Genomic DNA, 57,671 nt, shown 5'->3' on the forward strand with positions numbered 1-57,671 from the left:
ATTGGTTATACCTGGTTAGACAGTGATAAGTTTAATTTAGGTCGTGCAGGTAAAGTTGACAACATTAATGCAGATGGTGCGCAATTACGCCTAGGTGCACGTTACTATGGTCAAAGCACAAAATCGGGTTACGGCGTGTTACCATTTATTGAAGCAAACTGGCTATATGATTCATCTTCACCAGAAGCGAAAGTAAAAGGAAAACATGTTGACTCAAATCAAGGTAAAAACTACGCAGAGTTTAAAGTCGGTGTGAGTGGAAGCATGACAAAATCACTAAGTGCTTATGCTCAACTTGATACTCGATTTGGCTCAGATAAATATTCACGAATTGGTGGACAACTAGGTTTAAATTATTCATTCTAACAATAGTAATATCTTACTAAATACAAAGCAGTACAATTAAGTACTGCTTTTTTTATAGATAATTATTAATAACATCAAAAACGATACAACTGTATGGCTTAATCTAACCTAATAACCGATTCTAAACAGCTGAAAAATTATTCATTTAGTTTTGATGAACAATCTCGATTTTTAATGGATTTAAAATAACAATAGAGCACAATATAGGCCGTTCCTGTCGATAGCAGATCTGCTGTTGGCGATGCTGCCCAAACACCATCAAAACCAAAGAATAGCGGTAAAATATATAACGCAGGTAATAAAATTAAAATCTGCCTTGAAAGACTTAATAGGATCGAAATTTTTGCCATGCCAATACATTGGAAAAAGCTTGTTGTCACCATTTGGAATCCAACAAAAGCAAATGAAAGTGTCGTATAGCGAAGCGCTATAGCTGATAAAGAAACCAAATCCTGTTCAGAACTAAAAGCACGAACAAGTGTATCGGGAATAAAAAATCCCAGTATAAATCCAATAGATGTGACCACCGTTGCAACCTTAACCGCATAAAAAAACGTTGCTTTAACTCGTGCGTAATTTTTAGAACCATAATTGTAACCAATTATAGGTTGCATGCCTTGATTAATACCGATGACTATCATAATAATTAAGGTAATAAGTCGATTTGCATTTGAGTAAGCTGCGATAGCATCATCGCTCGATTCATGGGCTAATGGTGCATAGTGATTAAGTTGCCAGTTGATAAACACAACCACAACGGAAGCGGCAATTTGCATAGCAAAAGGTGACATCCCGATGGATAGGATCGCTTTGACAATTTTTAAATTAAGTCTGAAATTGCGTAGATACAATTTAATATTGCTGTTTTTACTAATAAAATGCTGCATGACAAACAGAAAACTTATCAACATAGATAGTGTGGTTGCCAGAGCAGCCCCTCGCATACCCCAACCCAAACCAATAATAAAGATTGGCGCTAAAATTATATTAGCAATAACACTGACAAACATCGTTACCATCGCTTTAAACGGATAACCACTTGCACGCATCATATTATTATAGTTAAACGTCAATGTCAGGAAGATACTGCCAGGTAAAAAGACTTCTAAAAATTCTCTGGCATAAGTGTGATTAACGGGACTTGACCCCACAAACCGTAATACGGGATCAACAAAAAAAAGCAATAATGACAATGTTAAACCACTTAATAGCGCAGTTAACATAAACGAGGTACCGGCAACTTTTTCTGCCTGATCATTTTCGCCTCGCCCTAAAAAAATTGATATTCGGCTAGCAGAACCTATTCCAACTAACATACCTATTCCTGCCGCAAAATTCATGACTGGCAAAATAAGCCCAGCGGCGCTGAGTGCTTCACGTCCAATCCAATGACCGATAAAAATACCATCAATAATGTTATATAACGTATTAACAATTGTTCCTATTACCGCAGGCAATGCATATTGCCAAAATAATGAACTGATTTTTTTATTTCTGAAATCATTATAAATATCTTTGGAGTGAGCCATAGTTATTCTTACCACAATAAGGTTTTTTAAAAGTTATTTGTTTACAATATAGTTTAATATATTATTTAAAGTCAGTAATGTTTGCTAGTTGAATTAGCAAAATTCGTTACTTTGACGATTTATCAAACCAACATTTAAAATTAATATTCAATTAATACCAGTAAATTTTTTTAAGAAAGCGAGTCATCGTCATCTATTGTAGCTTTAAATGGTAAGAAAGCTTAAGTAGATAAGATGTTATTGCCGATTTTGGAATGTTTATCTCATATAAGTCAAACAGGTTTTCATTTGTTGATAGCACTTTTTCAGTGCTTTGGTAAAATATATCATAATTTAATACTGCGATCCAAATAGGAATCCCTAATGAGTGTACAAATAGAAAAAGTTATCTTGCATAAATTAATTAGAAAAAGCGATACTGAAATTGAACTACAATTGCGTGACTCGATGTTAAGTAATCAACAAGCTGTGGTTAATTTAATTGAAGATATAAACCGTATTTATAATAATAAAAGTAAAGCATATGGTCTGTTCAACGAAGAAAGTTTATTTGAACAATCCCTTAAAGAATTACGGCTTGGCAACCAAGATTTTTTACATTTTAGTCAAGAATCTACCAAACAGTTACGCAATGAACTGGCTAAATATCCTTTTGCTGAAGGTGGCACAGTCGTTTTTTGTCACTATCGTTATTTAGCCGTAGAGTATCTGATCATTGCGGTTTTAAATAGTTGTTCGAGTATGTTAGTCAATGAACAACTTGATATATCTGAAACACAATATTTAGATATTGATCATGCTGATATTATCGCTCGAATTGATATCACTGAATGGGAAACTGATGCAGATTCTAAACGTTACTTAACCTTTTTAAAAGGAAGAGTAGGGCGTAAAGTATCAGACTTTTTTATGGATTACTTAGGTGCAAGTGAAGGGTTAGATGCCAAAGCACAGAATAAAACTTTAGTGAAAGCGGTTGATGATTATTGTCAGGAAATGCAATTTGATAAACAAGACAAAGTTCACGCACGTGAAAATGTTTACAATTATTGCCAAGCTCAATTGCAAGCCGGTGAAGAAATTGAGCTTAAAAATCTGGCTAATGAATTACCAACTCATGGTGATAACAATTTTATGGAATTTGTTAAAAACAGTGATTACGACTTGGAAGAAACGTTTCCAGTTGATCGTAGTGCTTTGCGCCAACTTAAAAAATTCTCAGGAAGTGGAGGGGGATTAACATTAAGTTTTGATTCCGATCTCCTCGGAGAACGAATTAAATGGGATCCGCAAACCGATTCATTAGTGATAAAAGGTGTGCCACCTAACTTACGTGATCAGTTGCAACGCAATAGTGGTTCAAACTAATTATACACTCCCTTTTTTAACACAATTATCAGGATTCAAAAGTATGAAATATGTTGGCGCGCATGTGAGCGCTTCCGGTGGGGTTGATAACGCCCCAATCAATGCTTATCAAATTGGCGCAACTGCTTTTGCGCTATTCACCAAAAATCAACGTCAATGGCATGCAAAGCCACTTGAAAGCGCCATGATTGATAGCTTTAAAAAGCGCTGTGAAAAATACGGCTTTACGAGTAAACAGATATTGCCACATGATAGTTATCTTATCAATTTAGGTCATCCGGATAGTGAACAACTTGAAAAATCACGCACCGCCTTTTTAGATGAAATGCAGCGTTGTGAGCAACTCGGATTAACGTTACTTAATTTCCACCCGGGTAGTCATTTAAAACAGATATCTGTTGATGAATGCCTTAGCCGTATTGCTCAATCTATTAATATTACGTTAGATAAAACTAACAATGTGGTTGCCGTAATTGAAAATACCGCAGGTCAAGGCTCTAATTTAGGTTATAAATTTGAACATTTGGCACAAATTATTGACCAAGTGGAAGATAAAAGTCGCGTTGGTGTCTGTATTGATACTTGTCACGCCTTTGCTGCCGGTTATGATTTGCGTACTGAAAAAGCCTGTCAAGAAACGTTCGCCGAATTTGAAAAAATTGTTGGTTTTGAATATTTACGAGGCATGCATTTAAACGATGCCAAAAGTGAACTTGCCAGCCATGTTGACCGCCATAATAGTTTAGGAAAAGGAAACATTGGTGAAACGGCTTTTAAATATATTATGCAAGATCCAAGAATTGATGAAATCCCGCTGATTCTCGAAACTATCGATCCGGATATTTGGGCGCAAGAAATTGCATGGCTAAAAGCACAGAGTAAATAAAATTAAATTAAAAAATGCCAATGAGAAGAGCAACTATTCAAAGATTTACTGCCAGTGGTATTTTGCTTTGAATAGTTCGCATTTAGCTGTGAAGGTCTCGATTTTATTGTGCCTGAAAAGGATAGGATAGCATTGAAATGTGATAATCGCTATTAAATGGGACTTTCAAGACATTATCCAGTTAAAATTTGACCAAAGTACATTGGTATTTGAAAGAATTACAATAACAATAAAGGTAATAGGAAGGCACACAAAGTGTGCTAAAACAGTGAATCAGACAACCAGTAGCCTAACGTTGTCTTATAAAAAGTGCATAGGAAATAAAATGAAAAAGCAGTTATATTTATTATTGATGAGTTTTATCACATTGTTATTACTCAGCAATTGCAGCACCAACACCAATTCGGATAAATCTGAAACATCTGGATCGAACATAGAAGTAATAAAAGATGTCGAGATATATTATGTGGAGAGCGTCGAATATCTCGACCCTGATAGGATATTTTTTCATGTATCGTTATCGGAAACTTTACCGCCTGATGCTGACAAGAAAATACTACCTGCCAATCTAACCCCAAAAAAATATACATTAACCGACAAAGAACGTAAATTGTTTATGAAAATGGCAGGGATTGCAGAAGATGCGTATTTCTGGATTTATGATTACACAAACAATCAGCTCTACTCCTATCCAATTTTATCTATGGAAGCAACGGCGATATTAGATTCTTATAGATCCGATCGTTCGCCTCCTTATGATACGGAAGATTATCGAATTGGATTCGACTTACCGCAAGATTTATTGCCAAGGTTTCGTTCAAATTATGATTTATTCGTTTCTATAACAAAAGACAATCCTTTTGCACAAGAACAACTTACACCACTTGACTGGCGGTTAATTCCAAATGCAAATTATCCTGATACAGGACCAGATAAATTATCAAATAGAAATTATGGAAATCTCCCGAAGTATCTAAAAAGTTACATGGCCAATGCGAATAATATGACTTTTTATGTTCAGGATTATGTAGATGAAAAAGAGCCACAACTACGGGATATTTATAAAATTTTTGATAGAGAACTTCTAGTTGTAGATAAAGAAGGTAAAACTCTTTTTAAAAGGCGCATGTATCAATCGGAAGGAACCTCATTAGTTGGGTTAAACAATTACCATGATTATGAAAATGAAAAATTCCAATGGGCAGGACAATTATTCAAAGATTTACCCCCAGTGGTATTTGGTTTTGAATGGTTTTCATTTAGCTGTGAAGGCCTCGATTTTATTGTGCCTGATAAGGGCGGGATAAGATTTAAATGTGATAATCGCCATTAAATGGTACTTTCAAAATATTATCTAGTTAAACTTTTAACCAAAGTACATTGGTTTTTGAAAAAATTACAATAACAATAAAGGTAATAGGAAGGCACGCTCAGTGTGCTAAAACAGTGAACCAGACAACCAGTAGCCTAACGTTGTCTTATAAAAAGTGCATAGGAAATAAAATGAAAAAACAGTTATATTTATTATTGATGAGTTTTATCACATTGTTATTACTCAGCAATTGCAGCACCAACACCAAGTCGAATACATCTGAAACTTCAGGATCGAACATAAAAGTAATAAAAGATGTTGATATATATTATGTGCAGAGCGTCGAATATATCGACCCTGATAGGATATTTTTTCATATATCGTTATCGGAAACTTTACCGCCCGATGCTGACAAGAAAATACTACCTGCCAATCTAACCCCAAAAAAATATACATTAACCGACAAAGAACGTAAATTGTTTATGAAAATGGCAGGGATTGCAGAAGATGCGTATTTCTGGATTTATGATTACACAAACAATCAACTCTACTCCTATCCAATTTCATCTATGGTAGCAACGGCAATATTAGATGTTTTTAGATACGAAGGTTCCCCTCCTTATAATACGGAAGATTATCGAATTGGATTCGACTTACCGCAAGATTTATTGCCAAGGTTTCGTTCAAATTATGATTTATTCGTTTCTATAACAAAAAATAATCCTTTTGCACAAGAACAACTTACACCACTTGATTGGCGGTTAATTCCAAATGCAAATTATCCGGATACAGGACCAGATAAATTATCAAATAGAAATTATGGAAATCTCCCAAAGTATCTAAAAAGTTACATGGCCAATGCGAATAATATGACTTTTTATGTTCAGGATTATGTAGATGAAGAAAAGCCACAACGACGAGATATTTATAAAATTTTTGAAAGAGAACTTCTAGTTGTAGATAAAGAAGGTAACACTCTTTTTAAAAGGCGCATGTATCAAGGTGAAAGTAGGTCATTAGTTGGGTTAAATAATTACCATGATTATGAAAATGAAAAATTCCAATGGGCAGGACAACTATTCAAAGATTTACCCCCAGTGGTATTTGGTTTTCAATGGTTTTCATTTGGTTGTGAAGGTCTCGATTTTATCGCACCCTACAGGGACGGTATAGAATTTAAATGTGATAATCGCCATTAAATGGTACTTTCAAAATATTATCTAGTTAAACTTTAACCAAAGTTTATTGGTGTTTGAAAGAATTACAATAACAATAAAGGTAATAGGAAGGCTCACTAAATGTGCTAAAACCGTGAGCTCGACAACCAGTAACAATAATTTGTCTTAATAAACGGCATTGGCAGTGAAATAAAAATAATAATCACTAAGATTTTATTGGATATGGCATAACGCATTATTAAATTGATGTAATACACTTAAAACATTTAATGATCATATAAATTTAAAAATTATGGTCATAATATATTGAAAAAAATCATTAAATCAGTAAGATATTTTTTGAACTGAAAAGGTAAAAATATACAATAGCGAGAATATACTATTCGTTTTTTTATATTTTTTTGAGTTGTTGTTACATAAATAAGAGTATAATTGCCTAAAAATAAATACAATAGTTATTGGTATCAAAAAGTTTTTTCTATGTTCATTAGATTGTATTGTATTTAGACAGATTAATCATAATATAAAAACATTATAGTTTAACCCTATACGCTTAAATATTTTTAAAATCAAGGATGTAGTATGAGTTATATTCAAAAATTATTTAGAAACATTGGTATTTTAGTTGTTGTTACACTATTAAATTTTGTTTGTTATGCAATAGCTGCCCCTGCATCAAATCCATCTGATGATAAACAAATAGCTAAAAATGTTGAATTACGTGAGTTAAACTATATTGATTATTTAAAAGAAAAAAAACGTTTTGCCTTTATCCCTGTCACTGATGATTTACTTAAACATGGTGGTCGTTCAATGGAAGCGTTCTTCTTAAGTCGTGCAGAGCAAAATCATACCGATCCGCTAAGTGCAGAATACAAAAAAAAATATTACCGTATTGAAGGTAAAGACTATGAAATATTTATAGCTAAATCAGGCTTATCAAATTCAGATTTTGTCTTCGTGTTTGATAAAAATTCGAAACATCTTAAGTCATTTGCATTAAATGAGTTGAATGCTATAGCAATAATTAGCCCTGATCACTCTATTAAAGATAGTGGTCCTTATTTTGAATCCGATTTTATATTTGGATTTGAAATTGATGCTGATAAATTAAAGGATTTTACCAATCCATTAGTTTACATTGGTAAAGAAAATCCATTTATTCATTAAAATTACCTTGAAGCATTCCAAAAATTTTTATTAGATGTTTGAGAATATAATTAATTTTGACCAGATTCATCAATGATCCTCAAACATCTAAATTTTCTAAGCAATCAGTTTGTTGGTTCTTCTAACTCCACTACTAAATGAATGAATTCTGGCAAAATGTCTAATATTAATGCCAGTTGCTGCAAAACCAAAATATCATTGGTGTTTTGCTCGTCATTAATGGAAATGGTTTCAATATAATTTGAAATCATTTTTTTCATGACTTGTTCATTTTCATCGATTTTTTTATCGTTTAAAAGATTGATGATATAGACTGCTAGATCATCAAATAGATCCAATGTATGTTGAGAAATGATTTTATCTCGGTGCGAACCTAATGTTGAAAGATAGCTGATTAAAGTGTGATTAAGCGTTAATAAACGAAAACCCTGTTCAATCACGTTTCGATTTACATGAGGTTCTTTTGTCATCAGACTAATCAATGTCGATAGGTCAGCATTACTATCGTGGGCGGCGCGTCTTGCTAATCGATATTTTGGGTCATTGGTTTTACCAGTTAAATATTGACTTCCAATAAGCGCCAGATAGTGACTATCATCATGGCAAACGCGATCAATTAGTTTGGTTAAATTTCTAAACTTCCAGTCTGGCCAAATAAAGCTAACAGCAAACCATGCAATAAAGCAACCTATCAGTGTTGCAATAATTCGTAGGATAGCAACTTCTACACTGTTTTCGCCAATTAAACTGAAACTAAAAAAGACTAATAATGTAATAAATGCGGTAGCGTAAGCATATTGAGAATTTTTAAATAAGAAAAATAGCCAACCAGTTATGATGATTAAAATTAACTGTTCAATGATGCTTGGAAATAGATAGGTTAACGGAATGCCGACAATAATACCCAAGATAGTACCAATAATACGTAATTTTAGTCGATATTTAGTCGTTGAATAGTTTGGTTGGCAAACAAAAAGACTGGTAAGGATAATCCAATAACCATGAGAAAGATTAGAAAAATAAATGATGATATAGCCAACAAAAAGGACAATACTCATACGTATTGCATGACGAAAAAGAGAAGACTTGAGAGTTAAATTATGTTTAATTTTAGTAAAAATATCATAGAAACTTGTGAGTTCCTCATCAATTAATTCATTATTTTCTTTGTCTTTTGAAAGATGTTGTTCATTATCAATATTTGCTAATAATAAGTCGATAGATAACAAATTTTGATAAAGATTTTGTAGGGATTTAACCAGTAAGGCTTCCGTTTTATTTTTAGCTTGATAATGGGCAATAGCTTCTTCTAAATATGAAAAATGACGAGCAAATAAGGAATCATGCTGATAAGTTTGATTCATTTTAATGGCAACAGCTAATTTGGCACATGCTTTTGCTTGTAAATTCAAAATTCGTGCAAAGCGAAATAAAATATCACTATGTTTAAAATGTTGACTTAGCGCTTGATAATCACCATGTGAAGAGCTTGCTCGCTCATGAATATCTTGAGCAACAAAGTAATAACTAAGCATTTTTTTCACATATGATTGGCCTTGATAAGCTTTTAATCGGTTAAAAAGAGCGTGTTTAGCCTGATTAAACACATTAATCAATTGATTGTTACATTCGGTTAATTCTAATGTTTGACTTTTAAATTCATGAGTTTCATCTGGGTCAAACATCGCTGCTTTAGCATCAAGGTAATGACTTAATTTTACAAAACAAGTTGAAATAGTCTGTTGGGTCGTTCGAATCGGCTGAATGAGAGATTCAATCAAAGAGACAATGTTATACCATAAAGCGCCGAGTAATAAATAACAAGGTAGCGTGTAATTATCATCAAATAAATTATGCCCTAACATGGTATAAGCTGCGATCAATAACGATCCAAAAGCAATCACACCATAACGTTGACCCAAAGAACCAAGCATAATGAAGATAAATGTTGAACTCATTAACCCTATAATGAATAGAAGTGGAATATTAAATAATAGTTCGACAGAAAAGGTAGCAATTGCAAAACACACTAACGTTAATAAAATATTTATACATCGGCTTAGTAAACGTGTATCAATTTCGGATAATCCTGCTGCCACAACACCCAGTGTTAAAGGAATGACATACGACACATAGCCTAAGTACCAAGGAACCAAGGTTGAACCTGTTAAACTGATTAACATACGAATACTAAAAAGTAGATTACTACTATAAAAGACTTTACGTAAAGTTAAGATTATTGGATGCACGATGTTTTTTGAATTGAATGTTAGTTACTGTAAATGTAAGTAGCATACTATATTGTGTCAATTTGTAAAAGGGCTGAGGCAACTTGCTAAAACTAATGTTTTGATTATTTGTGTTAACTAAAGCTAAATTAAAATATATCATTGACACAAAAGTCATTGCTAAGTGAGATCTCGTTATTAATGAATGCATTTATTACACTAATAGGTTAAGCCTTTTATTTATTTGTTTGGCTTCTTTTAATGCAAAATAAAACCATGTTACTCACTGAATTTAAAGTAATTTATCTGCTCATGTCCCGATTGATTACTGACTTAATTTATCTACTAATGACGTAATTAAAGGTTATCATTACGTCAACTAAATGGGTAAGAGTATAACTCGCCTTATTTCTAAGTTAAAATACGACGTAAAGTAGATATTAAATAACAAGGAATAAATCGTTATGACAACTGAAATGACAACACTTGATAAGATAAAAAAACAAATTGCAGAAAATCCTATCATTCTGTATATGAAAGGCTCGCCTAAATTACCGAGTTGTGGTTTTTCAGCACAAGCAGTACAAGTATTATCTCAATGTGGTGAGCCTTTTGCGTACGTCGATATTTTACAAAATCCCGATATTCGTGCTGAATTACCAAACTATGCAAATTGGCCTACTTTTCCACAGTTATGGGTTGAAGGTGAACTAGTAGGGGGATGTGATATTATGATCGAAATGTTCCAAACTGGTGAACTGCAAACATTAATAAAACAGACAGCTGAAAAACATAAAGCTTAAAAATAGACACATTATTTAAATAAGAGAGTTTAATTACTCTCTTAAATCTCTTGAACTTCTTCATCTATTGAACTTGGCTCGAGTTGAGGCAATGGCCAGCCTCCTAATCGCTTAAATCGATTCACTATTTCACAAAATAAAATAGCGGTTTTTTCGGTATCATAAAGTGCAGAGTGGGCTAACTTGTGATCAAAAGGAATGCGAGCAAGTTCACATGCTTTTGCTAGAACGGTATGCCCAAACACTAAACCACTCAGTGCTGCAGTATCAAAAGTAGCAAAAGGGTGAAACGGATTACGTTTAATATTGGCTCGTTCTGCTGCTGCCATTAAAAAACTATGGTCAAAGTTTGCATTATGCGCAACCATAACAGCACGATTGCAATCGTTTGCTTTAATTCCCGATCTAACCATTTTAAATATCGCTTCAAGCGCCATTTTTTCGTCAACAGCTTGTCTTAATGGATTGTCGATATCAATACCATTAAAAGCTAAGGCACTCGGTTCTAAAATTGAGTTTTCAAATGGATTGACATGAAAATGAAGGGTTTGGTCTGGAATCAGCCATCCCTCTTCAGTCATTTGTAGTGTGATTGCCGCAATTTCTAGAATAGCGTTAAGTTTTGGGTCAAATCCTGATGTTTCTATATCTATTACAACAGGATAAAAACCACGGAAGCGTTCACATAATTTAGCATTTGGCACAATAGTTGTCTTATTTAGCATAAAATAAAATTATTATGCCAGTTTTTACCGTATTCGCCTAGTTTTACCTTCGATTCAGCACTGTTGAACTCGAAAAAAAATATACTAAATAAAAACACTAAAAACGCTATCTGTATAATTTTTGTTTAGATTGTTCAATTGATTTTATCCAAGTCTGATTAATACGTTTAGCATGTTTAGGCATGTGTTTTAAGCGTAGTTCAATTTTTTGTAAAACTTCTTTAGCGAGTGAAAATTGCTGCCACTCAATTAAGGTTTGTAAATAGTATGAAGCGGCTTCTAAACTTGGATAATAACTGATTAATGCATTAAATTCTTCTTGAGCTTCTTTTTTTAAATCAAGTCCAATTAAGATTTTGGTATAAAGTAAATGTCCTTCATCAGAACGATAAGTTGGATTTTTATCTCTTAGATAATCCAAAGTTTCTTTTGCCTTTTTGTACTGTTCAACTTGATAGAGTGCGTAAGCATATTGTAATAAAATATCTGGTGCTGATTCATAGATCCCAGTTAATGCTTCTTGATAATAAATTAACGCTTCATGAGCTCTATCATTATCAACGAGTGCTTTAGCTAAACAGACTTTTGCTTCAACAGTGGGCGAAATTTCATAATTACTTAAAGCTTCGCGAAGTTCACGTTGCGGATCTAACGCTTTTAATAATTTTGATTCAATTTGATATCCCACTGAGGTTTGTCTAAAATCGGGTAGAAATATGACTAAAAAGTAAATCAAACTACCAATAAAAGGAAAAAGGAACAATATAGACAGCCAAAATCGTTCTTGCTCTGTTTTAATTACATGAACAGCAAAAAATAGAGCGATAATTGTACTGAATCCTATACCTAAAAATGGCAAAACATATACCTCATTGAATATAAACCGACGTAATGTATCATTTAGCTAAAACTTAATAAATAATAGAAAAGAACAAATTTGTTAATTTGTTTAACTCCGTGTTTTCATGCATCCAAAAATCATTTTAAAACAGGATGTTATTTATTGACCTTCTGTAAACATGAAAGAATTTATTTAAAATTTCACCATTAATATCACTATATCGAATCGTTACGTGAGATAATTTATAATAGTTTATACTTAATCATATAGGCTGGTTTATAAAAAAATTGCCAATATTTCGATTATAATAATTTCGAGATTCATTAAAGGATTTTATTAAAAAAATTCATATTGTTCTTTAAAAAGTCATTAAAAATACGAGAGGAAAACGTGCAAAATTTTGAACTTCAACAAATTATTAATCATGAATTACAAGTTGAACGCTACCGTGACTATGCACCTAATGGTTTACAAGTACAAGGACGTAAGCAAATAAAAAAAGTGATAACTGGGGTAACCGCATGTCAACGTTTATTAGATGAAGCCGTTAAATTAGATGCTGATGCGATTTTAGTTCATCATGGCTTTTTTTGGAAAAATGAACCACTAACGATAACAGGAATTAAATATAAACGCTTGCAAACATTGCTTTCAAATAATATTAATTTATTTGCGTATCATTTGCCTTTAGATGGACATCCTGTTATCGGCAATAATGCATTACTTGCGGATTTATTCAATATTGAAGTGGATAAACGTGAGGATATAACCGATTTACTGTTTAAAGGGACACTCATTGAACCGACCACATCACTGCAATTTAAGCAAAAACTTGAACAAGTTTTGCATCATCGTTCACGAGAAATATTATTTTGTGGCGATAATGCTCCTCAAATAATTAAACGAATTGCGTGGTGTAGTGGTGGTGGTCAAGACTTTATAGAAGCAGCAGCAGAACAAGGATTTGATGCTTTTTTTACAGGTGAAGTTTCTGAACGTACCATTCATATTGCTCGAGAATATGGAATTAATTTTTATGCAGCAGGGCACCATGCCACTGAACGTTACGGAATCAAAAAACTTGGTGAATGGCTAGCCAAGCAATATGACCTTGAAACTATTTTTATTGATATTGATAATCCTGCATAACAAAAGTTGAATTTAAATAAGAAATATCGCATACTTGTCGGTAGATTTTTTATTCTTGAAGTTGGTTATCAATAAATAATATGAGAGGTCATTTTATGTTTACAGGAAGTCTGGTCGCCCTTGTTACTCCAATGGATACAAAAGGAAATGTAGACCAAGTAAGCTTAAAAAAATTGGTCGAATATCATATTGCCAATGGCACATCGGCAATTGTTTCTGTTGGTACCACTGGCGAATCAGCAACGCTTGATCATCATGAGCATATCGATGTAATTAAAAGAACGATCGAATATGCAGATGGCAAAATAAATGTCATTGCCGGAACTGGCTCAAATGCGACTAAAGAAGCAATTGAATTAACTAACCGTGTTGAAAATATTGGTGTAGTTGGCTGTTTAACCGTTGCGCCATATTATAATAAACCAACTCAAGAAGGTCTTTATCAACATTTTAAAGCAATTGCGGAAAATACAGCTTTACCCCAAATAATCTATAATGTACCGGGTCGTACTTGCAGTGATATTAAGCCAGAAACAGTTGGACGATTATCTAAAATAAAAAATATTGTTGCATTGAAAGATGCAACAGGTGATTTATCAAGAGTTTATAAAACTCGTAAACTTGTTGGTAGTGAATTTAAATTATTAAGTGGTGATGATGCGACTTTCTTAGATTTCATGATTTTAGGTGGTGACGGTGTGATTTCCGTGACAGCGAATGTAGCTGCCAAACAGGTTGCAACAATTTGTGAACTTGCAACGAAAAATCAAATTCAAGAAGCTCGAAAACTGAATGATACGTTATCAGCACTACATAGTAGCTTATTTATTGAGCCTAACCCAACTCCAGCAAAATGGGCTTGCACAAAATTGGGTCTAATGGCGAACGATACGATCCGTTTGCCGCTGGTTTCACTTACAGATGCTTCTGTGTCTGTGGTTGAAAAAGCTCTTAAAGATGCGAATTTACTCTAATTTATGTATAACCAATAATTTATAAGCAGATATCTATGTTTAATAAAACTATGTTAAAAAACAAAGCGATTAAAAACACAATGGTGATGACAGCCATTGCATCTTTATTTTTGGTTGGTTGTGGTAGCGATCAAAATTATAAACGAGAAGTTGATGGGAACGAAGATTATTTGAATTCGCCAGTTTTGAAACCGCTAACTGTCCCTCAGGGTGTAACGGTACCTGCTGAAAGTTCCGAATATTATATTCATTTTAATAAAAATGAAGGCGCTGTATATGGTAAGCAAGTGGATATTCGGGCACCTATCATTCCTATTCCAACTATTCCTGATTCTTATGCGTCTTATAACTATGGTACCGCTTCATTAAATGCGCCTGCTGATGCGAATGTATGGTCTGTTATCCCAACTGCGCTGAATAAATACAATATTCCGATTAGTAGCAGTGATAATAATGTTATTGTTACGGGCAATGCTTCAATTTTTTCAAGTGATGAAGAGCCGAACATCCAAGCGTCTTATGTTATTCATCGGCAAAATTATCCTGGTACAGAAAATATCATTGTCGAGTTGAAAACATTAACTCGTGGCACACAAGATATTTCTTCTGATTCTATTGAAGTGCAACGGTACGTTGTTCGCTTATTTAATTTAATAATGGATGAGGCTGCACCTAAGTCATCTCAAGTGGCGCAAGAACAAACAGATGAAAACGCCGTTGAAGACAAAACCATTCATGAAGATTCAAAATAAAGCAAGACGCTATGAGATATTATTTGTGACAAGTAACATTTTGATAAATAGTTAAGATAATCAGTAGTGAAGAATTTAGTTAATTCTTTTATGTAAAACTGGCTATAGATTGAACTTCACTATTCGAGACGATATAGCAAACAATAAAATGTTATTATTGATTGCATTGGTACAAATACGTGAGTATCGAAAAGTTTAAAACTAAGGAGCGAATAGCTCCTTAATCATTTGTTGGCAATTTGATATAAGGTTAGAACCATGAAAAAGTTGGCTGAGCTTTACCGTGGTAAAGCAAAAACGGTTTATACTACTGAAAATCCCGATCTATTAGTGTTAGAGTTTCGCAATGATACTTCTGCTTTTGATGGCTTACGTATTGAACAATTAGAGCGTAAAGGGCGCGTCAATAATAAATTCAATTATTTTATTATGAATAAACTACGTGAAGCAGGTATTCCTACTCAAGTTGAAACGCTTTTGTCTGATACAGAAGTTATCGTCAAAAAACTGGATATGGTACCTGTGGAGTGTGTGGTTCGAAATCGTGCCGCAGGTTCTTTGGTCAAACGCTTAGGGGTTGAAGAAGGTAAGGTGTTAAATCCGCCAACATTTGAATTATTCCTAAAAAATGATGCATTGCATGATCCCATGGTTAATGAGTCATATTGTAAAACATTTGGTTGGGCTACTGATGAACAGTTATCAACGATGAAGGCACTAAGCTTTAAAATCAATTCAATTTTGACCGATCTTTTTGATAAAGCAGGATTTATTTTAGTGGACTATAAACTTGAATTTGGATTGTTTAAGGGTGAAATTACGTTAGGTGATGAATTTTCCCCTGACGGTTGTCGATTATGGGAAAAAGAGACCTTAAAAAAAATGGATAAAGATCGTTTTCGCCAAGGGCTTGGCGGTGTCATTGAAGCTTATGAGGAAGTCGCCACCAGAATCGGCGTTGCTTTGTAATGTTTGCTCAATTTGATATCTCCTTTTTTCTTTTACTGGGTTTAGCTGCACTGTGTTATTTAACGCATAATAACACAGTCACTTTTGCCGTATTATTGCTACTATTATTTAAATTAACACCATTGTCGACCTATTTTCCGTTTTTAAATCAATATGGACTGACAATTGGTATTGTCATTTTAACGGCGGCTATGATGGTTCCGCTTGCCGACGGATCTTTGAGTATCAAAGACATATTAAAATCATTCACAACATGGCAATCAATTTTAGCTATCTTTGTCGGCGTACTTGTCTCTTGGCTAGGTACCCGTGGGGTTTCTTTAATTGGCGCACATCCCACCATTGTTAATGGTTTAATCATTGGAACCTTGATTGGTGTTGCCTTTTTCAAAGGTATTCCAGTTGGCCCCCTTATTGCCGCAGGCTTGCTTTCCATATTGATTGGAAAAAGTTAGTCGATGATTAATCTTGATAGCACCAGAACTTTATGGGTGTTGCGTGGTGATGTAACGAAATTATTCAGTCAATTAAGTGACATCATTAAGCAACATAAAGGGGATTGGATCACAATAAGTGATCAAGCCATTTTATCAAATTATGTGCCAAATATCGTATCAATATCTAATACTAAAACCCTTTTAGGACAAGAGTATTTACATGCCATTTTTGATGCAACTCAGTCATTTAATTTAGAAGCATTTGCCATGTTGTCAGGAACGCTTGTAAAAGGAAGCCGATTGATTTTGTTATTGCCTGAAAATTATAATCTTTGGGCAGACAAAGATAGTTTACGTTGGAATGAAAATGCTTATCCAATACCTGTGCCTAATTTTATAAACCATTTACAGCACACTATTTCTAAATTTAACGGTTTCCAAAAAAATAACTTTTCTGAATGTTATTTGACATCGCCTGATTATGATGAACAGCAACACACATTAAAACAAGTGTTAAACAGTGATAAGCCTATCCATGTTATCACGGCAAAACGAGGTAGGGGAAAATCCGCTTTGGCAGGTCAATTCTCTCACTATCGACATTGCATTGTTACGGCTCCTAACAAAAAATCGCTGACCACTTTCTTTCGTTTTGCTAAACCTGATGTTCGTTTTTATGCACCTGATGAATTAATCGAAAAAGGTGTCGATGATTTTGCTGACTATCTTATTATTGATGAAGCAGCCATGATACCTTTGCCAATGCTAAAAAAATTGCTGCAACTCGTGAATTTAGACAAAAGCCGTATTTTACTGACTACTACGGTTGAAGGTTACGAAGGTACCGGACAAGGTTTTTTATTAAAATTATTAAATGATAAGCAATGTGATCATTTTCATCTTGAAAAACCAATTCGGTGGAATGGCGATGATCAGTTAGAATATTTTACTGATTGTTTAGTTCTCAATGGACTAATATCAGCAGAAAATCAGCGAATTAATAATACAAAGCCAATTGATTATTCCATAGTAGCGCGTCATGATTTAAGTAGTTTGAAGGAGATCTTTTATTTACTGAAAACAGCCCATTATCAAACTACGTTAGTTGATTTAAGGCGACTTTTAGACGCGACAAATTTGACGATTTGGCAGGCTAAACAGAGTCATAACCTAATTGGTGCAGCCATAACGGTTAAGGAAGGAGATTTACCGGATGACTTAATTGAAGAAATATGGAAGGGTAACCGTAGACCAAAAGGAAATATGGTTGCACAATCTTTGGTAGCCCATGCAGGTGTTAAACAAGCAGCAAAATTAAAATCTGTCAGAATAAATCGCATTGCAGTGATAGCTTCTTATCGAAGACAAAATATTGCAACGCAATTGATACAACATACTTATGAAGCGGCAAAAAAACAACATCAAGATTTTTTATCCGTGAGTTTTGCCTATAGTAGGGAAAATTATCAGTTTTGGTCATCTGTAGGTTTTGTACTTGTACATGTTGGTAGTCGTTTAGAGGCAAGTAGTGGCACATATTCGGTAATGGCAATAAAACCGATTAACCAAAATGGTATAAATTTGGTTAACGTGCTATCCAAAAAGTTACAACGTAACATGATGTGGCTAAAAGAGATCATCGCACTCCCATTTGATGAAATGCTTATTGCTGATACTGATCAGCAATTGACTAAGCAAGATATTATGGAATTATGCGGATTTTGTTATTTTCATCGAGCATTCGAAGCAACTTATGCTTCATTATGTCGCTTACAACAATTTAATGATAAGCAAAATAATCGAGTGAAATTATCTGTCTTAGGTGCTTTACTGAAAAATAAAAATCAAGGCAATGCGATCATTCAGCAATTTCAATTGACTGGGCGAAAAGCATTATTAGAAACAATTAAACAAGAGGTTAAGCAATGGTTGAATAGTAACAATGAAGTTATTTATGAAAAATAGCAATGTTGTTTTATTGAAAGCCATGCTAATAAGTTAAATTTAGCGTTATTTCATGTTTAAAAGGAACAAGAGTGAAGAGTAATAATGTAGATAAATTAAGATTTAATTCAAATATTAATCATGATCGGCGTAGATCGGGATTTGAATATTTTCTGTTAGGCTGGTCATTAGCATTCAGCCCGAAAATTAGACATTTTGTATTCTTGCCTTTATTGGCGAATATGGTGATTATGTCAGCGCTATTTTATTGGTTTTTTTCCACAATTACCGGCATGGTTGACTGGGGATTATCTTATGTACCGGGGTGGCTTTCTTGGCTTGGCTATATTATTAGTTTTATGGTGATTCTGATTTTAGTCATATTATTTTGTTATTTTTTTAGTACAGTGGCTAACTTTATTGCTGCACCGTTTAACGGCTTGCTTGCCGAACAAGTTGAAGCTGAATTAACGGGTATACCTGCACCCGATACTTCTTGGTTAAGTTTAATCAAAGATTTACCTAGAATATTTGGTCGTGAAATTCAAAAATTAATCAATTATGTATTATGGTCTATTCCAATATTATTAACGTATTTTATTCCTGTTATTGGTCAAACAGTCACACCGATAATTTGGTTTTTATTTACTGCATGGCAAATTAATATTCAATACGCTGATTATCCTTTCGATAATCATAAGATTACTTTTCATCGTATGCGTGAGTTACTTAAGCAGGATAAAGTTGATAATTTAGTCTACGGTATTTTAGTTAGTTTTTTTACTATGGTGCCACTATTAAACCTAATTATTATGCCAATTGCAGTTTGTGGCTCAACTGCGATGTGGGTCGATCGTTATCGCCATCAAGCTTTATTTAAAAGTGATATTAACGATATCCGATAGGAAAGAAAGTGATTAATTTTTTCGAAATTAATCACTTTTTGTTTTTATCCTCAGCACTTTTTGGAGTTTGGTTATTCTCCTCATCATCATAAGGTATGGGTTTAATTCCTTTTTTATCAATGTAAGACTTAAAATTAAGCTTATTGAGAGCTTTAATGGCATTAATAAAAATACCTAAGATGAATAATAAAATTACCCACCAATAATCTTTTATCCACTCCATTTTTTTACCTTTGTTGGATGCATGTTAGTGACGCTCGTTTAGTCGAATGTCCAAAGTAGCATTAAATAATCTATTCAAATTTTGTTTGAGCAGATTTAACAAGTTAGATAACTTAGCCAATCTTATTAAACGAGTAATTTTTCCAAAATTCTTTGATAAATTTTTTTCAGTGTGATGATATCCTGACAATTTACATTTTCGTTAATCTTATGGATTGTTTTATTTAATACCCCAAACTCGATAATCTGACAGCCCATTTTTGCAATGAAACGTCCGTCTGATGTTCCACCACTTGTTGATAATTTTGTCTCAATATTTGTGTACTCTTTTATCGCACTTGCTGTAGCTTGAGTCAGTTCACCTTGCGGCGTTAAAAACGGATGACCTGATAAACGCCAATTTAACGTATAGTTTAATTTATGCTTTTGTAAAAGTTGCTCAACACGGGTTTTAATTAATTCGTCAGTGAGTTCACTACTGTATCGAAAATTGAACTGCACCGATAGATCACCAGGCACAACGTTTTCAGCTCCTGTGCCTGCCTGAATGTTTGCAATTTGCATAGAGGTTTGCGGAAAATATTGATTGCCATTATCCCAAACCGTATTAACCAGTTCAGCCAATGCAGGGGCAAATCGATGAACAGGATTGTCAACTAAATGAGGGTAGGCGACATGACCTTGCATACCATGAATAATTAAATTTGCTGTCAAAGAACCTCGACGCCCATTTTTAATTTGATCGCCTAAAACCTTATCACAAGAAGGCTCTCCTACAATACAATAGTCTACACGTTCCTGACGTTCATTAAGACGATTAACAACTTTAACTGTTCCATCGGTTGCATCAGCTTCTTCATCAGAGGTAATTAGAAACGCAACACGACCACGGTGATTGGGGTTTGCTTTAACAAAATCTTCAGCAGCACAGATCATTGCTGCGACACCACTTTTCATATCTGATGCGCCACGGCCATAAAGTACACCATGAGTATCAATGGTTGCCTCAAATGGGGGATACAGCCATTGGCTTTCATCGCCAGCAGGCACTACGTCGGTATGACCAGCGAACATAAGTGTTGTTTCTGACGGATCGCCATGATAAGCCCAAAGATTTTTAGTGCGACCAATATTGAATTCTTCAATGATAAAGTTAAGTGATGTTAAGCGCTCGATAAGGATATTTTGACAATTTTTATCATCCGGACTTATCGATTTTTCGGCAATTAATGCTTTGGTTAGTTCAATAACAGGCTCTGTCATAATGATCTCGGTTTTATTGTTGTTGTTTGAAAAATTGCGAATAACTTTCGTCTGAAAATCCGAGTAATACATGCTTACCCTTGATTAATAGCGGTCGTTTTATAATTGAAGGATTGTCCAGCATCAGTTTCATCGCAGCTTGCTCATTGTCAACGTTAGCACGGACTGATTCATCCAATTTACGCCATGTTGTACCCCGTGTATTGAGTAGGCTTTGCCAATCAACGAATTTCAAAATAGTCTGTAATTGTTCAGTTGACAGTCCATCTGTTTTGTAATTGTGAAATTGATATTTGATTTTATTTTCATCAAGCCATGTGAACGCTTTTTTCATTGTACTGCAGTTTTTAATACCGTAAATGGTTAACATAATTCTCATTCCTTAAGCAAAGTATAAAGTCAAATTATATCAGTTGTCTTACCGAATCTCTAATTTTGAATTGGCTGAGTAATCTAAACATTAATTAAATGAATAATCGAAAGATTAATCGCTTGAATTTAACCTTATTCAGATTCTTTTTGTTTTTCAGAACAAAACACTTGAAAAAAACATATTAATCCTTATTTTTGACATAAATTTTATTTTTTAAAGTTACTTTTCTATTTTTTTAAATATTAAATATTAATATTGCGAATTATTCGCATTTTAAAACTATTTTTATAGGTGGATATTTTTTAAAATAAGCAGAATAAAACGTGCTAGCATAATTCACAGGAACATTAATGTCAGTATTAACATTAAATCACCTCCCTTTAGGAAATGAGGTGGTTATCTCTCGTCTATTACCTGAATCCTTACCTTTTCGTAGAAAGTTACTGGCAATGGGATTAACTCCAGGCTGTAAAATTTCGATTGTTCGTGTGGCTCCTTTGGGAGACCCACTTCAGATTAAAATACGTGGATTTTTTCTTTGTTTAAGGCATCGTGAAGCAGCAACCATTGAAGTAACGGAGATAAATGAGTGAAAATAGCACTGGTTGGAAATCCAAATTGTGGCAAAACAACACTGTTCAATTTACTGACAGGATCAAAACAGCGAGTCGGTAATTGGCCTGGCGTGACAGTTGAACAAAAATTAGGTTTATTTTCTTACCACCATCACCAATACGAGGTCGTAGATTTACCGGGGACTTATTCTATTGAGTCTGATGCGGTTTCAATGTCGCAAGATGAATGGATAACGCGTGAATTTGTTCTGACAGAAAAAAATAATGTCATTATTAATGTTATTGATGCCAGCAATTTACAGCGAAGCTTATATCTAACATTTCAATTGATTGATCTACAAGTACCGATGATTGTTGTACTCAATATGATTGATACGGTTAAGAATATGGGCGAAAAAATCGATCACCAACGATTATCCATTTTACTGGGTTGTCCTGTAGTACCTATTTCATCAACCAAAAAATTAGGTATTAATTTATTTTATCAAGCAATTGAAAATAGGGCTCTCAACAAGCAAAAAGCTCAACCTTCTATAGACACGTTAGGACAATCTCAGCAAAAACTGTTGACTCGTTATATTAGTGAGTTACCAGAAGAAAGTCGTGTTCATCAACTTAATCGCTGGCAATTAATTGAAGCTTTATTAGGACACAACACAGATCAGTTTAATTCACTTGAATTAGAAAAACTTGAAATTTGTCGACAACTCCTTTCGGCAGGGTGTGATAATGAAATTGATGTTGCGCTAGCAAGTGCCATATATGAAACGATTGATCAAGTGTGTAAAAAGGTTATTGCTAAACCTCGAGAATTAAGTCCCGATATTTCAGAAAAGTTTGATAAAATTACGCTTGGACGCTTTACAGGGATACCATTTTTTTTAATTGTGATGTATGCCATGTTTATGGTCGCTATCAATTTTGGTTCGGTATTTATCGATTTTTTTGAAAAATTTTTTGGAGCAATTTTTGTCAATGGAACAGCAAATTTATTACAATTCATTCATGCGCCCGATTGGGTTCGTGTCATATTGTCTGATGGCATAGGCAATGGGATTCAAACTGTTTCAACGTTTATTCCTGTCATTGCCGCGATGTTTTTTGCTTTATCTTTTTTAGAGGATTCCGGTTACTTGGCGCGTGCCGCAATGGTGGTTGATCGGGTTTTACGTTTTATCGGTTTACCGGGTAAAGCTTTCGTGCCTATGTTAATGGGCTTTGGCTGTGGTGTACCAGCAATTATGGGCACGCGTACATTGGAAAGTTCTCGAGATCGTATAATGGCTATCTGCATGATCCCTTTTATGTCTTGTGGGGCAAGATTACCGGTTTATGCATTATTTGCGGTTATATTTTTCCCGCTTCATGCTTCTTTCGTTGTATTTATGTTATATCTGCTTGGTATTGGTGTCGCAGTCCTGACGGGGATGATTTTAAAAAACACGTTATTAAAAGGTGAGTTGACCCCTTTTATTATGGAGATGCCAGTTTATCGAATTCCAACCCTTCGTAGCATTTTACGCTTAACTTGGCAACGCTTGAAAAGTTTTATATTCAAAGCCGGAAAAGCGATTGTAATTATGGTGACGATTTTAAGCTTACTCAACTCTTGGGGAACAGATAATACCTTTGGACATGAAAATACTAATCAATCGGTATTATCAGTCATAAGCCAAAAAATTACACCTGTTTTTCAACCCATGGGGATCGATAACAAAAATTGGCCAGCAACAGTGGGCATTTTTACGGGAATTTTTGCAAAAGAGTCCATCATTGCGACGTTAAATTCACTTTATTCTATGGATAGTCAACCAGAAGATGATGAACAATCGGATTGGTTTGAAGACATTAAATCGGCTTTTGCCACTATTCCAGATAATTTATTTGCTTTGTCTGAAACGATTACTGACCCTCTTGGATTGTCATCATTAAATGATGATATCGATACTTTACAAACTGATTTAGCGATCAATTCCACTGCTATTTCTAAAATTAAGACATCATTTACGTCTTCGTCAGCCGTAATAGCTTATTTAATATTCATCTTACTTTATACACCATGTACAGCAGTATTAGGGACTATTTATCGTGAAGCAGGGTGGCGTTGGATGATTTTTGTTGCAGTATGGACATTCACAATTGCTTGGTTGGTGGCGACAATCTATTATCAATTTACACAACTTGCCTATTCAAATACTGCAAGTTATTGGTTGTTCGCTTGTGGACTATTGATAACATTGATGATGTTTATTCTGCGCAAAGTGGGGAATGATTCATTCAAGAAAAATAATATATTCAATCATAAAAAATAAAGAAAATCATCTTGTTGTGATTGATTTGCTTTTATCATTTGATTCTCTGGAGAACAAAGTAGGTAAAACCTATAAGACTAATATAGAAAATGTTAATGACCTCGATTCGTGATTATGTACAATTAAAAGGGCGCGTGGAATTGCAAGATATAGCACGTCATTTTAGATTGCCTGAAAGTGCCCTTATGCCGATACTAAACTTTTGGGTAAAGAAAAAAGTGATGCAACTCATCGTTGTAGAACAACCCGATTTTTGTCAGTCGAAAAAATGTGATAACTGTGCTGGTTGTAATTTTGCGAATAAAACGATTTATGCATGGATTTAGTCAATATTTAATATCATGCATTTTTGTTTTAGGGCTGGTCAATATAGCGTTAACGATTAGCTGAAAAATACTAGATTGATTTTTTATCGAGATATTTTTCATATTGATAAAGTGAATTTCGTGATTTAGGTCACATTAAAAAATCAATTTATAATGTAAAAATAACAAACTGATAGTAGAGATAAACAAGCTATAATTGCTATCACAACTGTGTGAAAATTTTGCTTTTTTGTTATCTATTTCAGGTTATTGTTAAATGTATAAAAACGTTAAAATAACGAGTCACTAAGTCGTTTTATCACTAGATAAATGCTATTATAATCTTTTAGAAAATTGAAGCTGTAGAGGATATAGAAGTATATGAGTCAATTAGATGAATTTAAAAAATTAACCGTCGTTGTTGCCGATACAGGTGATATCGATTCAATTAAACAGTTTTCACCAGAAGATGCAACCACGAATCCTTCTCTTGTATTAAAAGCCGCTCAACTTCCTCAATATCGTTATCTGATTGATTCTGCAGTTGAAACTGCAAAAAAATTAGGTGGTAGCAAAGAACAACAATTAGTTAATGCTTGTGACCAAGTTGCTGTCAATATTGGTGCGGAAATTTTGAAAATTGTACCCGGACGAATTTCGACAGAAGTGGATGCTCGTTTATCTTTTGATAAACAAGCTTGTATCGAAAAAGCCCGCCGAATTATAGAACTCTATCAACAAAAAGGTATCGATAAATCACGAATTTTGATTAAAATTGCTTCAACATGGGAAGGGATTAAAGCTGCCGAAGTTCTTGAAAAAGAGGGCATTAATTGTAATTTAACGTTACTATTTTCATTTGCACAGGCACGTGCTTGTGCTGAAGTCAATGTGTTTCTCATTTCGCCTTTTGTTGGTCGTATTTATGACTGGTATCAAGCTAAAAAACCAATTGAACCTTATATTGCCGATCAAGATCCAGGTGTGGTATCAGTACGTAATATTTATAATTACTATAAACAACATGGTTATAAAACGATAGTTATGGGGGCAAGCTTCCGTAAAGTTGAACAAATTTTAGCATTAGCCGGTTGTGACCGATTAACGATTGCGCCAAATTTATTGGCTGAAATGCAACATTCAACAGCGCCTGTTGAACAAAAACTGTATCCAAATCAAACTGTCGTTGAACGACCTGCACCGATTACCGAGTCTGAATTTAGATGGCAACATAATAGCGATGCCATGGCTGTCGAAAAATTGGCAGAAGGAATTCGTGCCTTTGCGGTGGATCAAGGTAAATTAGAAGAGATGATTGCAACACTTCTATAATAATAAAGGGGGAATCACCATTCCCCTTTCACTTTTTTTTATAATGTTAATAATATAAATCTGTTTCAAAAATACAGAAAAAATGAATTTGAATAACTTAAAATATATTTTGGAGATTAAAACATGAATGCAACGACGCTATCTCACCGCGAGCTTGCGAATGCGATAAGGGCATTAAGCATGGATGGTGTACAAAAAGCAAAATCAGGTCATCCGGGTGCGCCTATGGGTATGGCTGATATGGCGGAAGTACTTTGGCGTGGATTTTTAAAACATAACCCGAACAATCCAACTTGGGCAGATCGAGACCGTTTTGTATTATCAAATGGTCATGCTTCGATGCTAATTTATAGTTTACTACATCTTACCGGTTATAAAGTTAGCATTGATGACTTGAAAAATTTCCGTCAGTTGCATTCAATCACAGCAGGGCATCCAGAATATGGTCATGTTCCGGGCGTTGAAACCACAACCGGACCTTTAGGACAGGGTATTGCTAATGCAGTTGGTATGGCAATTGCAGAAAGAACTTTATCTGCACAATTTAATAAACCAGGTCATACTATAGTCGACCATTTTACCTATGTATTCATGGGTGATGGTTGTATGATGGAAGGGATTTCACACGAAGCTTGCTCATTGGCTGGAACACTGAAATTAGGAAAACTCATTGCATTTTATGATGAAAATGGTATTTCAATCGATGGCGAAATAGAAGGTTGGTTTACTGATGATACAGCGAAACGCTTTGAAGCTTATGGATGGCATGTTATTCGCGGTATTGATGGTCATGATGCAAATGCCATTGCTCAAGCGATTGAACAAGCACAAGCTGTGACCGATAAACCTTCTTTACTGATGTGTAAAACAGTTATAGGTTTTGGATCACCAAATAAAGCGGGCAGTCATGACAGTCACGGTGCACCACTGGGAGATGCTGAAATTGAAGCAACCCGTCAAGCACTTGGGTGGAATTACCCGCCGTTTGATATTCCTAAAGCTTATTATGAAGCGTGGGATGCGAAAACCAAAGGCAAACAAATCGAAGATGAGTGGAACACTCGCTTTGAAGCTTATGCCAAAGCATATCCAGAACTTGCAAGCGAATTTAAACGACGAATGCACGGCGATTTACCTGAAAATTGGCAACAAGTGGCTACCGATTTTGTCAATAAATTGCAAGCAAACCCTGCAACGATAGCGACGCGTAAAGCATCACAAAACGCAATTGAAGCCTTTGCACCAGTATTATCTGAGTTTCTAGGTGGCTCGGCTGACTTAGCACCAAGTAACTTAACAATGTGGTCAGGTTCAAAAGAAATTTTAGCCAATCCGGATGGTAACTATATTCACTATGGTGTACGTGAGTTTGGGATGTCTGCTATTATGAATGGTATTGCACTTCATGGCGGCTTTATTCCTTATGGGGCAACATTCTTAATGTTTATGGAATATGCACGAAATGCGGTACGCATGGCTGCCTTAATGAAGATTCGTTCACTGTTTGTCTATACCCATGACTCAATTGGCTTAGGTGAAGACGGACCAACCCATCAACCTGTTGAACAAATGGCAAGCTTACGGGTAACACCAAATGTCAGTACTTGGCGCCCATGTGACCAAGTTGAATCAGCCATAGCATGGCAATATGCCATTGAACGTAAAGATGGGCCAACCGCACTGATCTTCTCAAGGCAGAATCTTAAACAACAACCACGAACAGCTGAGCAATTAGCCAACGTTTATCGTGGCGGTTACATTTTAAATGATTGTGCAGGAACGCCAGAGTTGATCTTAATTGCGACGGGTTCAGAAGTCGAATTAGCGGTAGAAGCCTATCATCAATTAACAAAAGCGGGGAAAAATGTACGGGTTGTTTCAATGCCATCAACCGATGCATTTGATAAACAAGACTGCGCTTATAAAGAGTCAGTATTACCTTCTTCAGTCACTGCGCGTATTGCGATTGAAGCCGGAATTAGTGATTACTGGTATAAATATGTGGGGCTAAATGGCAAAATTGTTGGTATGACAAGTTTTGGCGAATCAGCACCTGCAGAACAGTTATTTGAAAAATTTGGTTTTACAGTTGAAAATGTGATTGCAAAAGCCAATGATTTATTGAAATAATTGTAATTCCTGTTTAAAGCGCCATTACCATTTAGATAATGGCGTTTTTTTTTGGATCTATCTTAAGATATTATGATTTTATTTGATAAAAAAAGGATTCGGATCTTTTTTTAATTTCTCATAAGGATATAACTCATTTTTCCAATCTTTAATTTTAATCTTTGTTTGGTGTGGTATATCTGTCAACTTGTTTTGCATATATTCATGTGAAACATCTAAGGTGATACCCATCCATTTACTTAACAAGTAAACAAGCTGATAACCTGAGATTTTTTTCTCAATTTTTTGTTGTGTTGTACTTTTCGAATCAAAGAAAATAAAAGGTACTTCGTAGCTATTTTGGTATTCCCAGTTATGTCTTAAATCTTGATATTGATCCAAGTGGGTAAGACCATGATCGGCAAAATAGACAAGCGAATAATCTTCATTATGTTTTTTTAGTATATCAATTGTTGATTTAATCAGGTCGTCCGTTTCTTTTATACTGCTGACATAGCAAGAGATATTTTCGTTATATAGATTGAATTGAATATCAAATTGTAATCGACGACAAAAATTGGAATGAGATCCCATAAGGTGCATGACGATCAGTCTTGGCTTAGCCTGTTTATCTGATAATATTTTATCTAATTCTGGTAATAGTAGAGTATCATGTTTTCCGTGTGATGACTTACCATTATATTCCCCTTTTTTGGTGTAGAAGTTATAGTTTGCATAAGCGGCAATGCGAGGTACGGTAATCTCAATTTTTCCGAGTTTGCCTTGATTAGAAAGCCAATAAGTTTCAAATCCTGCATCGTTAGCAATACTAACAATATTATTATTTAACTGAGCATTCACTATTTTATCGTCCGAATAAATAGCTTGGCTAATCAAATGAGGGACAGATGCTTGCGTATTCGAAGCGGGTGCGATTAAACCATCCCATATCACATTTGCATGTTGAGTGGCAAAAGGCGTATTGTCATAACTAAATCCATAGGCATTCATATAATCTTTACGGACACTTTCACCAATAATAATAAGGTAATTTTTGTGGTCTGGATTAACCGATAAAATAGGAATCGTATTTTGTTGTTCAATTTGTTTAAGTTGTGCTTCTTTTTCGGAACAATAAATTTTTCCACTGGTAAAAAGCGCTTTATAAAATTCAAAAAAAGGATATTTCACATTATCCATTATCTCTTCATACAGTGAATGAGAAGGGGTCGGGATAAACTTAATATACGCTTTAATCGGTTTATAGCACAATAAAATCAATGTAAAAATAATCAGGTAATAGTTGTGAACAGTAGGAAATGGCAGTTTGATAAATATTAGAACAAAAGCGATTAGAAGTAAGAAGGTAATCAAAAATAGATAAGTCGATATTTGCGAACAGAATTCATTTACTTCGTCCATGTCTGTTTCAAACAAAGCACTTATTACTGCTACATTAGGAGGGCCGTAATAATAAGCAATGGGAAAGTAAAGAGCAGCTATAACAAATGATAGACCAAAAAAAAATCGAAAAATGGTGAATCTGCCTAGGAAAATTAATGAAAAATAAGTAAGCAATATACGATCTATTCTTTTCGGATATCCTAATAAATACACGACTAAGACTGCAAGGCTAAGACAAATACAATGAGAAAACAAAATTTTTTTAGAGAGCTTCACAACATTATTACACTATATTAAATTTATCTACAAGGCACGTGATTATATAGTGAATTATTATTTAATCAATTTATATCGTCATTTTGTGTTTGATTCAATTTGAATTGAACTAAATGATTTTTCTATCATTTATGTACCTAATAAAAGGCGTTTAACAGCCTTAAACGAAGGAATAAAATAGCTGTTTGAGTTAAAAAATGGTTAACTGTATTGAATAGTTGTTATGGAGTAGAGGCTATTAATGATTTAACACTTATCGGTTAATTTGATAAGTGTTAAATATTAAGATGAGAAGTGGCTTACTAGCCAATAAATCGTTATTTTGATGATCGATTTAATATTATTGCTTCAGGCTGTTTTTGGATATAGATCATTCTGGCTATTAATAAAATAGCGGCGACTGCCAGACCTAAAATAATGCCAATCCAAAAACCGGCAGCCCCAATTGGCGCTATAATCAGATCGGTTAAACCTAAGATATAACCTACAGGTAATCCTACTACCCAATAAGAAAGCAATGTAATAAAGAAGATGCTTTGCGTATCCTTATAACCACGAAGCACATTGCTGGCTACAACTTGCAAATAATCAGAAGCCTGATAGATTGCTAATAAAATAATTAGGTGCATACATATCGTAATGACAGCAACTTCTTTAGTAAATAATGCAATGATTGGTGTTCGAAAGACAACCAAAATTAATGCGACAATAATTGCTATAGCCAACGAAATAGCTAAACTTATATACGCGGTATGTTTGGCAAGAGATAGCTTTTTTTGACCTAACAAATAACCAACACGAATGCTAGTAGCAACACCGAGTGAAAGCGGAATGGCAAATGTTAAACTGCTAATCGTAAATATGATTTGATGTGCCGCAACTGTAATTTTACCTAATGGGGCAATCAGTAATGCTATGACGGCAAATAAACTCATTTCGAAAAAATAAGCCAATGCCAGAGGCGTGCCTAACAGGATAACTTTTTTAATAATAGACCAATCAATAAGTTTTGTGAAAGGTGTTATACGAATATCACGTTGGCTAGTGGTGGTTAACGTATAAAGGCGAATTAAAAAAAACATTAGCCAAAATATAATCGCTGCGGTAATGCCACATCCAACTCCACCGAAAGCAGGCAAACCTAATTTTCCATAAATTAATACATAATTAATGGGAATGTTGGCAAGTAATGCAATAAAGATGATCACCATGGCTGGTTTGGTATTGGATAACCCTTCACACTGATTTCGGTAAACTAAAAATAATAAGAACGCGGGAACACCCCACATAATGGCACGTAAAAAAGAAACGGCAACTTCAACCATTTCAGGATCGATAGGATGTTCAACTGAACTTCTTAAACTAATCAGTTTATCTGAATGGTATAAAATGAACATCATTATCACTGATAAGAACAAGGCAATAACGACTCCTTGTCGAGTGTGATCAGCAACTTGATGACGTTTAGCAGCCCCATTTAAATTGGAAATAATCGGTGTTAAGACACTAAGTAAACCCTGTCCAAATAATATGGTTGGTAACCAAATTGAGACTGCAATGGCAACCCCTGATAATGCTGTGTTACTGTAGTTACCAGCCATAATGGTATCGACGAAGGTAATCGCTGTTTGCGATATTTGTGCTATCAGTACGGGTACCGAAAGGGCAATAAGTTTTTTGATTTCGTTTCGATAATGTTGTTTCATTGGATATGTTTACTGTTTAACAGTTCCCCATAAATCATATTCATCGGAATGTTCGACTTCAACTTGAACAATATCACCAACGTGAACATTTTTTTCTTCATTTAAATAGACAACGCCATCAATTTCTGGTGCATCAGCCATACTGCGTCCAATAGCGCCTTCTTCATCGACTTCATCAATAATAACCGATAAGGTTTTGCCAATTTTATTTTGTAATTTTTGGGTAGAAATTGTCTGCTGTAATTGCATAAAACGATGAAAACGTTCTTGTTTAATTTCTTCCGGAATTTGATTCGCGAGCTGATTGGCTGCTGCACCTTCAATCGGACTATAAGGAAAACATCCCACACGATCAAGCTTAGCTTTGTTTAAAAAATCGAGTAATAATTCGAAATCTTGGTCTGTTTCCCCTGGATAACCAACTATAAACGTTGAACGTAAAGTAATATCTGGACAGATTTCTCGCCATTTATGAATTCGTTCAAGTGTTCTATCAATGGTGCCTGGGCGTTTCATTGATTTTAAAACCGAAGGACTGGCATGTTGAAGTGGTACATCCAGATACGGTAAAATTTTCCCATCCGCCATTAACGGGATCAAATTATCAACACTTGGATAAGGATACATATAATGGAGCCTTACCCAAATGCCTAACGTTGCTAATTGTTCGCATAACGTTTGAATATCAGTTTTTAATGGCATACCATTCCAAAAGTTGGTACGATTTTTAATATCGATACCATATGCTGAAGTATCTTGAGCAATAACGAGTAACTCTTTAACGCCACTATCAGCTAATCGCTTTGCTTCATCAAGTACATTACCAATTGGTCGGCTAACCATTTCGCCACGTAGCGATGGAATAATGCAAAATGTACAGTTGTGATTACAACCTTCTGATATTTTTAAATACGCATAATGCTTAGGCGTTAATTTCACACCTTGCTGTGGTACTAAACTGGTAAAGGGATTATATGCGGGTTTAGGGGCATATTTATTGACATGAGTAAGTACTGCCTCGTAGCTATGGGGGCCCGATATTTCAAGTACTTTAGGATGTACATTACGTATTTGATCTTCTTTTGCACCTAAACAGCCTGTCACAATGACCTTGCCATTTTCATTTAAAGCTTCGCCAATGGCTTCTAACGATTCTTGTACGGCGCTATCAATAAAGCCACAAGTATTGACGATAACTAAATCTGCATTTTCGTAGCTTGGTACTACTTGATAACCTTGTGTTCGTAATTCAGTTAAAATTCGCTCTGAGTCAACCAAATTTTTGGGACAACCAAGGCTCACAAATCCAATAGTAGGGGATGACATATTCATAATATTTATAATAATGCTTAATATTTAAAGAGGAATTAAATTGATAATAAAATAAATTTTATCGATTAATTAGTTGTTGTTAATTTAAAATGTCGGCATTTTAACACATTTAAGCATTGTAAATATACTGATTTTCAAATTCTTAATTAACAGAAAATGGGTTTTAAGTGGTAACGTCAGGCAAGTGTATAAAGTGGGATTTTGACCTGTTAAATTTACCATATTTGATTGAAATCATGCGAGCACAACTTAATAGTTGAATATTACCCTCTCAAATTTTGTGACCTAAGAATACTTGTGGGTAGGTCGATTTAATGTGATAAATCTGTTGAATGCTAACTCATACAGCCTTTTAATTGGGCTGTATGAATTAATTTAAACAAAATGTTAATCGTTTAAAGCATTGAGCACTTCAGACACTTGACGGTCTAAACTTTCTGCTCCACCACCAGATAAGTACCAAAGATCAGGTGTCAAATAGACAACGGTGGTTTTATTTTTATTGAGAACTTTTGTATCAAAATAGTTGGCTTTCATGGCTTGTTGACCAATAGCATGACTTCGGTCAATGACAAAAATAATATCTGGCTTAACGGTTTTAATATATTTATCGTCAACAAAAGTAGGTGCTGGGCGTTCTCCATTTGTAGCTAGCTGGTTAGCTAAAAGTGGTACCGCTCTTTTGACTTTTAATACATCATGGATAAGCGCAGCACTTGAGCTATTATTAATAAGAATCATTTTTCCATTGTTGTGAATAGCGACAATGGCCTTTTTAGGGCTTGCTGAGGTCATTCTTTGAGCTTGGTTGATTTTGTTATTGAGCGAAGCAATGAGTTGAGTTGCTGTGTTTTCGGTTCCGGTAAGGCTCGCTAACAAATTGATATGATTTTTTGTTGATTCAAAATAATGTTTGCTATCAACACTTAAATTAAGCACTGGGGCAATTTTTGACAACTCATCTTTTTTATTTGCTTGACGTCCATCAATAATAATAAGATCAGGATTAGTTTGTTTAATTGCATCTATATTGGGTTCTTTCATATTACCCGTATCAACCACATCATCCCTTTTAAATTGATTCAAATAGGATGGAATGACCGATTGTGGGGTTGCCGTCACTATTGAGCCTTTACCTAAAGCATCTAATGTATCTAATGCTCCATAATTCATGACAACAATTTTTTTCGGAGATTTAGGTACGATGATCGTTTCACTATTGTTTGTGACAGTCATTGTCGACGGTGATTGACAACCGGTTAACCCCAAAACTATTAATGCAATGCTACTTAGCAGCAATTTTTTCTTTCTGTTCATAGACACCCTTTATATTAAATGTAAATAATAATTATTATCATTTAAAGTAAGTTGCTTGTCTAGCGAAAAATAATTTAATAAAAGATATTGATAATTATTATCATCTAATGTAGTGTTCATACTCATGGGTAATTATAAAATATCATTATAAATAATGGGGTTATAATAAATGAACGTTAAGCTAAAATTTAAACTGACAAATTATGTCATTAATTCAGGTTTTTTATTATTATCAAGTACAGCACTAGCCGCTGTGAATAGTTCAGATACTGATACAATGGTTGTTACCGCTTCGGGTTTTGCACAGCAAATCAAAGAAGCCCCTGCAACCATTTCTGTTATTACCTCAGAAGAAATTAGTCAAAAATCGTATCGTGATGTCACTGATGCGTTAAAAGATATTCCTGGTGTCACCATTACCGGTAGCGGTGATTCAACAGATATAAGCATTCGAGGTATGGATGCCAAATATACGATGATTTTAGTTGATGGTAAAAAGGTCAGCACCCGAGAAACGCGACCAAATAGTGACGGTTCCGGATTTGAACAAGGTTGGTTACCACCATTAACGGCGATAGAACGCATTGAGGTAGTCCGTGGTCCTATGTCATCACTGTATGGTTCTGATGCAATGGGTGGGGTAATTAATGTTATTACCAAAAAAGTGTCAGATAAATGGCATGCAGGATTACGTTTAGAATCTGTAATTCCTTATCGTTCTGAAGAAAAAAACACTTATACAGGAAGTTTTTCAGTCATGGGACCGATTGTTGATGATAGAGTTGGCATCCAACTATATGGTCAATATTCAAAACGAAATGAAGATAAATTTTTGAATGGTCATGCCCAACAAAAACTTCAAAGTCTAAATGGTAAGCTGTCTTTAAATGCAACAGATACGCAACGATTTGATTTAGATATGGGGCGTTCAATTCAAAAAAGTAAGGCAACAGCGGGTAATACCCGAGCTAAGAATAGAGGCGATTTTCCTCGTGATAATCGCCGTAATACGTATAGTTTAACTCATACTGGGCTGTTTGGTGATATTTCGACAACTTCATTTATTGCTTATGAAGGTAATAATAACCCGGAAAGAAAGATGAAAATTCGAAATACCGATCTTGATACCCGTGTAACAATTCCGCTTAATATTAATATGTTAACAGTAGGGGGAAAATATAATTACCAAGAGTTACACGATAAAGGTAATCAATTGAAGAAGACATTAACTAAAATAGATCGTTGGAATTATGCTCTATTTGCTGAAAATGAAATAAGTTTATTAGAAAATTGGAATTTAACTGTTGGATTACGTTATAACAAAGATGAAAACTATGGAAGCAACTGGAATCCAAGAGTTTATAGCGTATGGAATATTGATGATAATTTCACTCTCAAAGGCGGCTATTCAACGGGTTATGCAACACCACAATTACGGCAAGTCGTTGCTGATTGGGGACAAGTTACAGGGGGTTCCGGCACGGGTAATAAAGGAATGGTACTGGGAAATCCTAATTTAAAACCTGAAAAATCAGACAATATCGAAATTGGACTGGGCTATACTAATGATTATGGAATAGATGCTTCAGCCACGGCGTTTTATACAAAATATAAAGATAAGATTCAAACTTATTACATTTGTCAGGGACCAGCTGGAAAAGGTAAATGTAAAGTGAATGGTTACCAAGAAAAATTTGATTTTGTTCAAGGCAGAGAAAATGTCGATAAAGCCGATCTTAAAGGCGTTGAATTAACGTTTAAAACGCCATTGTTTAATGAGTTCTTGTTGACGTCAAATTATTCATGGACAAAGACAGAACAAAAAACCGGTATCAATAAAGGACGTGCATTAAACCGTACACCTAAACAAAAATTTAATATGCAATTGGATTGGTACATCAGTCATAATTGGGACTTATGGGCTAAGATGGCATACTACGGACAAGAAAACGCCAATAAGCGAATGGGTAAACAAAGTAGGTATGTCACGTATCCTGGATATACGTTCTGGGATATGGGAGCAGCGTATCAAATCAACAAGAAAGCAAAAATTTACACGGGTATTTATAATTTGTTTGATAAAGATGTTGACAATGAAGACTTTGGTAAAACCTTAGATGGACGTCGCTATTTTGTTGGAACAGAAATTAGTTTCTAGATAACATTTTTCTCATCAATTATTCATCAAATGTATTTAATTGATGAGAATGATTATTTTTAGTCAATGGTATGATTAATAACATTTTTATCAAATCTTCTTTTTAATCATATTTTTAATCTTAGGTAAATTCTCATTGAAATATTTGAATTCATTTTGTGCAAATTACACATTGCTTACTTATTCATAACAATCCGTTTACACATGTTTTAATAAATTGTAACTTACTTAACCTATAATTTTGATAGGAAAAATTTATTGAAGAAAATGAATTGTATAAAACCTAGATAAAACGCTTAAAAATAAATTAATATTATTCATTATGTTATTTTAAAGTGTGAACTAATGTGATTAACCTGTTTTTATGTTTGCATTATAACGAATATGTCATAAATATCGTGATTTTATGTTGTTTTGATAGTGATTCTAAATTGATCGTATATTGATAGATCGATAAATCCGATCAATAATATTTTTGAAGATTATCTCTTCTTTTAAATTAAGTGGATAAATTTTTCAATTATTAAATCAATTTTATTATCTCCTCATATTGAAAATAATGTAAGGAATATAGCAGTATCTTATTATTTTTGATAGTGATTTTAAATTGATTGGGTGTTGATGGATCGATAAATCCGATCAATAATATTTAAAAGGATCACCTCTTCATTTAAATTAATTGGATGAATGTGAAGTTATTAAATCAATCTTAAGATTTGTGATTGATTTGTTATTTTGTTAATGAAGAAAACTATATGAAGCACATTATCAACCCTAATTCACGAAATTTTAGTGAATACAAACCTAACCATTTAGTCATCTCTAAATTGAATATAGGTTCGCATTTAAATTGCTTATTATCTATGCTAAAAAAAAATAGGACTGCAACTAAACTGAGTTATTTAAGTGCAGTTTTGGCTTTCATTTCAGTTAATCCTGCTAATGCAGCACTATCAACAACGACCGTCAATTCGATAAAAGGGGATAAACCTGTCTTTTTTGCAACAGAATCGATCGTTAATAAATTAGGTTTTAATTACAACGGTACTGATTACAATGAAATATCCGGTAACATCACTAGTAATACCACCAAATATTTTGATCATACGACTAACTTAAATGATTTTGTCATAAAAAGTTATTTTGTTCCTAGAACAACTATTGATGATAATAAGGGTGATTATTTTGATATTAATAATGATGCTTTTGATCCTAAGCAACCCATCAGCAACACATTAAATTATGTTTGGAAGGATAGTAATAATGTTAAAATCGATCCTGCAGATTTTAATAATATTGCTTGTAGCCATAACAAATATAAAATGCCGTTAAAATTAGAAATCACCGCGACTGATATTAAAGTTCATACTCAATTTGGCGATCCTAATGAAAGTGATCCTGTCAATTTTATTGAAACTCAATCAATGGGTGCTCAGCCTATAACAAAAACTTATCAAATAGCTATCGCTAATACCTGTTTTGCAAAACCTTATAGTCTTATCTCAGATCCACTTACTCAATGGCGTTCAGTCAAAAATGACAAATCTGAGAATGATGAAAAGTGGAATCTCACCGGAATTGGTATAAATAACATTCCTAAAAATAAACCTAATTTTGCAGTAGGTGGCGGAGTAACTGAAGATTATGTCTTCAATCAAGGATTTAAAGTGGCGCCTACCTTATCTAAAAAACATTTTCCAACAACTGGTTTTGCCGGTGCGCAATTTCAGTTAGTCATGGGTGGTGTACAAAACGATTATACCTTCACGACAAATAATAGTTCTGTTACTGTTGATAAAGATGGTTTAATTACGCTTAACCAGCCTACTAAAACGGTCACTATAACGGCAACCTTAAAATCTGATGATAAAATCCATTATGATTATACATTCAGTCTTGATTTATGGCTTGAACCAAAATTACAATCTTTCCAAAATCAAAACGATGCAAGGGCTCAATGTACAGGTTCTTCAAAATTGTTGAGCCGAAAAGAATTAAATAATTCATCCGAATTCTCGACTAAAAATTTAGATGGTGCGAAAGGTCGTATTTATAATGTGTTTACACGCGGAATTGGATATGGTGTCTTCAGTGAGTGGGGGAGATCGCTTAATCAACAGTATAATAGTTTGATTGTTACTTATCCAAAATCTAATTGGAAATTTGGTTGGTATTATACTAATGAATCTCACAACACCACTAATGACAATAATGAAGCCATTTCAGAAGCGATTCTGGTTTCAAGTCACGATGGAATGATTTCGTTTCCTAGTGCTTGGGGTATAGATGAAGCAAAAAGAGCCGTTTGCGGAACTTACTTATAATGATTATAAGGAGTATTTAACCCATTCAACAAGGATTGTTATTTAGCTAGTATTAGGGATGAATTTACACTGACTAATACTTCAAAAGTAGCGTTACCTATTAAAATGATTTTATCAAGTCTGATATGAAAATATGATAGGTAACCTCTATATCACTTTACCTTTTTCTTCCAATAAAATTCCTATATTAAATCACAGTTATGATCAAAATGATTTTTTGTTATCTTGCTGGATTTCATCATTAACTGTATTGTTTTAACCTTTTTATAAAAATTTGAATAGTCATAATAAGGTTAAAAAAGCCCCAATATAGGGGCAAAAATGTGGACTACCACTGTCTTTCCAGTTGTCAGGTACTCAATATTGTAACTTTAAAATACGCTATCAAGTACCGTATCAAAACTGCAGTATGTTCGTACGCCTCTGCTAGCTACTTGAATCTTCTTACCCCATTAGTAACTCGTGGTCTTGCTAACTTTATGGTAAGTCAATTAGTTTTGATAAAATCAATGATAATATAAGTTATCAATTTAGTCAATACTAAAAGTTATTGTTTTTCAGTTTTAATCAAATATTAAATACCACTATTTTGATTGTAAATTGTACTATACATATTAGAACATTATTTTTGTTGTCGTAATATTTATTAATAAATAATTGATATTAAGTTAATTTATGTTTTTTTGTTGAGGTGGTATGACACCAATTTTAATAAAAATATTATGTTAGTGTAAAACTTTAAACATTTTGTTTTTATAGGATTATCATTAATTTTTTATAACAATAGTTATTGATTTTAATGATAACTATTGTTATTATAGGTGTGTTTTATTTTGAATAGGAAAACTTTATGATGACACCACAACAACAATTAGCTTTACTTGATGAACAAATAAAAGTCGCTGAGAAACATGTTGACCAACTTTATGATTATCGCCGTCGACTCATAAATCAATATGATCTTAATAAGGGAAAATATCAAAACATTAAGGTAACGCGTCCTCTTTTTTAATTCTTCCTATCGATATTGTTACTAAAAAATAAGTACTTCAACATATGACAATAAGTTAATAGTCACAGATTAATAAATAGTTAAACATTATAAATTGGAATTATATGGAAAAGTTATGAGGTAAATAATGACAGCACAGAACCTGAATATTCAAGAAAATAATAAACCAAAACAATGGCTAAATAAAGTGAGTTTAAATGCTGATTATGATATCACTCAAGTATTAACCCGTTGGGGTAATTGGGCTCGAAAAGAAGCCTATCAACAACGCAAAGTATTTAGTCTATATCAATCTCAAAGAAAGGAATATAAACAGGTCTGTTTAGATAAAGACGGGTTAATAATAGATGGCATTATCTCAGCGATGAAAAACAGTAAAATTGCGAAAATAAAAGAAGAAGCAAAAGTCTTAATTAAATTCTATTATGGAGACGAAATGATTGTTAATGATCATCTTTATATCGAACGAAGCAAAACACAAACATCGTCGACATTAATTATCAAACCTAAAAATTTACGTGAAATAGCGAAGGATTTAGCCTGTAGTGAAGGAAATATCCGAAAAATAAAAAGTAGTGGTGAAAGTTACATTATTGGTGCATTATCGATGCAAACGATGTTAACCGGCACTGAACTGGAGTTATTGCAACATTTAGTGTTTTAAAAAAAGTGGGACAGTTAATCTTGACAACGTACGCCAATAAGTATATAATTATCTCAAAATCAAGAATTGTTACTAAAGCCCGCTAAGCGGGCTTTTTTATTCTTCTTATTGCTATCTTAACTATTTAGTCAATAGTGTTAATAAATAAAATCTCTCAAAACAATAATTCAATTTATTAGCTATAACTTTTCTCATATTTCTGCCTATATTCGTGCTAAATAGATATTCATTTTATGTTAATACGATTAGTCATATTTTTAATAATTTCATCCTAATTTTATTAATATGATTATTTAACATCTGATAAATAATGAGAATTTTTGAATTTCAATTATTTTTCCCTATTGTGCCCTTATTAAAACTTATTTTATTAAGCTTAACGAATAATATTAGAATGAAATATTAGCTCAAGGGGTTGACAACGTACGCTAATGTAGGTATAATTATCTCAAAATCAAGAATTGTTACTAAAGCCCGCTAAGCGGGCTTTTTTATTGCCTTTAATTTGCAACATATTATTTAACATCCTGTTTATTCATATAAAATAATTAAATCAAAATAAATTAAATTAAATAAACTTCTTTAATATAAGTTTCTTTTATTCAATCGCTTCATTGCGGTTTTTTTATGTCTACGATTTAACTATCAGTTATCACAATTCAACGGGTTCGCAGAGCAATCTCAGAAAATAATTTATACATAAGTGCTGCGTAACCCTTTCTTATTTTTAACTGCCTCAGCAGGAGGCTCACGATGAAGATGAAACCTATGCCAATCAAAGAGCCTGACCATATCAATTGGTATGTTGTCGTTTATTTGTTTTTTGTCACCTTACTGGGATCATTAGCCAGTTATTGCTATCACATTATTAATGGGAATAAGTTTAATCTGATGATTTTAATTGCTCAGATATTTATTTCTACTTTTGCCGGCGCGCTGGTGGTGTTGGCAGCCAGTTATTTTAACTGGCAGTTTGAGCTGGCAGGCGGTGTTGCCGGTTTAGCGGGGTGGTCGGGTGCAACCTTAATTAAAGCGCTTGAAGAACAATTAATAAAAAAAACACGTGGACATGATGATTAAAAGGAAAACTAATGAAACTGACTAAACATTTTAAACTGGATGAGTTTACCTACTCATTGACGGCCAGTCGATTAAAAATTGACAATTCCGTACCGGCAGCACTGATGCCCAATATCCAATTAACAGCAATAAAACTTGAACTGGTCAGAAAAGCCCTTGAGCACCCCATCATCATTACTTCCGGTTACCGTTGTCCGGCATTAAATGCGCGGGTAGGCGGGGTGGCAAGTAGTGCACACACTCAAGGTTTGGCTGTTGACTTCCGTTCGCCATTCGGCACACCGAAAAAAATCTGTCAACGATTGATAGATGCAGGAGTCGTGTTTGATAAGCTTATTCAGGAGCATAATCAATGGGTTCATATCGGATTCAGTCCCACTCATAATCGCCAAATAGTGCTGACCGCCGTTAAAAATGGTGGTAAAACCGTGTATTTAAACGGATTAGTATGATGAATAAATTAACATTGTTGATTAAGTTATTACCGTATGGTGGCATTGTAATAACCGGTTTAGCGCTTTATTTTGCGTACCACTGTTGGCAAGGTGAACAACTGGCAATGGCTAAAACGGTGGCGTTAGAAACGCAATTTAACGCATATAAACAAGGTAATAATACCATTAAATTAATTGAGTCAAATATTCTTGAGACAATAAAAGATGAACAGGTTAAAACAGATAGTTTACGTGATGATGTGGATAATGGTCTTGTCGAGTTGCGCATCAAAGTCGCCACCCTCGAACGAAATAGTGCCGCCACCGGCGATATTGCTGACAAAGCCTTACGACTTGCAAAATCTTCTCAACAAGATTATTACCGTCTCACCCACGCAATCAGCTATAACCAAGCCCTAATTGAAGGATGGCAACAATACTATTGTCAGGTCATTGCACCTCAAAATAACACACTGTTTATGTGTAATAAATAAATTACGCATCACCCTTTATTTAATATTAAATAATATATGGCGTTATGATGATTATATCCTAATGATTAACGCAGTTTTATAACGTTATATCAAACTAGTTTTATACAATCACAATTGTTTTTACTTCGATTGGGTTAAAAAATTTTTAACCTAATTAATCCCTGTTTATATGATTTAACAATGGATAATGTGAACAATCAATTCAACTAGATTTATCAATTTATTACAAATAATAAATCAACAACAGCATGGTTTTTATATTATCACCTTATCGTTAAACCCTATCTTCTTTTTTATGGAGTCATTATGCCAATCACGACTGTTTCTAAGCTTGAAATGACTGAAGTTAGACGTTTGATAGCGGAAATTCTGTCTTTACCTGAAACAATTATATTTGAGGAGGATAACATACCCGATGTCTCTCGTTTAGATAAATTCATCACTGTTCTTAATATGTCTCAAACCGAGATAGGCAAAGAAATTTTATATCACGGTGAAGATGAAGAAGAAGTGATATCGACACTAAAAGAAGCAACAATTACCGTCAAAGCATACGGTAAAGATGCCTATGAACAGCTATGCAAATTAACAGAATCAATGCAGTTCACGCCTGTTTGGCAAAAGTTAAAGAAATTAAGAATGGGGTATCTTCGATGCTCCGATATTGAAAACGTATCTACAACTTCTGCAGACAAAACCGTTCAACATGCACAAGTAGATCTTATTTTTTCCATCAATCCAATCGTTAAAACCAGCGTTAAACGCGGTGATAGCGTTAATTTTACATTCGAGGTTACTAAATGAGTTTACCATTAAGTCAAGTCGTAGATGCAACTCTACAACAATCGCCAAGAGGGGCACAAAAACGTGACCTAAGCGTTGTGGCTATTTTTACAAAAGAGATGTGTGAAGAATTCAGCAATAAAGATACTCGTTATGTTGTTGTTTCAGATGCAACAACAGTTGCAAATTTATTTGGCACTGATTCTGATGCATATCAAGCTGCTTGCGCACTATTCTCTGCTCAACCTAAACCGAAAACGGCATTGATTGCTAAATATATGCAAGAGGGGGTTACCACTAAAGCGGTGAGTTCAAAAATTAACGGCTCTGCATTAGCTGTTAATTATATTCAATTTAAAAATATTAAAGATGGTTATTTTTCTTTTTATTTAGGTGATGTCAAACATCAAATTTCCGATTTAAATTTCAGTGATGTATCGAGCATGAATGATGTTGCAACGGTAATCAACAATAAATTAAAAGATTTAAGTGTTTCAATCATTTATGATGCGGTTGGTAATCGATTTATTTTAGTTGCCGGAAAAGAAGGTAAAGGCGACAACTTTGGTTATGTATTTGATGCTCAATTGGATGGCACCTATATTGGTAAATTCACACACTTAGTTGATGGCAAAGCTTCATTAATCAAAGGTGAGGATGCAACAACTTATCGAAAAGAGTCACCAGCAGAAGCTTTAACAGCTTTGCAAAATCAGTATCAAAATTGGTATGGTGTGTATTTTGCAAATACTATTACAGATAGTGAATTAGTGGAAGCGCATGATTGGGTTGTTGCTCAAGGGGTTGAAAATGCCAAAGTATTAGCCTATACCGAAACTCGAGAAAAAAATATTGAATACAGTGATGATAATGTTTTAAAAACATTGTCAAAACGAAATAGCGGACGCTTGATGGTTCAATATAACAACAAAGGGAATAACCATGCTGCTGCTGAACTTATGGGCATTGCGTTAACCACCGTATGGACAGGTATTAATACCGCTAAAACAGTCAAATTTAAACAAGAAGCTAGTGTTACATCAGACGACAAAATCACTGTCAATGAAGCGATGAAATGTCGTCGTTTAGGTATCAATTTTTATACAGATTATGCTGGTGTTAATATGCTTGCAGAAGGCGTTATGGTTGGTGGGACATTCATTGATGAAACCACAGGACTGGATGCATTCATCAATGCAATTCAAGTACAAGCATTTAATGCGTTACAAGGTGAACCGACTAAAATTCCACAAACCGATAAAGGACAACAACGTTTAATCAGCAAGTTAAAAATTATTGGTGAGCAATTTGTCAATAACGGTTTTCTTGGCATGGGTAAATGGTCGCTTGGCGATATTGGTGAGCTGAAATTTGGCGATACGGTGAATGGATACTATTTCTATTCTGATTCTTTTGATACGCAAGACACGGCTGATCGTGAAGCGCGCAAAATGATGCCAATTAATTGCGCATTGAAACTTGCTGGTGCAGGTCACAGCGTTGATATTATTGTTCAATTTAATCGATAAGGATACACGATGTCTAATAAATCTTTTTCTTTAGAAGATGCTGTCTTAACAATAGATGGCTATGAAATAACTGGTTATGAAAATGCTCAAGATTCCATTAGTATTGCACCCATAGGGGATGACGGTGATATCACTTATGGTATCAATGGTGAAGGGGTGTTTGTTAACACTTGCAATAAAGGTGCTACTGTCACGATTAAAACATTACAGCACACTGAAACTAACGAAGTATTAAATCAATTACGACAAGCCCAAATTAATAATCCTACAAAAGCTAAAGGTAAGTTAATTACCTATAAAGATTTGCGTAATGGTGATGAATTTTTATTGACTGGATGTTGGTTTACCACGCCACCAACTATTGCACGTGGTACAGCTCACAATGGTTTAACATGGACACTTAAAGCAACGAAAGCTGAATTTAACATCAAAGGAGGTCAATAATGGAAAACAAAGATTATACTTTAGATAATGTTGTTTATACCTTTAAACAAGCAGATTTTTACAAAGCCAATAAATATCTCAAAAAACTCACAGCCCTCTTAAAGGGCTGTTTTTCTGTCGGTGATACTACATCCGGATTTGATATTGGACAGTTAGCTTCGAATATTGGTACTGAGCAATTTGAAGAAATTGAGCGATTTATCCTCGATTATGTCACAGCCACAGATGAAGCTGGAAAAAAGATACTATTCCAAAATCCAAGAGAAGCCAGTGAATTTTTTAATGCGCATAGAAGTCATTATTACCAAATCATCATTGAAGGATTGAAGTTCCATTTTTTGGCTTTTTTACCAAGTGGCCTATTATCCAATCTAAATACGCTCAGCTTGGAGGAGATAGCCAAGAAAGCGATATAGATTGGTTTATGTGGAGTGTTATTGTCAACAATTATGCAACACTCCACGAATTAAAAACTGTATATTCACTTGATGATGTTATCGATATGCACCATGTGATAGCAGAAGTTAGATTGGCTGAAAAGCCAAAGGAGAATTAAAGTGCATCTAGAGCAATATTTGATAAAAATTGGTGTTGATATCTCACAGGTAAACAATCTAACTAAAGTCACGACTTTTTTAGAAATCAGTGCAATGAAGTTATCTAACATTGGCAAAGTTATAAATACTACACTTAATAATGCGATTAACGATGCGAGTCAATCTAATGAAAAAGCGGCTGAGTCATCTGAAAAAGCTAAATCTAAATTTGAGATTTTAAAACAAGCTTTAACAAGTATTACGGCTGCAGCCAAAAACTATGGGGAAAAAATGATTAGCGCTTTTAACAGCGCTATTGATAAAGCAGAAGAACTTGCTGGCAAAAAAAATCTCTTATTTTCGATTTCGAAAAGTGAACTGGCACAAGTAAAGAAATATAAGATCGAACTTGAGAAATCCGGTCTTGCGATTGACAGCATAAAAACGAAAATTGCTTTAGGATTATTACCAAGAGTAACTGAACTTGTAATAAGCTTTAATAAATGGCTCAAAGCTAACAAGGAATTGATTGCCAAAGGTATCAACGTCGTAATTAGTGTTCTTTCGAATTTTATTCAAGTTATAAAACATGCTTTTGAATTTATCGATATGATAATTTCTAATACCATTGGTTGGGAAAACGCCATAATAGCCTTAAGTGTTGCTTGGGCAGTTTTAAATCGTGCTATGCTGTTCAGTCCGATTGGGCTAGTCATCGGTTTGATAGCTGGATTATTGTTGATCATTGATGATTTTATGGTTTTCTTGAAAGGTGGTAAGAGTCTATTTGGTCCATTTTGGCAAGCCTGTATCGACAACATAAAAAATGCGATAAATTGGTGGCAAAATTTAGATAAAAACTGGAAAAGTATTATTTTTGCCGTATTGGGCTATTTGCTTTTATTAGGCGGAAAAATAGCGTGGGTATCAGCTAAGGCTAAATTAATTACCTCAATCTCCAATGCTATTCTAAGTATTGGTAATGCTCTCAAAACGCTTGGAAATTTAGTTAAAATTATTAAAACAATTGGCAGTGCAATAAAAACACTGACGTCTATCATGATAGCTAATCCAATTCTGGCTATTATTACTGCTATCGCTTTGGCTGCTTATCTTATATACGATAATTGGGATTTTCTTGTTTCCTTTTTTTCTGATTTTTGGAATAAAGTTACTAATTTCTTTAAAAATGGTATAAAAGATATACTCATGTACTTTGGTATGAGTGAAGAAAATGCCGAGAAAACGGTCAATGCAATAGGCGCTACCTTTGACGCAATTTTAGACTTAATTACGGCACCATTTAAGGCTGCTTGGGAATTGGTTAAAAGCTTATTTACAATTTGGACGGATGATAGCACTTCAACAACTGAGAAAATTGGTCAAACTTTTGAAGCAATAACTGATTTTATTACAGCGCCATTTAAAGCTGCTTGGGAATTCATAAAAGGATTATTTGAGATTTGGGGTGTTGATGTCACTTCTTTTATCGATAATTTAGGAAAAACGTTTTCTGGTATTCTTGACTGTATTACGCAACCTTTTAAAGATGGTTTGAAATGGATTGAAGACAAGTTTTTTGCTGTCATCGATAAGATGAAAAGTAAAATAAAAGGTGTACTTTCTTTTTTTGGTTTTGGTAGTGATAAAGATGAACAAGCTCAAGAAGAAAATCTTAAAGCCACGAATTATTCCGCAACCCAAAATCTTGCACTCGTGAGTACAGATGTAGCAAAAGCTGGAGGTTTATCTGCATTAAATAAAAACGTCAATAATAACAGTGAAATAATAATTCATAATACAATGAATGTAACTACACCTCAGAATGGTCTCGATCAAGTTTGCAATCTTGTCGACAATGCTGCGAGACGAATCAATGATAATACAGTTACAGCGATGGGGTCTAACTGATGTTTCAATCTATTTTAAACAAATCATCAAAAAATAGTGGGTTAATTGTTACTGACAATTTTGTATTCAGTTTAGATATTAATACTGTCGAACAGCATACATCAAAATTAAAAGTCACAGAAAATCCCATTGAAAATGGGGCTAATATTGCCGATCATGCAGTTTTAGAACCAAAAGAGATTTCAATAAATGGTCTTATTGTGGGATATGAAAAAAATACTTTCTCGATTGACCATTTTTTGGGAATAGATTTATCCAATTACCCTTTGCCTATGCCAATCAAAACTTTTGCAGCACAAGCGGAAAACATGGTAAATCGTTTTGCATCACATTTTCAAACAAGCGCTGAAAGGTTGAATCAAGTCGTGGCCGATTTTCTACCTGAATATCAGTCTCCTATTATAAATAGCTTATTTTCAGATCGTATTGCAGACGCTTACGAAAAATTGCTGGCAATTCAACGGAGTGGTGAACCTGTTATCCTGCAAACTAATGCTAAGCAATATAATAATATGGTTCTAAGTTCTGTGGGTTTGACTCAACAAAAAAATACTTATGGTGAGTTTTCCTTAACGTTTCGAGAAATTTTTATCGTCGAAACGCAAATTGCAAGTGGTCTAAATCAAACGGTTAAAAAACAGAATCTTGGTAAAACACAACCACAGAAAATCGAAGAACTAAAATCTGTTCTTTATAAGATTTTTAGTTGGTTTATTAAGTAATGTAGATAACTTCAAAGCTAAAAAAGTGATTAGTTGTTGGTAAATAAAGAAAATTTGAGAGATTAAGTATGTATATAATTCAGACAACTTATGATGATGTGCTAGAACAAACCTTTACATTATACGATATGAATTTACGATTAACATTAAGATTCAATACGGTATTAGTCGGCTACCAATTTGATTTGTTTGATATTAACAATAATCAATATATTACAACCAATAAAGGACTGTCTGTAGGCAGTCCAGCGCTTATTGAATTTGACCTTCCTTTTGTTTTAGTCCTTTATGACAAATCAGGATTAGGAATTAATGCAATAACGAAAAATGACTTACATAATCGAATGCAATTATTAATTATGACAAAGGATGAATATCGTGAGACAATTCGGGCGAGTTTTAGAACTGAAAATAGGCAATCGTAAAGAAAGTATTGTATTGAACAATCTTAGAGTCACTTTCTCGGTCAACAAAACACTTACTTCCGATCCTAACACCGCTGAAATTTCAATATACAACCTCAACGATTCAAATCGTAATTTAATCAGCACGAAACAATATGATTATGTAGAATTATATGTTAGTTATCAGGATGATGTCTTACGGATGATTTTTTGTGGTGATATTTTAACGGTGGAAAATCAACTTTCCGAGCTGGATATTATCACGACCCTAAGGTGTGCTGATGGTCACAAAGCTTTTACAGAAAAAGTTATTATCAAAACATTAGAAAAAGGACAAACTGACAATGATTTTTTTAATGAAGCGTTAAAAAGTTTTGGTTTAAAAAAAGGCAATGTTAATCTTCCTAATAATAAAGCACTTCCTCGCGGAAAAGTTTTCATGTGTGATACTCGCGAACTTATGCACCAAATAGCAAATAATAATGATGCCGATTGGTCTATCCAAGATGACGAACTGATTGTTATCCCCAAAAATAAGGCTATTTCAAATCATGAAGGATTTGTTATTTCAAGAACGACGGGCATGATAGGAACGCCTAAAAAGACAGATAAAGGGTTAGAAATAACAACATTATGTAATCCGCATTATAAGATAGGTGCATTAATTCGAGTTGAATCTAAACTCACAGAACTTAATGGAGACTATAAAATTAATGCGTTACAACATAGTGGGGATCTATATGGAAATAACTGGCAAAGCAAATTACAGTGTATTTTTGGTAACTTCGAAAAAATTTGATTTGTTATCAATTTAGATATAGGATGAGCATCCCAATATAATTTATAAAAGGATGGAAAAATGAAAAAATTACTTGTACTTTTAATGTCTATAACTTTATTAACTGCTTGTGGCGATAAAAAGATTGATGCTTCAACACCTGAAAAATATCAAGAATCATTAGCTGAAGTTGTAAAAGACCTTAACTTCAGTGAAGCGCAATCTTTTACAGCAGCTTTGAGTAAAATTAATATGCAGGCAGCTACCGAAGCAAATTACGATAATAAGAAAATGGAAGAAATCATGAAGCAAAAACTTGATGGTAAAACTGTTTCAGAAGTGATTAAACTTGCTGAGCAAATTAATTAAACCTATTAATGCAATCAAATGAATATTCTTGATTAATATCTAAAAAAGATTGCAATTTTTGGGATCTGGTCATTTTTATTGTTATTGTACCATTGTTTAGATGTTTTAAGTAAAGCTTAGTAAAAACAAAGTTAACACGCTTAATCTAATCAAACATTTTACTGTAATATTAAAGTTAGCAGATATACGCTAACGTTCCCGAAGCTAAAGATTGCAATCTCAACGTAATTTTTTTATTTCCATTCGTTTCAAATATTTTCTAATCTATCAAATCAAAATTAAATTTCTGGTATCTTTTATAAAACAATAAGTTATTTTAATTAAAATAATCATTATATCAGTCAATACTAGACAATTACTCTGTAACCAACAATAAATTAACCACCTGCCAAAGGTGGTTTTTTATTGGCTTAAATTCGTAGGTAAATTATGGTTGATACGCTATACCAAGCAATTGAAAATCAAATTAAACGTGCCCAATCAAATATTTATACGGCATTGCCTGCAAAGGTGATCAGTTTTGATGGTCATACAGTGCAATGTAAACCGATGATTAATAGAGTATTAGCAAATGGGGAAGAGATATCGATTCCGCCATTGGTTGATGTTCCTGCACAATTTCCTCACGCCGGCGGTTTTTGTATTACGGTGCCTATCAAAGCAGGTGATGAAGGTCTGGTGGTCTTTTCCAGTCGTTGCATTGATGGCTGGTTTGCATCGGGCGAAGCATCAAAACCGCTTGATAATCGTATGAATGACTTAAGCGATGGTTTTTTTATCGTTGGTTGTAACAGTGTACCTAACAAAATTCCAGATTTTTATCATGATGGCGTATCGATGCAAACAGATGACGGGCTAACTCATATTCGATTAACGGAAGGAACAATCTATATCAAAGGCAATATTGTACATGAAGGAAATAAGCAACAGTTTGGAAACTATGACCAAATTGGTAGTTTCAATCAATCTAACGGCAATACAATTAGTGCCGGCATAATCACTGCACAAGATGTCATAACAAACAAAGGAATTAGTTTGAATACTCATAGACATACAGGTGTGAAAAGCGGCGAAGACACCACAGGAGAGCCAACATGAAAGTAAGAGAGTTAGACAATAATCATGATTGGACATTTGGGCAAGGTTTGGCTAATTATTTACATCAGTCAGATGCAATAGCCCAGTGTGTAAAAACTAAATTATTATCCTTAAAAAAAGATTGGTTTTTGGATCGCAATGACGGTATTGCCTGGTTTGATTATCTTGCTAAAAACCCAAATACTAAACAGTTGGAAATTGATATAAAAAAACAAATTTTCAACATTGAAGGTGTGATTAGTATTGATGAGTTCGATATTTTATTGGATAGCGAGATGCGTGAGTTTCTCATTCAAATTACCTACACAGATAAATTCAACAATTCTAATGAGGCTTCATTTAATGTTACAGATAACAGATAAAGGAATTGTTATTGATGATTTTGACACAATTAAAAATCGTTTAATAACAAGTTTTAAATCGATTTATGGTGAAAATGTCAATTTAGATAGTGATACGCCAGATGGGCAATTGCTCGGTTTATTTTCTCAGGAATTATCGAACATACATCAAGCAGTATCATTTATTATTCAGATGTTAGACCCTTATCAAGCAACGGGGCAGTGGTTGGAACAACGGGCAATGTATGCAGGATTAACAAGAATAACCGCATCATATTCATACATCGATGAAGTCATTTTTAATGGAACGCCAAACACATTAATCCCTCAAAACGCTATTTATGTTGATAAAAATAAAAATAAATGGGTGACAACCGAGCCAATAAAATTAAATGATTTAGGTAGTGCTCGTTCAAAATTTAGATCGCTAGAGTTAGGTCATTATACCGTTAACGCAATGGATGAATTTACACCGAGCACTATTATCATCGGCATAGATAAAATTACTGCCAACACCCAAAGCTATGGCGGAGTTGATGAAGAAACTGATGCGCAACTATTAAAACGCTTTATGTTATCTCATTCAATCAATAATTATGAAGATCGCCAAGGCATACAGTCTGCATTAATGAATATAACCGGTGTGACTAAATGCGTAGTATATGAAAACTATACGAATAAAACGGATGAAAAGGGTGTGCCTGCTCATTCATTTAATGCTGTGATCCTTGGTGGCGATGATGAAAAAATAGCAGAGGTGATCACTAAAAAGAAAATTGGCGGTTGTGGACTATTTGGGAAAATTGAGACGATGTATTTATTAGATGAAATACCTCGAAAAGTTTACTTTGATAGACCAAGAAAAGTCGCTATCAATGTCTCAATGACAATTGGTCGTTACAAATCTTTTAATGATATCAATTCAGAACAGATTAAAGCTAATTTAAAAAGTCTTGATTTTGAAATTGGTGAAAATGTGTATGCATCCCGTATTATTTCAAGCATTAACTTAGTTGACGGATTTTATATTAAAGAACTCGCTGTAAACAGTGCCAACATTGTCAATATCGATTATCGAGAGTATGCACAGATAACGCATATTGAGGTGCTAATAGATGAATAGAGAAAAATTCCTCATTTGGCAATATCGTACAAAACCCAAGGCATTAGGTACTATCAAAGCTATCAATAAAGAGACAGGTAACACGTTTAACAATGTCATTCAAATTGCTGATGTTCTCAGCATCAACGACGCGACAGGTTATGCACTTGATTTGATTGGTCGTCATGTTGGCGTCTCGCGCGTGTTACCTTCTGCTATCACCAAAGAATATTTTGGATGGTTAGAAGATAACACAGCATTATCATTTGATATTGGTGAATTTTATCGACATGGCGACGCTTTAACGGCATCTGTTGTATTAAATGATAGCGATTATCGTTTCTTTATTAAGGCAAAAATTACTAAAAATTATCAAAGTGGTGAAATATCAAACATTGTAAAATCAATTAAATTCGTGATTGGCAAACATGGAAATATTATTGATTCCCAAAATATGACAATGAATGTATTAGTTAACAGTGATCAACTCAATTCACTTACTTTATATGCAATTAGTAAAATGGATATTTTAGCCCGACCTGTTGGTGTTATGTATCAATATATTGTTCTAATTAATAACGAACCGTTTGGATTTTCGCATGACAATGCCTCATTCGGTTTTAATTTAGGCAAATTTGTTCGACTTCAAGAAATAGGAACTATTCAATGATTATACAAAAAAAACCAGATTATTTAATCTTTGCAGATTCAGCAAAAAAAGGGGAAGTTACGGATTTTCCTGATGTAAGTCGAGGCTGGGGAATCACCATCGATCAAACTGCTTCGAAACCACCAATGGAATGGATGAATGGCGCATTTAATCGAATTGATAAAAATATGCTGTATTTGCTGCAACAAGGCGTTCCGGAATGGAGCGAATCAGTGACATATCCTGCAAATGCAATCATAAAATATAATGGTATCTTGTATACAGCAATTGTTAGCAATGATAATGCTCGCCCTTCAACAAACACAACTAAATGGAAAAAAACACAGGATGAAATTCCTAATGCTAGTATTACACGAAATGGTTTAGTTACACTTAGTTCTTCAATTAATAGTGAATCAGAAACAGAGGCAGCTACTCCGCTAGCAATTAAAAAAACGCATGATTTAGCATTAAATGCTGTGAAAAAAACTGGCGATGAAATGTCCGGAGAGCTATACATTAATGGTGAACCAGTATTAAAAAAACGCTCGTACGGCATTGGGATATCCAGTTCGCTCGGAGAAAAGTCAATTGATGCTGCAGAAAATTGTTATAGCGGATTTTTATTTAGTCAACAGCAAACACAGGGATCGAAGCCGTTTGATCGTTGCCATATAATTCGATCTGCTGTGAATGAGTCAATTAGTGATCTTGCTATTGATGTTTTATCTAAACGTGCAAAATTTCGTAGCGTTACTATAGATAAAAATAATAAAAATTTTGACGGCGATTACGACTGGACAGAGTTTATTACAACTGAAAATGTCAACAATTTTGCGTATCCATTTCGCGGATTTTTATATAATAAAAATTTGAACGATATTCGTGGACGGCAACACGGAATTTATTACCAGAATGCAAATACGAATACGAGTTTTGAGCGCAATTACCCTGCTACCGACGCGGGTTCACTTAGCGTGCAATTAACACAAGGTGACGGTGTTGATGGCTGTGTTCAGATTTATTCGTTATACAAGGACAACCGTCAATTTATCCGAACGTATCGAGGATCAGATACGCAAGGGAGCTGGTCGCCTTGGGCTGAGCAAATTACAACTACAAATAGTCACCTTGTATTGCCACCGGGCATACCTCTGCCTTGGCCTCTGGTTCATCCGCCAGCTGGCTGGTTTGAATGCAATGGCGCACCGTTTGATGTTAATCAATTTCCAAGATTAGCGTCGGCATACCCAGCTGGGAGGTTGCCCGATCTTCGCGGTGAGTTTATTCGAGGTTGGGATAATGCACGGGGAGCAGATCCGTACCGGGTTATATTGAGTTGGCAAAATTTTGCTATTCAGCGTCATAATCACGCGATTAATTCACGAACATCATTTAGCAGTGCAGGGAGTCTAACGGCATCAGTAGCGAATGGAACACAGAAAACAGGCTGGACGGAACTAACAGGCGATAACGAAACTAGACCGCGTAACGTCGCATTTATGTACATAGTTAAAGCAGAATAATTTAGAGATTTGGAGATTTACAATGAAATACAAATTACAACCAGAAACAGCAATTTTAGATGAGAACGGAATAACAACATCAGCAGGGTGGGTAATTGTTTATAATGTTATTTCGCATACAGGTGAATTTCAGAACGCAACATATCAATTTCTACCCGCTGGCGCTGGCTTACCTGCCCACGCATATTTAGACGCACCAAAACCCGTCAAGGGCGATAAAGCGATCGTCAGGGATGGCGATAAGTGGGTATACCCTGCCGATCATCGTGGCAAAAAAATCTATTTAACCGAAACAGGAGCAGAATCAACTGCAACAGAAATCGGTGATATTCCGAATGATTGCACGCTATTAAAACCGTCAAGCGAATTCGATAGTTGGGATGGTGAAAAATGGGTGTTAGATGAAAATAAACAGCATCAGCACTATGTAGCTATAGCAACAACACAAAAAAAGCAGCTATTAAGCGAAGCTACTACACAAATTAGTTATCTACAAGATGCAATTGATACTGATATTGCAACTGATGAAGAAAAGACGTTGTATTCAGCATGGAAAAAATATCGTGCACTATTAAATCGTATTGATGTCGATACTGCACCAGAGATTGACTGGCCAAAAAAACCACAGTGATAATCAATTATTCTGGATAATTGTATTTGTTTTTTGCGTATAAACAGTGCAATTATCTGGAATATCGTTATTTACAAATGACATTGCGCCGATTTTTACATTATTGCCTATTTTATTTCACCACCCAAAATAACTGAATTAGCACCAATAGAAACATTATCACCAATTATTATTTTAATCGGTTCATTTGCACCACCAATTGTTATATTTTGTAGAATATAACAATTTTTCCCTATTATCGTGTTTTTCGTTATTGTTATGGAGTACGGATGAGCTAATATTAAATTTTTCCCAATTTTTGCTCCTAGTTCTATATCAATTTTAAATCAATATATTAATTTTTTTGTATTTTATGGGCAATTTCTTTTTGTTTTTTATTTCCACATATAGACATTTCATTAGCTAAACGCCACCAAAATAAATACTCTTTTTTATTGAATATTGGTTTGACGTATAATTTCAATAATTGATAAAAGTTTATTTTTTTATTATTTGCGACCTCTGCCTGCCACCCCCCCCCTTCAAATGTGTTAAATCATTCGTCAATAAAAAATTAATTATATGTATATACTTCATAAAACGATCCTAACCAATTAATAATATTAGTCTAGCATATCTAATGTATTAATAAATAAACACTATCAATCTTCAACTTACAACACTTTATTGTATCGCTAAGGATAACCAAATCAGTCATATCTTATTGTGATTTCTATGTTTGATAGAACACATAATTGTGCTCGTCGTCACTGTTAATAATGTAGCATTCGCCGATGATTTCATTTTCGTAATCATCTGGCGTTTGACGCATGTAAATTGGTAGTGTGTAGTTTATTGTTATTATTTTCTACATAATTATTTGGTTTTATTCATCATAAACTAATATTGTTTTGGAGTGTGAATTAAAGAGAAAATCGGGAGGTGTGTCACAAGAATTCGCAAAAAATGGTATGAGTTTTACCCCGCAGTTATCCCAGCAAAAAAATTGATGTGAAAGTGAACCTTTATGAAGCCTTTTCGAATAAGGCTTTAGAATGGTACGCCCGGGTGGACTCGAACCACTGACCCCCACCATGTCAAGGTGATGCTCTAACCAACTGAGCTACGGGCGTAAATTTGAAACACGCAAATATTAGCTTTCAAATTGATTACAAGCAAGTAAAAAAATTATTTTTTGGTTGTTTTTTCAGCTGTTGAACATTTTTGACTATAAAAAACACAAAATTTGTTAGTTTTAAAACTATAACAAATCTAAATTGAAAACAAATATCAGTTCAAGGTGGTTTGTTGCTTTAAATTTAGCTATACTCGATAAATTAACAGCAGTGATTTATTTTTAGGTTAGCATGTCGATAAAAGATCAGATTGATACAGTTTTGCATAATGTTTTTGGTTATAAATCTTTCCGAAATCAACAAAAAGAGATTATCGAATCGATTATCGATGGGCGTGACACTTTAATTATTATTCCCACTGGTGGCGGAAAGTCGTTATGTTACCAAATCCCCGCTGTAATCCTACCCAAAACGGTAATCGTGATTTCACCCTTAATTTCATTGATGAAAGATCAGGTAGATCAATTAGCCGCAAATGGTATTCCTGCTGCTTATCTAAATGGTTCTCAATCGTCATCCGAACAGCAAAATGTCATTGAACAATACCTTAATCATTCTATTAAGCTTTTATATATCTCACCAGAAAGATTGGCATTAGCGTATTTTCAAAGTTTAATCGAACAAAATCCACCGTCTTTAATCGCAATTGATGAAGCACATTGTATTTCACAATGGGGGCATGATTTTAGACCTGATTATCGGCAATTGGGACAACTTTCAGCACGTTTTCCTGGTGTGCCGATTGTTGCTTTAACGGCAACTGCCGATAAAATGACTCAAGCAGATATTATTACCCAGTTAAATTTAGTGGATCCCTTAGTTGTCGTTCGTAGCTTTGATCGTCCAAATATCCGTTATACTGTTGTCGAAAAATATAATTTAACCGACCAAATTGTCTCATTCATTGAAACCCAAAAAGGGAATAGCGGCATTATTTATTGCGCTAGTCGTTCAAAAGTAGAAGATATGACTACCAGACTTGCTGCACGGGGATTTTCCGTTGCAGCTTATCATGCTGGACTGACTAATCAACAACGCCAACAAGCACAAGAAGCTTTTTTAAAAGATGATATACAAATCATTGTTGCAACCGTTGCTTTTGGGATGGGCATCAATAAACCAAATGTTCGTTTTGTTGTTCATGCCGATTGTCCACGCAGTATCGAGGCTTACTATCAAGAGACCGGGCGAGCAGGGCGTGATGGTGTGCCGGCTGAAGTTATGCTACTGTTTAATGCCAATGATCTGAGCTGGTACCGACAACAGATTAGTGAAAAAATGGAAGGACAACACAAAGATGTTGAATTCCATAAAATCGATGCAATGCAATCATTTGCCCAAAGTTTAACTTGCCGTCGTATCGTTTTACTCAACTATTTTGGTGAACAACGACACGAACCTTGTAATAACTGTGATATATGCCTTTATCCTCCTGAACATTATGATGGTTTAGTTGATGCGCAAAAAGTATTATCTTGTATATATCGTGTTGAGCAGCGCTATGG

At 34.2% G+C, this 57,671-nt stretch carries 53 protein-coding genes and 1 tRNA gene (1 of these 54 running past the window's edge); 42 read left to right on the forward strand and 12 right to left on the reverse strand.

Features of this window, described 5'->3' with window-relative positions:
- Nucleotides 1-366: autotransporter outer membrane beta-barrel domain-containing protein (locus ACGH46_RS08085; RefSeq protein WP_411605201.1), on the forward strand; the 366-nt coding region annotated here is incomplete at its 5' end.
- A 137-nt stretch (nt 367-503) separates the two neighbouring features.
- Here the strand turns inward: ACGH46_RS08085 and ACGH46_RS08090 are convergent.
- Entirely contained in the window at nt 504-1,895 is a 1,392-nt protein-coding gene (locus tag ACGH46_RS08090) for an MATE family efflux transporter (RefSeq protein ID WP_267349680.1), read from the reverse strand.
- Nucleotides 1,896-2,258: 363 nt separating this feature from the next.
- Here ACGH46_RS08090 and yejK point away from each other — a divergent pair, with 363 nt between their 5' ends.
- The 5 genes from yejK (at nt 2,259) to ACGH46_RS08115 (ending at nt 7,809) form a co-directional block, all read left to right on the forward strand.
- Nucleotides 2,259-3,263, forward strand: coding sequence for a nucleoid-associated protein YejK (gene yejK, locus ACGH46_RS08095; protein ID WP_267359319.1), 1,005 nt, complete (start codon nt 2,259-2,261; stop codon nt 3,261-3,263).
- 43 nt (nt 3,264-3,306) lie between these two features.
- Nucleotides 3,307-4,149 (forward strand): deoxyribonuclease IV, encoded by an 843-nt coding sequence (nfo, locus tag ACGH46_RS08100; protein ID WP_267377848.1) that lies wholly within the window; start codon nt 3,307-3,309, stop codon nt 4,147-4,149.
- A 325-nt stretch (nt 4,150-4,474) separates the two neighbouring features.
- A complete protein-coding gene (locus ACGH46_RS08105; protein WP_411605203.1) occupies nt 4,475-5,482 on the forward strand; it encodes a hypothetical protein in 1,008 nt (335 codons plus the stop codon).
- A gap of 170 nt (nt 5,483-5,652) precedes the next feature.
- Nucleotides 5,653-6,660 carry a hypothetical protein gene (locus ACGH46_RS08110; RefSeq protein ID WP_411605204.1) on the forward strand — a complete coding sequence of 336 codons (1,008 nt, stop codon included), beginning with the start codon at nt 5,653-5,655 and terminating at the stop codon, nt 6,658-6,660.
- A gap of 561 nt (nt 6,661-7,221) precedes the next feature.
- Nucleotides 7,222-7,809 carry a hypothetical protein gene (locus ACGH46_RS08115; protein ID WP_411605205.1) on the forward strand — a complete coding sequence of 196 codons (588 nt, stop codon included), beginning with the start codon at nt 7,222-7,224 and terminating at the stop codon, nt 7,807-7,809.
- A gap of 104 nt (nt 7,810-7,913) precedes the next feature.
- Here ACGH46_RS08115 and yccS read toward each other — a convergent pair whose 3' ends face one another.
- Nucleotides 7,914-10,058, reverse strand: a complete 2,145-nt coding sequence (gene yccS / locus ACGH46_RS08120; RefSeq protein WP_411605206.1) for a YccS family putative transporter — start codon at nt 10,056-10,058, stop codon at nt 7,914-7,916.
- Between the two features lie 455 nt (nt 10,059-10,513).
- Here yccS and ACGH46_RS08125 point away from each other — a divergent pair, with 455 nt between their 5' ends.
- The gene (locus tag ACGH46_RS08125; protein ID WP_065558000.1) at nt 10,514-10,840 is read left to right on the forward strand and encodes a Grx4 family monothiol glutaredoxin; all 327 of its coding nucleotides are present in this window, start codon (nt 10,514-10,516) and stop codon (nt 10,838-10,840) included.
- Nucleotides 10,841-10,881: 41 nt separating this feature from the next.
- Here the strand turns inward: ACGH46_RS08125 and rnt are convergent, their stop codons facing one another.
- Nucleotides 10,882-11,565, reverse strand: coding sequence for a ribonuclease T (rnt, locus tag ACGH46_RS08130; RefSeq protein ID WP_267349667.1), 684 nt, complete (start codon nt 11,563-11,565; stop codon nt 10,882-10,884).
- A 106-nt stretch (nt 11,566-11,671) separates the two neighbouring features.
- Nucleotides 11,672-12,424: a hypothetical protein gene (locus tag ACGH46_RS08135; protein ID WP_267349666.1), complete on the reverse strand. Its 753-nt coding sequence runs from the start codon at nt 12,422-12,424 to the stop codon at nt 11,672-11,674.
- A 372-nt stretch (nt 12,425-12,796) separates the two neighbouring features.
- Between ACGH46_RS08135 and ACGH46_RS08140 the strand changes: the two genes are divergently transcribed.
- The 7 genes from ACGH46_RS08140 to cysZ all read left to right on the forward strand — a co-directional run bounded on the left by ACGH46_RS08140 (nt 12,797) and on the right by cysZ (nt 19,536).
- The gene (locus tag ACGH46_RS08140) at nt 12,797-13,555 is read left to right on the forward strand and encodes a Nif3-like dinuclear metal center hexameric protein (RefSeq protein WP_267380093.1); all 759 of its coding nucleotides are present in this window, start codon (nt 12,797-12,799) and stop codon (nt 13,553-13,555) included.
- A 95-nt stretch (nt 13,556-13,650) separates the two neighbouring features.
- The gene (gene dapA, locus ACGH46_RS08145; protein WP_267360616.1) at nt 13,651-14,529 is read left to right on the forward strand and encodes a 4-hydroxy-tetrahydrodipicolinate synthase; all 879 of its coding nucleotides are present in this window, start codon (nt 13,651-13,653) and stop codon (nt 14,527-14,529) included.
- Between the two features lie 35 nt (nt 14,530-14,564).
- Nucleotides 14,565-15,281 carry an outer membrane protein assembly factor BamC gene (bamC, locus tag ACGH46_RS08150; RefSeq protein ID WP_411597426.1) on the forward strand — a complete coding sequence of 239 codons (717 nt, stop codon included), beginning with the start codon at nt 14,565-14,567 and terminating at the stop codon, nt 15,279-15,281.
- 258 nt (nt 15,282-15,539) lie between these two features.
- On the forward strand, nt 15,540-16,250 hold the full coding sequence (purC, locus tag ACGH46_RS08155; RefSeq protein ID WP_267349659.1) for a phosphoribosylaminoimidazolesuccinocarboxamide synthase: 711 nt from the start codon (nt 15,540-15,542) through the stop codon (nt 16,248-16,250).
- A complete protein-coding gene (locus ACGH46_RS08160; protein ID WP_267380089.1) occupies nt 16,250-16,705 on the forward strand; it encodes a DUF441 domain-containing protein in 456 nt (151 codons plus the stop codon). The genes purC and ACGH46_RS08160 overlap by 1 nt, the downstream gene beginning before the upstream one ends.
- A 3-nt stretch (nt 16,706-16,708) precedes the next feature.
- Nucleotides 16,709-18,652 (forward strand): tRNA(Met) cytidine acetyltransferase TmcA, encoded by a 1,944-nt coding sequence (locus ACGH46_RS08165; protein WP_411605207.1) that lies wholly within the window; start codon nt 16,709-16,711, stop codon nt 18,650-18,652.
- Nucleotides 18,653-18,765: 113 nt separating this feature from the next.
- Nucleotides 18,766-19,536 carry a sulfate transporter CysZ gene (gene cysZ, locus ACGH46_RS08170; protein ID WP_411599773.1) on the forward strand — a complete coding sequence of 257 codons (771 nt, stop codon included), beginning with the start codon at nt 18,766-18,768 and terminating at the stop codon, nt 19,534-19,536.
- A gap of 31 nt (nt 19,537-19,567) precedes the next feature.
- Here the strand turns inward: cysZ and ACGH46_RS08175 are convergent, their stop codons facing one another.
- The 3 genes from ACGH46_RS08175 to ACGH46_RS08185 form a co-directional block, all read right to left on the reverse strand.
- Nucleotides 19,568-19,759: a hypothetical protein gene (locus ACGH46_RS08175; protein ID WP_267360622.1), complete on the reverse strand. Its 192-nt coding sequence runs from the start codon at nt 19,757-19,759 to the stop codon at nt 19,568-19,570.
- 125 nt (nt 19,760-19,884) lie between these two features.
- Entirely contained in the window at nt 19,885-21,021 is a 1,137-nt protein-coding gene (gene dapE, locus ACGH46_RS08180; protein WP_411605208.1) for a succinyl-diaminopimelate desuccinylase, read from the reverse strand.
- A gap of 13 nt (nt 21,022-21,034) precedes the next feature.
- A complete protein-coding gene (locus tag ACGH46_RS08185) occupies nt 21,035-21,391 on the reverse strand; it encodes an ArsC family reductase (protein ID WP_411605209.1) in 357 nt (118 codons plus the stop codon).
- A 353-nt stretch (nt 21,392-21,744) separates the two neighbouring features.
- Here ACGH46_RS08185 and ACGH46_RS08190 point away from each other — a divergent pair, with 353 nt between their 5' ends.
- From ACGH46_RS08190 to tkt, 5 genes are all read left to right on the forward strand, one after another.
- Nucleotides 21,745-21,987 (forward strand): FeoA family protein, encoded by a 243-nt coding sequence (locus tag ACGH46_RS08190; protein WP_411605210.1) that lies wholly within the window; start codon nt 21,745-21,747, stop codon nt 21,985-21,987.
- Nucleotides 21,984-24,281, forward strand: coding sequence for a Fe(2+) transporter permease subunit FeoB (feoB, locus tag ACGH46_RS08195; protein WP_411605212.1), 2,298 nt, complete (start codon nt 21,984-21,986; stop codon nt 24,279-24,281). The genes ACGH46_RS08190 and feoB overlap by 4 nt, the downstream gene beginning before the upstream one ends.
- A 95-nt stretch (nt 24,282-24,376) precedes the next feature.
- On the forward strand, nt 24,377-24,607 hold the full coding sequence (locus tag ACGH46_RS08200; RefSeq protein ID WP_267349643.1) for a FeoC-like transcriptional regulator: 231 nt from the start codon (nt 24,377-24,379) through the stop codon (nt 24,605-24,607).
- A 360-nt stretch (nt 24,608-24,967) separates the two neighbouring features.
- Nucleotides 24,968-25,918, forward strand: a complete 951-nt coding sequence (gene tal / locus ACGH46_RS08205; RefSeq protein WP_267349642.1) for a transaldolase — start codon at nt 24,968-24,970, stop codon at nt 25,916-25,918.
- Nucleotides 25,919-26,041: 123 nt separating this feature from the next.
- Nucleotides 26,042-28,048: a transketolase gene (gene tkt / locus ACGH46_RS08210; RefSeq protein ID WP_411605214.1), complete on the forward strand. Its 2,007-nt coding sequence runs from the start codon at nt 26,042-26,044 to the stop codon at nt 28,046-28,048.
- Nucleotides 28,049-28,126: 78 nt separating this feature from the next.
- Here the strand turns inward: tkt and ACGH46_RS08215 are convergent, their stop codons facing one another.
- The 4 genes from ACGH46_RS08215 to ACGH46_RS08230 form a co-directional block, all read right to left on the reverse strand.
- Complete coding sequence (locus ACGH46_RS08215) at nt 28,127-29,449, reverse strand: phosphoethanolamine transferase (RefSeq protein ID WP_411605215.1); 1,323 nt, start codon at nt 29,447-29,449, stop codon at nt 28,127-28,129.
- Nucleotides 29,450-30,024: 575 nt separating this feature from the next.
- Nucleotides 30,025-31,413 carry an MATE family efflux transporter gene (locus tag ACGH46_RS08220; RefSeq protein ID WP_267360631.1) on the reverse strand — a complete coding sequence of 463 codons (1,389 nt, stop codon included), beginning with the start codon at nt 31,411-31,413 and terminating at the stop codon, nt 30,025-30,027.
- A gap of 9 nt (nt 31,414-31,422) precedes the next feature.
- The gene (rimO, locus tag ACGH46_RS08225) at nt 31,423-32,739 is read right to left on the reverse strand and encodes a 30S ribosomal protein S12 methylthiotransferase RimO (RefSeq protein ID WP_267349635.1); all 1,317 of its coding nucleotides are present in this window, start codon (nt 32,737-32,739) and stop codon (nt 31,423-31,425) included.
- Nucleotides 32,740-33,132: 393 nt separating this feature from the next.
- Nucleotides 33,133-34,062 (reverse strand): siderophore ABC transporter substrate-binding protein, encoded by a 930-nt coding sequence (locus tag ACGH46_RS08230; protein ID WP_267360634.1) that lies wholly within the window; start codon nt 34,060-34,062, stop codon nt 33,133-33,135.
- Nucleotides 34,063-34,231: 169 nt separating this feature from the next.
- Here ACGH46_RS08230 and ACGH46_RS08235 point away from each other — a divergent pair, with 169 nt between their 5' ends.
- From ACGH46_RS08235 to ACGH46_RS08340, 22 genes are all read left to right on the forward strand, one after another.
- Complete coding sequence (locus ACGH46_RS08235; RefSeq protein ID WP_267349633.1) at nt 34,232-36,220, forward strand: TonB-dependent receptor domain-containing protein; 1,989 nt, start codon at nt 34,232-34,234, stop codon at nt 36,218-36,220.
- Nucleotides 36,221-36,975: 755 nt separating this feature from the next.
- On the forward strand, nt 36,976-38,544 hold the full coding sequence (locus ACGH46_RS08240; RefSeq protein WP_411605218.1) for a hypothetical protein: 1,569 nt from the start codon (nt 36,976-36,978) through the stop codon (nt 38,542-38,544).
- 850 nt (nt 38,545-39,394) lie between these two features.
- A complete protein-coding gene (locus ACGH46_RS08245; protein WP_411605220.1) occupies nt 39,395-39,556 on the forward strand; it encodes a hypothetical protein in 162 nt (53 codons plus the stop codon).
- A 127-nt stretch (nt 39,557-39,683) separates the two neighbouring features.
- On the forward strand, nt 39,684-40,220 hold the full coding sequence (locus ACGH46_RS08250) for an antiterminator Q family protein (protein WP_411605222.1): 537 nt from the start codon (nt 39,684-39,686) through the stop codon (nt 40,218-40,220).
- A gap of 753 nt (nt 40,221-40,973) precedes the next feature.
- Complete coding sequence (locus tag ACGH46_RS08255; RefSeq protein WP_218837354.1) at nt 40,974-41,300, forward strand: phage holin family protein; 327 nt, start codon at nt 40,974-40,976, stop codon at nt 41,298-41,300.
- An 11-nt stretch (nt 41,301-41,311) separates the two neighbouring features.
- Complete coding sequence (locus ACGH46_RS08260) at nt 41,312-41,752, forward strand: D-Ala-D-Ala carboxypeptidase family metallohydrolase (RefSeq protein WP_411605223.1); 441 nt, start codon at nt 41,312-41,314, stop codon at nt 41,750-41,752.
- Nucleotides 41,752-42,228, forward strand: coding sequence for a lysis system i-spanin subunit Rz (locus ACGH46_RS08265; protein ID WP_411605225.1), 477 nt, complete (start codon nt 41,752-41,754; stop codon nt 42,226-42,228). The genes ACGH46_RS08260 and ACGH46_RS08265 overlap by 1 nt, the downstream gene beginning before the upstream one ends.
- Before the next feature lie 306 nt (nt 42,229-42,534).
- Nucleotides 42,535-43,032: an LIC_12616 family protein gene (locus tag ACGH46_RS08270; protein WP_267360092.1), complete on the forward strand. Its 498-nt coding sequence runs from the start codon at nt 42,535-42,537 to the stop codon at nt 43,030-43,032.
- Nucleotides 43,029-44,540, forward strand: a complete 1,512-nt coding sequence (locus ACGH46_RS08275; protein ID WP_411605227.1) for a DUF3383 domain-containing protein — start codon at nt 43,029-43,031, stop codon at nt 44,538-44,540. The genes ACGH46_RS08270 and ACGH46_RS08275 overlap by 4 nt, the downstream gene beginning before the upstream one ends.
- A 9-nt stretch (nt 44,541-44,549) precedes the next feature.
- Nucleotides 44,550-44,984 (forward strand): phage protein, encoded by a 435-nt coding sequence (locus tag ACGH46_RS08280; protein WP_065558727.1) that lies wholly within the window; start codon nt 44,550-44,552, stop codon nt 44,982-44,984.
- Nucleotides 44,984-45,400 (forward strand): phage tail assembly chaperone, encoded by a 417-nt coding sequence (locus ACGH46_RS08285; protein ID WP_267380003.1) that lies wholly within the window; start codon nt 44,984-44,986, stop codon nt 45,398-45,400. Before ACGH46_RS08280 ends, ACGH46_RS08285 begins: the two co-directional genes overlap by 1 nt.
- 141 nt (nt 45,401-45,541) lie before the next feature.
- Nucleotides 45,542-47,431: a hypothetical protein gene (locus ACGH46_RS08290; RefSeq protein ID WP_411605229.1), complete on the forward strand. Its 1,890-nt coding sequence runs from the start codon at nt 45,542-45,544 to the stop codon at nt 47,429-47,431.
- Nucleotides 47,431-48,153: a phage baseplate protein gene (locus ACGH46_RS08295; protein WP_267351844.1), complete on the forward strand. Its 723-nt coding sequence runs from the start codon at nt 47,431-47,433 to the stop codon at nt 48,151-48,153. The genes ACGH46_RS08290 and ACGH46_RS08295 overlap by 1 nt, the downstream gene beginning before the upstream one ends.
- Before the next feature lie 68 nt (nt 48,154-48,221).
- Entirely contained in the window at nt 48,222-48,578 is a 357-nt protein-coding gene (locus ACGH46_RS08300; protein ID WP_267351846.1) for a phage baseplate plug protein, read from the forward strand.
- The gene (locus tag ACGH46_RS08305) at nt 48,532-49,356 is read left to right on the forward strand and encodes a phage protein (RefSeq protein WP_411599694.1); all 825 of its coding nucleotides are present in this window, start codon (nt 48,532-48,534) and stop codon (nt 49,354-49,356) included. Before ACGH46_RS08300 ends, ACGH46_RS08305 begins: the two co-directional genes overlap by 47 nt.
- A gap of 60 nt (nt 49,357-49,416) precedes the next feature.
- The gene (locus ACGH46_RS08310; protein ID WP_267351849.1) at nt 49,417-49,704 is read left to right on the forward strand and encodes a DUF6694 family lipoprotein; all 288 of its coding nucleotides are present in this window, start codon (nt 49,417-49,419) and stop codon (nt 49,702-49,704) included.
- A gap of 429 nt (nt 49,705-50,133) precedes the next feature.
- Nucleotides 50,134-50,802, forward strand: coding sequence for a Gp138 family membrane-puncturing spike protein (locus ACGH46_RS08315; protein ID WP_411605231.1), 669 nt, complete (start codon nt 50,134-50,136; stop codon nt 50,800-50,802).
- Complete coding sequence (locus ACGH46_RS08320) at nt 50,799-51,164, forward strand: hypothetical protein (RefSeq protein WP_411605232.1); 366 nt, start codon at nt 50,799-50,801, stop codon at nt 51,162-51,164. Before ACGH46_RS08315 ends, ACGH46_RS08320 begins: the two co-directional genes overlap by 4 nt.
- The gene (locus ACGH46_RS08325; protein ID WP_411605234.1) at nt 51,145-52,266 is read left to right on the forward strand and encodes a baseplate J/gp47 family protein; all 1,122 of its coding nucleotides are present in this window, start codon (nt 51,145-51,147) and stop codon (nt 52,264-52,266) included. Before ACGH46_RS08320 ends, ACGH46_RS08325 begins: the two co-directional genes overlap by 20 nt.
- Nucleotides 52,259-52,915, forward strand: a complete 657-nt coding sequence (locus ACGH46_RS08330; RefSeq protein ID WP_267360076.1) for a DUF2612 domain-containing protein — start codon at nt 52,259-52,261, stop codon at nt 52,913-52,915. Before ACGH46_RS08325 ends, ACGH46_RS08330 begins: the two co-directional genes overlap by 8 nt.
- Complete coding sequence (locus tag ACGH46_RS08335) at nt 52,912-54,420, forward strand: tail fiber protein (RefSeq protein ID WP_411605236.1); 1,509 nt, start codon at nt 52,912-52,914, stop codon at nt 54,418-54,420. The genes ACGH46_RS08330 and ACGH46_RS08335 overlap by 4 nt, the downstream gene beginning before the upstream one ends.
- A 22-nt stretch (nt 54,421-54,442) precedes the next feature.
- The gene (locus ACGH46_RS08340) at nt 54,443-55,051 is read left to right on the forward strand and encodes a tail fiber assembly protein (RefSeq protein WP_411605238.1); all 609 of its coding nucleotides are present in this window, start codon (nt 54,443-54,445) and stop codon (nt 55,049-55,051) included.
- Between the two features lie 1,035 nt (nt 55,052-56,086).
- On the opposite strand, the gene ACGH46_RS08345 is transcribed toward ACGH46_RS08340, so the two are convergent.
- Nucleotides 56,087-56,163 (reverse strand) — tRNA-Val (locus ACGH46_RS08345).
- Between the two features lie 234 nt (nt 56,164-56,397).
- Between ACGH46_RS08345 and recQ the strand changes: the two genes are divergently transcribed.
- A protein-coding gene (gene recQ / locus ACGH46_RS08350) for a DNA helicase RecQ (RefSeq protein WP_411605240.1) crosses the window boundary here: on the forward strand, nt 56,398-57,671 show its 5' portion. 556 nt of this gene lie beyond the right edge of the window; 1,274 of the gene's 1,830 nt are visible here — the first part of the coding sequence; it begins with the start codon at nt 56,398-56,400; the stop codon falls past the right edge of the window.

The sequence above is a fragment of the Gilliamella sp. CG22 genome, from assembly GCF_046635725.1.
In the GTDB taxonomy this organism is placed as follows: domain Bacteria; phylum Pseudomonadota; class Gammaproteobacteria; order Enterobacterales; family Orbaceae; genus Gilliamella; species Gilliamella apicola_I.

Excerpts from the sequence above, each read along its gene's own strand:
- ACGH46_RS08235 (WP_267349633.1), top strand. The coding sequence starts at position 34,232 with ATGAACGTTAAGCTAAAATTTAAACTGACAAATTATGTCATTAATTCA.
- bamC (WP_411597426.1), top strand. The coding sequence starts at position 14,565 with ATGTTTAATAAAACTATGTTAAAAAACAAAGCGATTAAAAACACAATG.
- ACGH46_RS08315 (WP_411605231.1), top strand. The coding sequence starts at position 50,134 with ATGGTTGATACGCTATACCAAGCAATTGAAAATCAAATTAAACGTGCC.
- ACGH46_RS08335 (WP_411605236.1), top strand. The coding sequence starts at position 52,912 with ATGATTATACAAAAAAAACCAGATTATTTAATCTTTGCAGATTCAGCA.
- tal (WP_267349642.1), top strand. The coding sequence starts at position 24,968 with ATGAGTCAATTAGATGAATTTAAAAAATTAACCGTCGTTGTTGCCGAT.
- ACGH46_RS08325 (WP_411605234.1), top strand. The coding sequence starts at position 51,145 with ATGTTACAGATAACAGATAAAGGAATTGTTATTGATGATTTTGACACA.
- ACGH46_RS08165 (WP_411605207.1), top strand. The coding sequence starts at position 16,709 with ATGATTAATCTTGATAGCACCAGAACTTTATGGGTGTTGCGTGGTGAT.
- ACGH46_RS08105 (WP_411605203.1), top strand. The coding sequence starts at position 4,475 with ATGAAAAAGCAGTTATATTTATTATTGATGAGTTTTATCACATTGTTA.
- ACGH46_RS08280 (WP_065558727.1), top strand. The coding sequence starts at position 44,550 with ATGTCTAATAAATCTTTTTCTTTAGAAGATGCTGTCTTAACAATAGAT.
- ACGH46_RS08190 (WP_411605210.1), top strand. The coding sequence starts at position 21,745 with ATGTCAGTATTAACATTAAATCACCTCCCTTTAGGAAATGAGGTGGTT.
- ACGH46_RS08175 (WP_267360622.1), bottom strand. The coding sequence starts at position 19,759 with ATGGAGTGGATAAAAGATTATTGGTGGGTAATTTTATTATTCATCTTA.
- ACGH46_RS08110 (WP_411605204.1), top strand. The coding sequence starts at position 5,653 with ATGAAAAAACAGTTATATTTATTATTGATGAGTTTTATCACATTGTTA.
- rnt (WP_267349667.1), bottom strand. The coding sequence starts at position 11,565 with ATGCTAAATAAGACAACTATTGTGCCAAATGCTAAATTATGTGAACGC.
- dapE (WP_411605208.1), bottom strand. The coding sequence starts at position 21,021 with ATGACAGAGCCTGTTATTGAACTAACCAAAGCATTAATTGCCGAAAAA.
- ACGH46_RS08255 (WP_218837354.1), top strand. The coding sequence starts at position 40,974 with ATGAAGATGAAACCTATGCCAATCAAAGAGCCTGACCATATCAATTGG.
- ACGH46_RS08310 (WP_267351849.1), top strand. The coding sequence starts at position 49,417 with ATGAAAAAATTACTTGTACTTTTAATGTCTATAACTTTATTAACTGCT.
- ACGH46_RS08295 (WP_267351844.1), top strand. The coding sequence starts at position 47,431 with ATGTTTCAATCTATTTTAAACAAATCATCAAAAAATAGTGGGTTAATT.
- ACGH46_RS08320 (WP_411605232.1), top strand. The coding sequence starts at position 50,799 with ATGAAAGTAAGAGAGTTAGACAATAATCATGATTGGACATTTGGGCAA.
- ACGH46_RS08090 (WP_267349680.1), bottom strand. The coding sequence starts at position 1,895 with ATGGCTCACTCCAAAGATATTTATAATGATTTCAGAAATAAAAAAATC.
- ACGH46_RS08245 (WP_411605220.1), top strand. The coding sequence starts at position 39,395 with ATGATGACACCACAACAACAATTAGCTTTACTTGATGAACAAATAAAA.
- ACGH46_RS08300 (WP_267351846.1), top strand. The coding sequence starts at position 48,222 with ATGTATATAATTCAGACAACTTATGATGATGTGCTAGAACAAACCTTT.
- yejK (WP_267359319.1), top strand. The coding sequence starts at position 2,259 with ATGAGTGTACAAATAGAAAAAGTTATCTTGCATAAATTAATTAGAAAA.
- ACGH46_RS08185 (WP_411605209.1), bottom strand. The coding sequence starts at position 21,391 with ATGTTAACCATTTACGGTATTAAAAACTGCAGTACAATGAAAAAAGCG.
- ACGH46_RS08115 (WP_411605205.1), top strand. The coding sequence starts at position 7,222 with ATGAGTTATATTCAAAAATTATTTAGAAACATTGGTATTTTAGTTGTT.
- ACGH46_RS08275 (WP_411605227.1), top strand. The coding sequence starts at position 43,029 with ATGAGTTTACCATTAAGTCAAGTCGTAGATGCAACTCTACAACAATCG.
- tkt (WP_411605214.1), top strand. The coding sequence starts at position 26,042 with ATGAATGCAACGACGCTATCTCACCGCGAGCTTGCGAATGCGATAAGG.
- dapA (WP_267360616.1), top strand. The coding sequence starts at position 13,651 with ATGTTTACAGGAAGTCTGGTCGCCCTTGTTACTCCAATGGATACAAAA.
- purC (WP_267349659.1), top strand. The coding sequence starts at position 15,540 with ATGAAAAAGTTGGCTGAGCTTTACCGTGGTAAAGCAAAAACGGTTTAT.
- ACGH46_RS08215 (WP_411605215.1), bottom strand. The coding sequence starts at position 29,449 with ATGGACGAAGTAAATGAATTCTGTTCGCAAATATCGACTTATCTATTT.
- ACGH46_RS08240 (WP_411605218.1), top strand. The coding sequence starts at position 36,976 with ATGAAGCACATTATCAACCCTAATTCACGAAATTTTAGTGAATACAAA.
- ACGH46_RS08250 (WP_411605222.1), top strand. The coding sequence starts at position 39,684 with ATGACAGCACAGAACCTGAATATTCAAGAAAATAATAAACCAAAACAA.
- ACGH46_RS08260 (WP_411605223.1), top strand. The coding sequence starts at position 41,312 with ATGAAACTGACTAAACATTTTAAACTGGATGAGTTTACCTACTCATTG.
- ACGH46_RS08330 (WP_267360076.1), top strand. The coding sequence starts at position 52,259 with ATGAATAGAGAAAAATTCCTCATTTGGCAATATCGTACAAAACCCAAG.
- ACGH46_RS08285 (WP_267380003.1), top strand. The coding sequence starts at position 44,984 with ATGGAAAACAAAGATTATACTTTAGATAATGTTGTTTATACCTTTAAA.
- ACGH46_RS08265 (WP_411605225.1), top strand. The coding sequence starts at position 41,752 with ATGAATAAATTAACATTGTTGATTAAGTTATTACCGTATGGTGGCATT.
- ACGH46_RS08220 (WP_267360631.1), bottom strand. The coding sequence starts at position 31,413 with ATGAAACAACATTATCGAAACGAAATCAAAAAACTTATTGCCCTTTCG.
- rimO (WP_267349635.1), bottom strand. The coding sequence starts at position 32,739 with ATGTCATCCCCTACTATTGGATTTGTGAGCCTTGGTTGTCCCAAAAAT.
- ACGH46_RS08160 (WP_267380089.1), top strand. The coding sequence starts at position 16,250 with ATGTTTGCTCAATTTGATATCTCCTTTTTTCTTTTACTGGGTTTAGCT.
- ACGH46_RS08200 (WP_267349643.1), top strand. The coding sequence starts at position 24,377 with ATGACCTCGATTCGTGATTATGTACAATTAAAAGGGCGCGTGGAATTG.
- ACGH46_RS08340 (WP_411605238.1), top strand. The coding sequence starts at position 54,443 with ATGAAATACAAATTACAACCAGAAACAGCAATTTTAGATGAGAACGGA.
- ACGH46_RS08230 (WP_267360634.1), bottom strand. The coding sequence starts at position 34,062 with ATGAACAGAAAGAAAAAATTGCTGCTAAGTAGCATTGCATTAATAGTT.
- ACGH46_RS08270 (WP_267360092.1), top strand. The coding sequence starts at position 42,535 with ATGCCAATCACGACTGTTTCTAAGCTTGAAATGACTGAAGTTAGACGT.
- ACGH46_RS08125 (WP_065558000.1), top strand. The coding sequence starts at position 10,514 with ATGACAACACTTGATAAGATAAAAAAACAAATTGCAGAAAATCCTATC.
- nfo (WP_267377848.1), top strand. The coding sequence starts at position 3,307 with ATGAAATATGTTGGCGCGCATGTGAGCGCTTCCGGTGGGGTTGATAAC.